General features: G+C 58.0%; 60 protein-coding genes (1 of these 60 only partly in view). 34 read left to right on the top strand and 26 right to left on the bottom strand.

The features are described 5' to 3' along the window. Nucleotides 1-195, bottom strand: the 5' portion of a protein-coding gene (locus tag GFB49_RS15880) for an inositol monophosphatase family protein (protein ID WP_153216916.1). 591 nt of this gene lie to the left of the window's left edge; the window shows 195 of its 786 coding nt (coding positions 1-195); the start codon lies at nt 193-195; its stop codon lies off the left edge, out of view. 113 nt (nt 196-308) lie between these two features. Next, complete coding sequence (locus GFB49_RS15875; protein ID WP_153216915.1) at nt 309-1,211, bottom strand: LysR family transcriptional regulator; 903 nt, start codon at nt 1,209-1,211, stop codon at nt 309-311. Nucleotides 1,212-1,503: 292 nt separating this feature from the next. Between GFB49_RS15875 and metF the strand changes: the two genes are divergently transcribed. From metF to GFB49_RS15860, 3 genes are all read left to right on the top strand, one after another. Beyond that, nucleotides 1,504-2,373 carry a methylenetetrahydrofolate reductase [NAD(P)H] gene (metF, locus tag GFB49_RS15870; RefSeq protein WP_153216914.1) on the top strand — a complete coding sequence of 290 codons (870 nt, stop codon included), beginning with the start codon at nt 1,504-1,506 and terminating at the stop codon, nt 2,371-2,373. Between the two features lie 149 nt (nt 2,374-2,522). Beyond that, nucleotides 2,523-3,038: a hypothetical protein gene (locus GFB49_RS15865; protein WP_153216913.1), complete on the top strand. Its 516-nt coding sequence runs from the start codon at nt 2,523-2,525 to the stop codon at nt 3,036-3,038. A gap of 126 nt (nt 3,039-3,164) precedes the next feature. Continuing rightward, nucleotides 3,165-3,686 carry a hypothetical protein gene (locus tag GFB49_RS15860; RefSeq protein WP_153216912.1) on the top strand — a complete coding sequence of 174 codons (522 nt, stop codon included), beginning with the start codon at nt 3,165-3,167 and terminating at the stop codon, nt 3,684-3,686. Between the two features lie 45 nt (nt 3,687-3,731). Here the strand turns inward: GFB49_RS15860 and GFB49_RS15855 are convergent, their stop codons facing one another. Both GFB49_RS15855 and GFB49_RS15850 read right to left on the bottom strand, forming a co-directional pair. Continuing rightward, nucleotides 3,732-4,811 (bottom strand): DUF2235 domain-containing protein, encoded by a 1,080-nt coding sequence (locus GFB49_RS15855; RefSeq protein WP_153216911.1) that lies wholly within the window; start codon nt 4,809-4,811, stop codon nt 3,732-3,734. Between the two features lie 160 nt (nt 4,812-4,971). Next, nucleotides 4,972-6,129, bottom strand: a complete 1,158-nt coding sequence (locus GFB49_RS15850) for a type III PLP-dependent enzyme (RefSeq protein WP_153216910.1) — start codon at nt 6,127-6,129, stop codon at nt 4,972-4,974. Between the two features lie 104 nt (nt 6,130-6,233). Here GFB49_RS15850 and GFB49_RS15845 point away from each other — a divergent pair, with 104 nt between their 5' ends. From GFB49_RS15845 to GFB49_RS15785, 13 genes are all read left to right on the top strand, one after another. Then, nucleotides 6,234-6,671: an Lrp/AsnC family transcriptional regulator gene (locus GFB49_RS15845; protein ID WP_153216909.1), complete on the top strand. Its 438-nt coding sequence runs from the start codon at nt 6,234-6,236 to the stop codon at nt 6,669-6,671. A 232-nt stretch (nt 6,672-6,903) separates the two neighbouring features. Continuing rightward, nucleotides 6,904-10,077, top strand: coding sequence for a valine--tRNA ligase (locus tag GFB49_RS15840; protein WP_153216908.1), 3,174 nt, complete (start codon nt 6,904-6,906; stop codon nt 10,075-10,077). A gap of 157 nt (nt 10,078-10,234) precedes the next feature. Then, a complete protein-coding gene (locus GFB49_RS15835; protein ID WP_153216907.1) occupies nt 10,235-10,528 on the top strand; it encodes a DUF1330 domain-containing protein in 294 nt (97 codons plus the stop codon). A gap of 34 nt (nt 10,529-10,562) precedes the next feature. Then, nucleotides 10,563-11,024, top strand: coding sequence for a tellurite resistance TerB family protein (locus GFB49_RS15830; protein ID WP_153216906.1), 462 nt, complete (start codon nt 10,563-10,565; stop codon nt 11,022-11,024). Further along, the gene (locus GFB49_RS15825; RefSeq protein WP_153216905.1) at nt 11,021-11,467 is read left to right on the top strand and encodes a tellurite resistance TerB family protein; all 447 of its coding nucleotides are present in this window, start codon (nt 11,021-11,023) and stop codon (nt 11,465-11,467) included. Before GFB49_RS15830 ends, GFB49_RS15825 begins: the two co-directional genes overlap by 4 nt. A gap of 180 nt (nt 11,468-11,647) precedes the next feature. Continuing rightward, nucleotides 11,648-12,424, top strand: a complete 777-nt coding sequence (locus GFB49_RS15820; RefSeq protein ID WP_153216904.1) for an ABC transporter ATP-binding protein — start codon at nt 11,648-11,650, stop codon at nt 12,422-12,424. 34 nt (nt 12,425-12,458) lie between these two features. Beyond that, nucleotides 12,459-13,166: a transporter substrate-binding domain-containing protein gene (locus tag GFB49_RS15815; RefSeq protein ID WP_153216903.1), complete on the top strand. Its 708-nt coding sequence runs from the start codon at nt 12,459-12,461 to the stop codon at nt 13,164-13,166. A 128-nt stretch (nt 13,167-13,294) separates the two neighbouring features. Then, nucleotides 13,295-14,179 carry an ABC transporter permease gene (locus GFB49_RS15810; RefSeq protein WP_153216902.1) on the top strand — a complete coding sequence of 295 codons (885 nt, stop codon included), beginning with the start codon at nt 13,295-13,297 and terminating at the stop codon, nt 14,177-14,179. 4 nt (nt 14,180-14,183) lie between these two features. Continuing rightward, on the top strand, nt 14,184-14,990 hold the full coding sequence (locus GFB49_RS15805) for an ABC transporter permease (protein ID WP_153216901.1): 807 nt from the start codon (nt 14,184-14,186) through the stop codon (nt 14,988-14,990). A 94-nt stretch (nt 14,991-15,084) separates the two neighbouring features. Beyond that, nucleotides 15,085-16,404, top strand: coding sequence for a glutamine synthetase family protein (locus tag GFB49_RS15800; protein ID WP_153216900.1), 1,320 nt, complete (start codon nt 15,085-15,087; stop codon nt 16,402-16,404). A 44-nt stretch (nt 16,405-16,448) separates the two neighbouring features. Next, nucleotides 16,449-17,129 (top strand): type 1 glutamine amidotransferase, encoded by a 681-nt coding sequence (locus tag GFB49_RS15795; RefSeq protein WP_153216899.1) that lies wholly within the window; start codon nt 16,449-16,451, stop codon nt 17,127-17,129. Continuing rightward, nucleotides 17,129-18,487, top strand: coding sequence for a glutamine synthetase family protein (locus GFB49_RS15790; protein ID WP_153216898.1), 1,359 nt, complete (start codon nt 17,129-17,131; stop codon nt 18,485-18,487). The genes GFB49_RS15795 and GFB49_RS15790 overlap by 1 nt, the downstream gene beginning before the upstream one ends. 177 nt (nt 18,488-18,664) lie before the next feature. After that, nucleotides 18,665-19,876, top strand: coding sequence for a DegT/DnrJ/EryC1/StrS family aminotransferase (locus GFB49_RS15785; protein WP_153216897.1), 1,212 nt, complete (start codon nt 18,665-18,667; stop codon nt 19,874-19,876). Nucleotides 19,877-20,079: 203 nt separating this feature from the next. Here GFB49_RS15785 and phaR read toward each other — a convergent pair whose 3' ends face one another. The 5 genes from phaR to GFB49_RS15755 all read right to left on the bottom strand — a co-directional run bounded on the left by phaR (nt 20,080) and on the right by GFB49_RS15755 (nt 25,239). Beyond that, nucleotides 20,080-20,631 carry a polyhydroxyalkanoate synthesis repressor PhaR gene (gene phaR, locus GFB49_RS15780; protein WP_153217015.1) on the bottom strand — a complete coding sequence of 184 codons (552 nt, stop codon included), beginning with the start codon at nt 20,629-20,631 and terminating at the stop codon, nt 20,080-20,082. A gap of 153 nt (nt 20,632-20,784) precedes the next feature. After that, a complete protein-coding gene (locus tag GFB49_RS15775) occupies nt 20,785-21,489 on the bottom strand; it encodes an NAD(P)H-dependent oxidoreductase (RefSeq protein WP_153216896.1) in 705 nt (234 codons plus the stop codon). A gap of 86 nt (nt 21,490-21,575) precedes the next feature. Then, the gene (locus GFB49_RS15770; protein ID WP_153216895.1) at nt 21,576-22,526 is read right to left on the bottom strand and encodes a LysR family transcriptional regulator; all 951 of its coding nucleotides are present in this window, start codon (nt 22,524-22,526) and stop codon (nt 21,576-21,578) included. A 199-nt stretch (nt 22,527-22,725) separates the two neighbouring features. Continuing rightward, nucleotides 22,726-23,169, bottom strand: coding sequence for a phasin family protein (locus GFB49_RS15765; RefSeq protein WP_153216894.1), 444 nt, complete (start codon nt 23,167-23,169; stop codon nt 22,726-22,728). A gap of 273 nt (nt 23,170-23,442) precedes the next feature. Beyond that, nucleotides 23,443-25,239, bottom strand: a complete 1,797-nt coding sequence (locus GFB49_RS15755; RefSeq protein WP_153216892.1) for a PHA/PHB synthase family protein — start codon at nt 25,237-25,239, stop codon at nt 23,443-23,445. A gap of 138 nt (nt 25,240-25,377) precedes the next feature. Here GFB49_RS15755 and phaZ point away from each other — a divergent pair, with 138 nt between their 5' ends. Together phaZ and GFB49_RS15745 are read left to right on the top strand one after the other, a co-directional pair. Next, nucleotides 25,378-26,628 (top strand): polyhydroxyalkanoate depolymerase, encoded by a 1,251-nt coding sequence (phaZ, locus tag GFB49_RS15750; RefSeq protein WP_153216891.1) that lies wholly within the window; start codon nt 25,378-25,380, stop codon nt 26,626-26,628. Nucleotides 26,629-26,671: 43 nt separating this feature from the next. Then, complete coding sequence (locus GFB49_RS15745; RefSeq protein WP_153216890.1) at nt 26,672-27,259, top strand: DUF6151 family protein; 588 nt, start codon at nt 26,672-26,674, stop codon at nt 27,257-27,259. 14 nt (nt 27,260-27,273) lie between these two features. Here GFB49_RS15745 and GFB49_RS15740 read toward each other — a convergent pair whose 3' ends face one another. From GFB49_RS15740 to GFB49_RS15725, 4 genes are all read right to left on the bottom strand, one after another. Then, nucleotides 27,274-28,008, bottom strand: coding sequence for an alpha/beta fold hydrolase (locus GFB49_RS15740; RefSeq protein ID WP_153216889.1), 735 nt, complete (start codon nt 28,006-28,008; stop codon nt 27,274-27,276). 115 nt (nt 28,009-28,123) lie between these two features. Then, on the bottom strand, nt 28,124-28,549 hold the full coding sequence (locus GFB49_RS15735) for a VOC family protein (RefSeq protein ID WP_153216888.1): 426 nt from the start codon (nt 28,547-28,549) through the stop codon (nt 28,124-28,126). A gap of 147 nt (nt 28,550-28,696) precedes the next feature. Continuing rightward, a complete protein-coding gene (locus GFB49_RS15730; protein WP_153216887.1) occupies nt 28,697-29,287 on the bottom strand; it encodes a histidine phosphatase family protein in 591 nt (196 codons plus the stop codon). Further along, nucleotides 29,284-30,027, bottom strand: a complete 744-nt coding sequence (locus GFB49_RS15725; protein ID WP_153216886.1) for an alpha/beta fold hydrolase — start codon at nt 30,025-30,027, stop codon at nt 29,284-29,286. Before GFB49_RS15725 ends, GFB49_RS15730 begins: the two co-directional genes overlap by 4 nt. A 476-nt stretch (nt 30,028-30,503) precedes the next feature. Here GFB49_RS15725 and thrS point away from each other — a divergent pair, with 476 nt between their 5' ends. The 5 genes from thrS (at nt 30,504) to GFB49_RS15700 (ending at nt 35,279) form a co-directional block, all read left to right on the top strand. Further along, nucleotides 30,504-32,435: a threonine--tRNA ligase gene (thrS, locus tag GFB49_RS15720; RefSeq protein WP_153216885.1), complete on the top strand. Its 1,932-nt coding sequence runs from the start codon at nt 30,504-30,506 to the stop codon at nt 32,433-32,435. A 220-nt stretch (nt 32,436-32,655) separates the two neighbouring features. After that, nucleotides 32,656-32,961: a BufA1 family periplasmic bufferin-type metallophore gene (locus tag GFB49_RS15715; protein WP_153216884.1), complete on the top strand. Its 306-nt coding sequence runs from the start codon at nt 32,656-32,658 to the stop codon at nt 32,959-32,961. Nucleotides 32,962-33,063: 102 nt separating this feature from the next. Beyond that, nucleotides 33,064-33,930: an MNIO family bufferin maturase gene (gene bufB, locus GFB49_RS15710; RefSeq protein WP_153216883.1), complete on the top strand. Its 867-nt coding sequence runs from the start codon at nt 33,064-33,066 to the stop codon at nt 33,928-33,930. Then, a complete protein-coding gene (locus tag GFB49_RS15705; RefSeq protein ID WP_153216882.1) occupies nt 33,927-34,706 on the top strand; it encodes an HvfC/BufC N-terminal domain-containing protein in 780 nt (259 codons plus the stop codon). The genes bufB and GFB49_RS15705 overlap by 4 nt, the downstream gene beginning before the upstream one ends. Nucleotides 34,707-34,709: 3 nt before the next feature. Continuing rightward, complete coding sequence (locus GFB49_RS15700; RefSeq protein ID WP_153216881.1) at nt 34,710-35,279, top strand: DoxX family membrane protein; 570 nt, start codon at nt 34,710-34,712, stop codon at nt 35,277-35,279. A gap of 67 nt (nt 35,280-35,346) precedes the next feature. Here GFB49_RS15700 and GFB49_RS15695 read toward each other — a convergent pair whose 3' ends face one another. After that, on the bottom strand, nt 35,347-35,664 hold the full coding sequence (locus tag GFB49_RS15695; protein WP_153216880.1) for an arsenate reductase family protein: 318 nt from the start codon (nt 35,662-35,664) through the stop codon (nt 35,347-35,349). Nucleotides 35,665-35,900: 236 nt separating this feature from the next. Here GFB49_RS15695 and GFB49_RS15690 point away from each other — a divergent pair, with 236 nt between their 5' ends. Then, on the top strand, nt 35,901-36,107 hold the full coding sequence (locus GFB49_RS15690; protein WP_153216879.1) for a cold-shock protein: 207 nt from the start codon (nt 35,901-35,903) through the stop codon (nt 36,105-36,107). A 365-nt stretch (nt 36,108-36,472) separates the two neighbouring features. Then, entirely contained in the window at nt 36,473-37,348 is an 876-nt protein-coding gene (locus GFB49_RS15685; RefSeq protein WP_246149756.1) for a delta-class carbonic anhydrase, read from the top strand. Nucleotides 37,349-37,429: 81 nt separating this feature from the next. Here GFB49_RS15685 and GFB49_RS15680 read toward each other — a convergent pair whose 3' ends face one another. After that, a complete protein-coding gene (locus tag GFB49_RS15680) occupies nt 37,430-37,906 on the bottom strand; it encodes a dihydrofolate reductase (protein ID WP_153216878.1) in 477 nt (158 codons plus the stop codon). 24 nt (nt 37,907-37,930) lie between these two features. Then, nucleotides 37,931-38,764, bottom strand: a complete 834-nt coding sequence (locus GFB49_RS15675) for a thymidylate synthase (protein ID WP_343032603.1) — start codon at nt 38,762-38,764, stop codon at nt 37,931-37,933. A 222-nt stretch (nt 38,765-38,986) separates the two neighbouring features. Between GFB49_RS15675 and GFB49_RS15670 the strand changes: the two genes are divergently transcribed. Next, nucleotides 38,987-39,415, top strand: a complete 429-nt coding sequence (locus GFB49_RS15670) for a VOC family protein (RefSeq protein WP_153216877.1) — start codon at nt 38,987-38,989, stop codon at nt 39,413-39,415. A 267-nt stretch (nt 39,416-39,682) separates the two neighbouring features. On the opposite strand, the gene GFB49_RS15665 is transcribed toward GFB49_RS15670, so the two are convergent. From GFB49_RS15665 to GFB49_RS15655, 3 genes are all read right to left on the bottom strand, one after another. Next, the gene (locus tag GFB49_RS15665; protein ID WP_194269373.1) at nt 39,683-40,180 is read right to left on the bottom strand and encodes a MarR family winged helix-turn-helix transcriptional regulator; all 498 of its coding nucleotides are present in this window, start codon (nt 40,178-40,180) and stop codon (nt 39,683-39,685) included. Between the two features lie 74 nt (nt 40,181-40,254). Continuing rightward, nucleotides 40,255-40,473 carry a succinate dehydrogenase assembly factor 2 gene (locus tag GFB49_RS15660; RefSeq protein WP_153217012.1) on the bottom strand — a complete coding sequence of 73 codons (219 nt, stop codon included), beginning with the start codon at nt 40,471-40,473 and terminating at the stop codon, nt 40,255-40,257. Nucleotides 40,474-40,553: 80 nt separating this feature from the next. After that, nucleotides 40,554-40,964, bottom strand: coding sequence for a helix-turn-helix domain-containing protein (locus tag GFB49_RS15655; RefSeq protein WP_153216875.1), 411 nt, complete (start codon nt 40,962-40,964; stop codon nt 40,554-40,556). A gap of 93 nt (nt 40,965-41,057) precedes the next feature. On the opposite strand from GFB49_RS15655, the gene GFB49_RS15650 reads away from it, so the two are divergent. The 3 genes from GFB49_RS15650 to GFB49_RS15640 are packed head-to-tail and all read left to right on the top strand — an operon-like array spanning nt 41,058 to nt 43,109. Then, nucleotides 41,058-42,275, top strand: a complete 1,218-nt coding sequence (locus GFB49_RS15650; RefSeq protein WP_153216874.1) for a pyridoxal phosphate-dependent aminotransferase — start codon at nt 41,058-41,060, stop codon at nt 42,273-42,275. Between the two features lie 3 nt (nt 42,276-42,278). Continuing rightward, nucleotides 42,279-42,653: a VOC family protein gene (locus GFB49_RS15645; protein WP_153216873.1), complete on the top strand. Its 375-nt coding sequence runs from the start codon at nt 42,279-42,281 to the stop codon at nt 42,651-42,653. 54 nt (nt 42,654-42,707) lie between these two features. Beyond that, the gene (locus GFB49_RS15640) at nt 42,708-43,109 is read left to right on the top strand and encodes a hypothetical protein (RefSeq protein ID WP_153216872.1); all 402 of its coding nucleotides are present in this window, start codon (nt 42,708-42,710) and stop codon (nt 43,107-43,109) included. A 124-nt stretch (nt 43,110-43,233) separates the two neighbouring features. Here GFB49_RS15640 and GFB49_RS21045 read toward each other — a convergent pair whose 3' ends face one another. Next, complete coding sequence (locus GFB49_RS21045) at nt 43,234-43,410, bottom strand: hypothetical protein (RefSeq protein ID WP_194269372.1); 177 nt, start codon at nt 43,408-43,410, stop codon at nt 43,234-43,236. A 209-nt stretch (nt 43,411-43,619) separates the two neighbouring features. Here GFB49_RS21045 and GFB49_RS15635 point away from each other — a divergent pair, with 209 nt between their 5' ends. The 5 genes from GFB49_RS15635 to GFB49_RS15615 all read left to right on the top strand — a co-directional run bounded on the left by GFB49_RS15635 (nt 43,620) and on the right by GFB49_RS15615 (nt 49,740). Further along, nucleotides 43,620-44,276, top strand: coding sequence for a DUF1007 family protein (locus GFB49_RS15635; RefSeq protein WP_153216871.1), 657 nt, complete (start codon nt 43,620-43,622; stop codon nt 44,274-44,276). A 31-nt stretch (nt 44,277-44,307) separates the two neighbouring features. Next, nucleotides 44,308-45,339 carry a nickel/cobalt transporter gene (locus GFB49_RS15630; RefSeq protein ID WP_153216870.1) on the top strand — a complete coding sequence of 344 codons (1,032 nt, stop codon included), beginning with the start codon at nt 44,308-44,310 and terminating at the stop codon, nt 45,337-45,339. Between the two features lie 60 nt (nt 45,340-45,399). Then, on the top strand, nt 45,400-46,776 hold the full coding sequence (locus GFB49_RS15625) for an MATE family efflux transporter (protein ID WP_153216869.1): 1,377 nt from the start codon (nt 45,400-45,402) through the stop codon (nt 46,774-46,776). 121 nt (nt 46,777-46,897) lie between these two features. Continuing rightward, the gene (gene parE / locus GFB49_RS15620; protein WP_153216868.1) at nt 46,898-48,856 is read left to right on the top strand and encodes a DNA topoisomerase IV subunit B; all 1,959 of its coding nucleotides are present in this window, start codon (nt 46,898-46,900) and stop codon (nt 48,854-48,856) included. A gap of 23 nt (nt 48,857-48,879) precedes the next feature. Continuing rightward, entirely contained in the window at nt 48,880-49,740 is an 861-nt protein-coding gene (locus GFB49_RS15615) for a hypothetical protein (RefSeq protein WP_153216867.1), read from the top strand. Nucleotides 49,741-50,074: 334 nt separating this feature from the next. Here the strand turns inward: GFB49_RS15615 and glpK are convergent, their stop codons facing one another. The 6 genes from glpK to GFB49_RS15585 form a co-directional block, all read right to left on the bottom strand. Further along, the gene (gene glpK, locus GFB49_RS15610; RefSeq protein WP_153216866.1) at nt 50,075-51,574 is read right to left on the bottom strand and encodes a glycerol kinase GlpK; all 1,500 of its coding nucleotides are present in this window, start codon (nt 51,572-51,574) and stop codon (nt 50,075-50,077) included. Between the two features lie 156 nt (nt 51,575-51,730). Further along, entirely contained in the window at nt 51,731-53,452 is a 1,722-nt protein-coding gene (locus GFB49_RS15605) for an ABC transporter substrate-binding protein (RefSeq protein ID WP_153216865.1), read from the bottom strand. A gap of 78 nt (nt 53,453-53,530) precedes the next feature. Then, the gene (locus tag GFB49_RS15600) at nt 53,531-53,803 is read right to left on the bottom strand and encodes a DUF2160 domain-containing protein (protein WP_153216864.1); all 273 of its coding nucleotides are present in this window, start codon (nt 53,801-53,803) and stop codon (nt 53,531-53,533) included. 21 nt (nt 53,804-53,824) lie between these two features. Continuing rightward, nucleotides 53,825-54,685, bottom strand: a complete 861-nt coding sequence (locus GFB49_RS15595) for a carbohydrate ABC transporter permease (protein ID WP_153216863.1) — start codon at nt 54,683-54,685, stop codon at nt 53,825-53,827. Nucleotides 54,686-54,688: 3 nt separating this feature from the next. After that, nucleotides 54,689-55,558 (bottom strand): carbohydrate ABC transporter permease, encoded by an 870-nt coding sequence (locus tag GFB49_RS15590; RefSeq protein ID WP_153216862.1) that lies wholly within the window; start codon nt 55,556-55,558, stop codon nt 54,689-54,691. Then, nucleotides 55,558-56,277 (bottom strand): ABC transporter ATP-binding protein (locus GFB49_RS15585; RefSeq protein WP_153216861.1); only part of this gene is annotated, 720 nt, incomplete at its 5' end. The genes GFB49_RS15585 and GFB49_RS15590, both read right to left, overlap by 1 nt.

The following is a 56,277-nucleotide window of genomic DNA, read 5'->3' as shown; positions in this document are numbered from 1 at the left end:
GCCATAGGTCGGGCGCGCGCCCATCAGCTCTTCTTTCAGGATCTGTTCCGCCATAATATCGGCGCGGCTGACAAAATCCCCTGCCCCTTTTGTGGACACCTGCAGGTTTTCCACCTCGCGGAAGTCTTTTACCAGCGAACGGCCAGCCTTGCGGGCGGCCTTGATCATCACATTGAGGTTTGCACTGCCAATCATATCTGCGGGATCCTGTCACAAGTCGGGGAGATGTCGGTCAAAGCGTGCCTATACGCGCCCTTGCCGCAATTGCCAAGGGGGCAGACGTTCAGAACCTGTGCATTGCGCGCAGATCAGACTTGCAATTTCCGCGCCTCTGTCTTGGCCAGGCGGATCAGCTCCTGCACAAAGGGCTTGTCCTCATCCTCAGTCCGGATCGCCGCATAAAGCCTGCGGGTGATGCCCGCTTCGGTCAAGGGCCGCGTGACATAATCCGAATTGTATTTCACCTCGCGCACCACCCAATCCGGCAGCACCGAAATCCCGCGGTTGGAGGCCACCAACAGCAGGATCACCGCCGTCAGCTCTACCTGTCGTACGGCACCGGGTTCAATACCGGCCGGTATCAACAGCTGGCTAAAGACATCCAGACGTGATTTCTCCACCGGATAGGTGATCAAGGTCTGCCCGCGAAAATCCTCCGCATCGACAAAGGGTTTTTCCGCCAGCGGGTGCTGGCTGGAGGCGACAAACACCGCCTTATAATCAAACAGCTCGATAAAGGTGACACCGGCAATCTCTTCGGGATCCGAGGAGACAACCAGATCCACCTCTTCCTTTTGCAAGGCAGGCAGCGCGTCAAAGGCCAGACCTGGGCGAATATCAACGTCCACATCGCCCCAGTTCTTGCGGAAGCCTTCCAGCACCGGAAACAGCCATTCAAAACAGGCGTGGCATTCAATGGCGATATGCATCCGCCCGGTCTTGCCACTGCGCAGCGCGGAAAACTCGGCTTGTGCGGCCTCGACCTGCGGCAGGATCTGATTGGCCAGACGCAGCAGCCGCAGCCCCGCCGCTGACAGTTTCAATGGTTTGGAGCGGCGCAGAAACAATTCCACACCAGCCTGATCCTCAAGTCCCTTGATCTGATGCGACAGCGCGCTTTGGGTGATGTTCAGATGATCCGCCGCGCGCGCCAGCCCGCCAGATTCGTGAATCGCTTTGATCGTGCGCAGATGGCGAAATTCAATATGCATGCTGTGGTGGTCCGGATGTTGAAAATTTTATGAGTTTGTTGAGCACTTCGGGTCATAGTTGGGGCCAGAGCCCGGCGCAGGGGCGACAGCCATCTCCGTCATATCAGAGCAAAAAACACAGGCAATAACAGCGCCTTGAACGGTTTTTAAACTGCCTGACAGCGACCCTCCATAGATCAAAGACGACACCATACTCATATCCAACTCATGTTATTCTTGAGGATAATGAATTTGTCTCACAAATCCTCACATGCAACAAGGGACGAAATCGCCCAAAAGGACTTGTCGAAAAATGAGCGCACCTGAAATCTCTTTTGAGTTCTTCCCGCCGAAATCGCTGGAAGCTTCCTTCCGTCTTTGGGACACGGTTCAGGTGCTGGCGCCCATGTCGCCGCGGTTTGTGTCCGTGACCTATGGTGCCGGTGGCACCACGCGGGAGCTGACACGGGATGCGGTGGCGACATTGCATAAATCCTCGGGCCTGAATGTGGCAGCGCATTTGACCTGCGTGAATGCCTCTCGCGCGGAAACCTTGGAAATCGCGGATCAGTTCGCCCAGGCTGGGGTCAAGGAAATCGTGGCCCTGCGCGGCGACCCGCCAAAGGGCGAAGGCCAGTTCAAACCTCATGCAGATGGTTTTGCCAACTCGGTTGAATTGATCGAGGCACTGGCAGCAACGGGCAAATTTACCGTGCGTGTCGGAGCCTATCCAGACCCCCACCCCGAAGCGCCCAATGCACAAGCGGATGTGGACTGGCTGAAGCGCAAGATCGACGCCGGCGCGGATGAGGCGCTGACGCAGTTCTTCTTTGAGGCTGAGACGTTTTTCCGGTTCCGGGACGCCTGCCAAAAGGCGGGGATCGACGGTGACAAGATCACCCCCGGCATTCTGCCGATCGAAAACTGGAAAGGCGCGCGCAACTTTGCCCAGCGCTGCGGCACTGTAATCCCGGCCTGGGTGGATGACGCCTTTGAGAAAGCCGTGCGCGATGATCGCGAGGATCTTCTGGCGACCTCGATCTGCACCGAGCTGTGTTCTGAACTGCTGGATGGCGGCGTCAAACGGCTGCATTTCTATACGCTGAACCGGCCTGAGCTGACCCGCGATGTCTGTCATGCGCTGGGTGTCCAGCCCAAGGTGTCGTTGGAAAACGTCGCTTAAGGCAACTGCAACCACGCTCCAAAAGGGTCCGCAATCGCGGGCCTTTTTTGTGTTGATATTATGAGAACACATCTGCCAAAGCCTGGATCTTAACCACGCGTTCAACGCTCCTTGATATTCAATAGTCAGAATTTAAAAGGATATGCAGAATGCAGATTTCACAGATCGACCAGGTGTTTTCCCACCGCACGTCTATGCCGAAACAGGTTCACACAACATCGGCGTCTTTTTCAGACCCAAGCCATCAAACGCCACCCCCCGAAGCAATTGATACAATCAAATCCCGTTATGATGTGACCAACATTACCCCGGACCAGGCGGATCAGGCCGCTGATGAACTCTTTGCTGCGGGTGTCAGCTTGCGCGACCTCATTCCGCTCCATCACGCAGGGACACGGTTTCAAGGTCATCTGAATCAGATTGCATCCCAGGTCTTTGCGCAACAAGGGGTTACACTGGAGCAAACGCCAACCAGCTCAAATGCCCCCGTAAATCTTCTACAGATCGCAGAAGACCAACTGGAGCTTGCACGGCAAAGCGGTCGCGACCTGACACAACACACGCAAAGCATTGATTTCTTACGCTCCTTCGCAAACAGCACGGCAGAGCATGGAACAGCCATTGCGACAGCCGTTCAGGCCGCTTTGAAAAACGCGCTGACTTAGCCGTAACCAAGAGAACAAAACGCCTGCTGCAGGGGCGAGAAGCTTTGAGCCACTGCGCGCCCATCGCGCCGTCAGCAGGTACTCCTCAATTTACAATGGAAAAATCTACAAAAAAGGACTTATAGAATGCAGATCACCTCAACACTTCAAACAAGCTTTTCGATATCCAGTGTCTCTGCTGTTCCCAAGACACAGCCCGTCCAATACCAACAATCAAGTGACGCCAAGATACATGAGGTCAAAGGTCGTTATGACATGACCAATATCAGCCCGCGTGAAGTCGACCAGGCTGCGCAAGAACTGGTGGATGCTGGGGCCAAGGATGTGGTAAAAATTGGTGCGCTATTGTTGAAAGGTGAAAACTGGCACGCTCACACAGAGCTGATGTTGGCTGATGTCAAACGCGAGACTGGGATTGAAATTGAATTGCCCTCGTTTGCGCCAAACCAAAAGCGCAATCTGGTCGCTGAAACGCAAGAGAACATCGAGTACCTAAAAGGTATCGGTAAGGACACCAGCCATGCAGAGGAGTTCCTGGCCTTCCTCAAGTCCTTTCATGGCGAAAGCGGCTCGATCCATTCAGCATCGGCCGGGGTGGCCGCAGTTTCCGAGGCAGCCCTTGCCCGTCAATACACAGCGTTGAACTAGAGAACGAATTGCCAAGTTGCGGGGCGGGGAAATAACCTACGTCCCTCAACGCGCAGACCTGCGTGCCAACGCGGGCCAATGGGTCCTCCGGCCATCGTCAACCTGTCCCCGGACCGAGCTGTGCAATCTTTCGCTGGGGCAGGATCCCACGTCGCGGCGGCGGCGCAGTACAAAGATCTTCCCCCAGCCCCGCCAGGTTCCGACCGAAGGCGCATTGGGATCCACCGGGAACCGCATACGCCAATCCAGCGGCAGCGGCAGGCCGCAATCTTCGGCCCGTTCCAACATCCAGACCAGCGGGATATTGGCCAGGGGACGCGCGTCTTCCTTGCCGCCCAGATGCCCGCCAATGTCGCCATGGCTGCCGCGAAACCAGACCTGTTCCATCCGCCCATTCCACCCCTCAGGGCAGTCCCACAGAACCGGCGCAAACACCTCGCGCGTTTCATCCAGCGCCAGCGCCTGAAACCCCGCCTTTACGTGGTGGCCCAGCGCGTGGTTGTGAAAGGAATGCTGGTTCTCCGCCCAGCGCCACAACAGCGGCAACCGCAGCCCCAGCGCTTTGACAGTGTCCCAAACGCCAACCATCTCGATCTCTACATCGGCGTGGCAATAGGCTTTGCGGAAGGCCTCGGAAAACGCGGTCGGCGCGTCCTTGCGATAATGGCGATAGGCGGTGCGAATATTGCGCTCGGTCGCCTCTTCGACACGCAACAGCCCGACCTGGTCAATCACCCCGGCCAATGACCGCACCGCATAGGCCCCGCGTGAATAGCCAAACAGGTAAATCTGGTCGCCCGGTCGATAGCGCGACGCCAGATACCCATAGGCGCGCCGGATCTGCCGATTGATCCCACGCCCCATCATAACATCAGGCGCGCTCGTCCAGGTCTTCATCTGAATACCGGCTTCATAAAAGACATTGATCCGCCCGCCGCTTTGCTGGCACAGGCGAAACAGCCGCCCCGCGTGCGTTTCAAACCCTTCGTCCAGCGTCGACATGGTGCCGTCCAGAATGATCACATGGGCTTGGGGGCCGCGTTGAGGAACTTCTGCAGAATGCTCAGACAACAAGGGGCGTCCAAGCCAAGATAAAACTTTGTTCTGCAGCCGTTTAAAAACCATCCTCTACCACTTTCACACAATGCCCTTGTGGACTCGGCCTGCGCCACTTCTTAATATAGCGCAGTTTTCGGGCGTGCCTCATAAGCTTTTGTCACAAGAACGACAAAACCGCGTCAGGCGGACACCAAGGATCGCCCAGAAACCTTACGATTGCGTAACGCTATGCGTTTGAAGTTTTATCGCGCAAAAGATCCAGCACCGTCACCACTTCAGACACACCATAGCCGTTAAAGGCCGTGGTCATCGCCAGGGAATAGGCCCCAAGCCCCGGAAACAGCACAAAGTCGCCGACCTCTGCGTCGCCTGCCAGCGGCAGCCCATCCGGCAACCGGTCCAGACTGTCACAGGTTGGGCCAAAGACGACACGAGGAACTGTCCGCCCCTTCCGCCACGCGCCATCTGCCGCGACCACATGCACGCGTTCAGGCAGGCCCATGTCGCGAATATCGACCAGACCGCCATAAATGCCATCGTTCAGAAAAACGGTTTCCCCTGCGCCGCGTATCCCTTTGATCCGTGCGGCCAGCGTAAAGGATTCTGCGACCATTGCCCGTCCCGGCTCACACAGGATGGCCGGTGGGGTCGCGCCAAAGGCATGGGTCACCGCCGCGTCGATCGCTGCAAACTGCGCCTCAAGATCCGGGGCGGTGCCACAGCGATGGGCGGGAAACCCACCGCCCACATTCATCCGGGCAATATGAGCACCGGCGCGGTCGACAATTTCCTTGGCGGCGTGGATATATTCCACCCAAGCGTCTGCATCCTCGCATTGGGTGCCTGGATGAAAACACAAAGACGGCGTCCACCCTTCGACCGCCACCCGGCGCAACAAATTCACCGCGTCATCCGGGCTGGCCCCAAATTTACTGCCAAAATCATAGGCCGCACCAGACACCGGCAAGGCAAACCGCACCGCAATTTCGCAGGATCTGGGAACCGCGGCCAGTTTGTCCAATTCACTTGCGCAATCCACAGACCAGCTGGCAGCACCGTAATCGATCCCCGCCGCGATCTCTTTGGCCGAGCGGACGGGATTGTTGTAATGCATTACAGCCGTATCACTGACCCCGCGCACCGCCGCCATTTCAGCCGGAGATGCGACGTCAAACGCATTGACCCCAGCCGCCACCAGATTGGACAGAACCGCGGGATGCGCATTAGCCTTGACCGCATAGGTCACAAGCCCGGAAAACCCGTCCAGAAACCGCTGTGCGGTGGCATGCAGCACGGAGGGGGCAAAGAACAAAACCGGGTGATCCGGCGCGCTGCGGGACAGATAGGTTTCAGGGTCACGCCAAAGCGCTGGGATATTCTGCATGGGGGCCTCTTCCTGTTTTATTCAGGATCCCCGCCCTTCCAGTCGCTTTCACGTGTCAGATCGTCTATAGTGACGAGAATATCCTACGAAATGACGGATAATACATGCAGTTTGACGAAACAGACCAAAAATTGATGGCTTTGCTGCGTGACAATGCGCGTCAACCGGTGGCCGAGCTTGCGCGTCAGCTGAACCTGGCACGCACCACGGTTCAGGCCCGGATCGAACGGTTGGAAACCACAGGCGCGATCGCGGGATACACCCTGCGGCAGTCACCATTGGTGCGCGCGCCTTTGCAGGCAACGGTCCTGATATCGGTTGAACCGCGCGCCGCGCCCGGTGTCCTGGCACGCCTGCGATCCTTGCCGGGGGTGCTTGTGGTGCATACCACATCGGGCCGGTTTGACCTTTTGGCCCAGGTCGAGGCCCAAACCACCCAGGAGCTGGACGAAACCATTGACCATATCGCAGGCGCAAGCGGCGTGCGCTCGTCCGAGAGCCTCATTCACCTGGCCACCAAGCTGGACCGATTGGGTGCATAATTTTCGCGACAAACGAGAGATTCCATGCGAGTTCAAATCTCTTTTTAACCATTGTGCGGCAAGCTGCCCCGTAATACCCCAAATTCCCCACCAAAGTCGCCCGGTCAGGTGCAGTAGCGCTAGGCGTAGCCTGACCGGACGCACGATCCCCCCACAATCCCACCTTTCCCTTTGCGCCTCACTTCGATATGGGACATGGCAACCCGATTAGACGTGACGCAGGACAGATTTCATGGCGATGGAAAAAGCATTCAACGCGGCCGAAGCAGAAGGTCGCTTGTTCGAAGCCTGGGAAAAGGCGGGCTGCTTCAAAGCAGGCGCAAATGCCAAACCCGAGGCATCAACCTATTGCATCATGATCCCACCGCCGAACGTGACAGGCGTGCTGCACATGGGCCACGCCTTCAACAACACGCTGCAGGATATTCTGATCCGCTGGAAGCGCATGCAGGGCTTTGACACGCTGTGGCAGCCGGGAACCGACCACGCAGGCATCGCAACCCAGATGGTTGTTGAACGCGAGTTGGCCAAGAACCAGGAACCCTCGCGCGCGGAACTGGGTCGCGAGAAGTTTCTGGAAAAAGTCTGGGCCTGGAAAGAGCAGTCCGGCGGCACCATCATCGACCAGCTGAAGCGTCTTGGCGCGTCTTGTGATTTCGACCGCACCGCCTTCACTATGGCAGGCGCGCAGGGTGACACGCGTACGGGTCACGAGAATTCGCCGAACTTCCACGACGCGGTGATCAAGGTCTTTGTTGAGATGTACAACAAAGGTCTGATCTATCGCGGCAAACGTCTGGTCAACTGGGACCCGCATTTTGAGACCGCGATTTCAGACCTTGAGGTTGAGAATATCGAAGTTGCGGGCCACATGTGGCACTTCAAATACCCGCTGGCGGGCGGCGCGACCTATACCTATGTCGAAAAGGACGAGGACGGGAATGTCACGCTGAGCGAAGAGCGCGACTATATCTCAATCGCCACCACACGTCCCGAAACCATGCTGGGCGACGGCGCGGTTGCGGTGCATCCGGATGATGAACGGTACGCGCCCATCGTGGGCAAGCTTGTAGAAATCCCCGTCGGTCCCAAAGAACACCGCCGCCTGATCCCGATCATCACCGATGAATACCCGGACATGAACTTTGGCTCCGGCGCGGTGAAGATCACCGGCGCCCATGATTTCAACGACTACCAGGTCGCCAAGCGCGGCGGCATTCCGATGTACCGCCTGATGGACACCAAAGGCGCGATGCGGGCCGATGGCGCGCCCTATGCAGAAGAAGCCGCCAAAGCGCAGGCCCACGCAAAGGGTGCCGAGTTTACCGAGGGTGAGATCGACGCGATCAACCTGGTTCCGGACCATCTGCGCGGCCTCGACCGTTTTGAGGCGCGCAAAGCCGTGGTGGAAGAGATCACCGCCGAAGGTCTCGCCGTGATGTCCGAGGTGACCAAAACCGTCAAAGGTGACGATGGTGAAGAGACCACACTCACCGAAACCGTGCCAATGGTCGAAAACAAGCCAATTATGCAGCCCTTTGGCGACCGCTCTAAGGTTGTGATCGAGCCGATGTTGACGGACCAGTGGTTCGTGGACGCGGAAAAGGTTGTTGGCCCGGCGCTGGATGCGGTTCGCGAAGGTCGCACCAAAATCTTGCCGGATTCAGGTGAGAAGGTCTATTATCACTGGCTGGAAAACATCGAACCCTGGTGTATCTCCCGCCAGCTCTGGTGGGGCCACCAGATCCCGGTTTGGTATGGGCCTAAGCGTAATGAGAACGGCCCGCTTGACTACAGCAGTCCTGTGCCATTTTGTGCCGCGAACTTTGAAGAAGCGTGCGGTAAGGTCCAAGAATACTACGCCAACTCCGAGCAAGGGCTTCCCTTTGCATTCGTAGAGCTAAAGCGTGACGAGTATCGCAAGGATTGGGAGAAACGCCGCTCGGAACGCGGTTATCCCGCTAACCCTTTTCCCGAAACACTGGCTTTGCATGATCTCGCGGGTGAACTTTCGGAAGATATTGTTGATCAAAACCTGCATCCGAACAACGAGACAGTCGTACTCTATCGCGACCCCGACGTGCTCGACACTTGGTTCTCTTCCGGCCTCTGGCCGATTGGCACGCTGGGCTGGCCTGAGTGGGGTGAGGACACCTCGAAGTACTTCCCGACCTCCACATTGGTCACCGGTCAGGACATCCTGTTCTTCTGGGTGGCGCGCATGATGATGATGCAGCTCGCCGTTGTCGACGACATCCCGTTCGACACCGTCTACCTGCATGGCCTTGTACGCGATGCCAAGGGCAAGAAGATGTCGAAATCCACCGGCAATGTGGTCGACCCGCTGGAAATCATTGACGAATACGGCGCCGACGCGCTGCGGTTCACCAATGCGGCGATGGCCTCGCTGGGTGGTGTTCTCAAACTCGACATGAAGCGGATCGAGGGCTACCGGAACTTTGTCACCAAACTGTGGCAGGCGTCCTCATACGGGGACAGCCAGATCGATGCCTTCAGCGCAGAACGCGGCGCACAGCCGCCTGCGGCGACCCTGCCCCTCAACCGCTGGATCATTGGTGAGATCGCAAAACTGCGCGAAGAGGTCGACGCCGCGTTCGAGGCCTTCCGGTTCAATGACGCGGCCAACGGTCTTTATGCATTCTTCTGGAACACCTTCTGCGCGCGCTATCTGGAGTTTACCAAGCCGATCTTCTTTGGCGATGATCAGGCCGCCAAGGATGAGACACAGGCGGTTTACGCATGGGCCATCGATCAGGCGCTGATCCTGATGCACCCGATCATGCCGTTTGTCACCGAAGAGATCTGGAACGTGACCGAGGGACGCGGGTTTGAAACTGGCGAAGCCTCCAAAATGCTCGCCCACGCGGAATGGCCCAGCTACACTGCGGCGGATCTGGTGGATGCCGAGGCTGAGGCAGAGATGAATTGGGTGATCGCGGTCATCGACAATGTACGCTCTGCCCGCGCGCAGGTGAACGTGCCCGCCGGTGCCCAGGTGCCGATGGTTGTCACGCAGATCGACGCGCAAGGCCAAGAATACTGGGACCGTAATGAGGCGCTGATCAAACGCTTTGCCCGGATCGAAAGCCTGACAGCGGTGGACGAGGCCCCCAAAGGCTGCATCGCCATCGCAGCCCCCGGTGCCACCTTTGGCCTGCCCCTGGCAGAGATCATTGACGTGGCCAAGGAAAAAGCGCGTCTTGAAAAGAACCTCGGCAAGCTGGCCAAGGAGTTGGGCGGTCTGCGCGGACGTCTGAACAACCCCAAATTCGCCGAATCCGCCCCGGCTGAGGTTGTGGCAGAGGCGCGCGAAAACCTCGCCGCCCGCGAAGAGGAAGAGGCGAAGATCTCTGAGGCATTGGCCCGGATTTCTGAGATCGCCTGATGGCGCAGGCAACCAGATGATTACCCCATGACGCCCGCCCCACCGGCGGGCGTTTTTGGTGAATTGCGCCCCGTTAAGGGGAGAAACTGGCGCATTCTTGTCATTGCCTTTGCGCGCAATCTGGGCCAGCCTGCACTCCACAACAGGAGAGCACATCATGCCAAAAGGCTATTGGGTTGCGCATGTCGACGTAAACGACATGGAGCGATATAAAGCGTACGTCAGCGCCAATGCCGCGCCCTTTGCCGAATTTGGCGCGCGGTTTCTGGTGCGCGGAGGACAAAAAGAAGTGCGCGAAGGCAGCCTGCGCAGTCGAACCGTTGTGATTGAATTCAAGGATTTTGAGACCGCCAAGGCCTGCTATGATTCGGTCTCTTATCAAGAAGCCAAAGCCCTGCGCGATCCCGTCTCTGCGGGAGATATGGAAATCATCGAGGGCTATGACAGCTAAGGCTATGTTTATGAGGGCGTTTTAACCCATGCCGATGTTGAAGAAACTGTTCCAGGCTTTTCGTCCAGAGGCCCAGCCCGCATTGCCGGACCCGGATGCTGAACTGGCGCTTGGCGCGCTTTTGGTGCGGGTGGCCCAGGGCGACCGCGCCTATCAGGTGGAAGAGATCAGCCTGATCGACCGGATCCTGGCCCGACTGTATCAGCACAACGCGATCGAGGCCGCCAAAGTGCGCGCCACCTGCGAGAAGCTGCACGCCGCCGCCCCGGACACCGATACCTTTGGACGTCTGATCCGCGAGACAACCGGGCTCGAAGACCGGCTGTCCGCTTTGGATGCCCTTTGGGAGGTGGTGCTGGCGGATGGCATCGAACGTGAAGGCGAAGTCGAAATTGTCGAAGACGCCTGTGCGGCCATGGGCCTCTCGGTCAAGGACAACACCCGCGCGCGCGCCAAAGCCCGCGCCAAACTTTTTCCGGAAGACATACTCAAATGATATTTCGCGACCTTCTGAACCTGCTTCTTGATCCCTCGCCGCAGCCACTGAATGACAGCGACGCGCGGATGGCGCTGACCGCACTTTTGGTGCGGATCGCGCGGGCGGATCACAATTATGCCGAGGTAGAGAAGGACAAGATCGACCGCATCACAATGGCCCGTTATGGGCTGGACATCGGTGGTGCGATCATTTTGCGCGAACAGGCCGAAGGGCTGGAAGCAGAGGCCCCCGATACGGTGCGGTTCACCCGCGCCATCAAGGACGCGGTGGCGCTGGAAGATCGAATCGCTGTGATCGAGGCCATGTGGCAGGTGGCTTTGGCGGATGGCGAACGCGACGCCCAAGAGGACGCGCTGCTGCGCATGGCCTCTAATCTATTGGGTATCAATGACGTTCAAAATGCCGCTGCGCGCAAACGGGTTGAAAAATCCCAAAGCTGAACACCCTTGGCGAACGCGACGTAACGTCAATGCCGGACCGCGGTGCCTCAAATTGCGGATTTGAGGGGTTTATCTCAGGAATTTGCTTCCACGCGCCCGCTTGTCCCCGGTTTCCCGGTTGCGTTCTTACGGATTTTTTGTCCAATTAGTCGGAATTGACACCACGGGGATCCACAGAAATTGACCGAAACACCTCCTGTTCTCGAAATTCGCGGCCTACATAAATCCTATGGCGATTTGGAGGTGATCAAAGGCGTCGATGTATGTGCCAACCGGGGCGATGTGATTTCATTGATTGGATCATCGGGCTCGGGGAAATCGACCTTGCTGCGGTGTTGCAACCTGCTGGAAGACAGCCAGCAGGGTGAGATCCTGTTCAAGGGTGAGCCGATCAAATGGGCCGGGTCCGGTGCCAGCCGCCGCCCGGCAGATTCTAAACAGGTCACCCGTATCCGTACCAACCTGTCGATGGTGTTTCAGCAGTTTAACCTGTGGTCCCATATGACCATTTTGGAAAACGTGATGGAAGCGCCGGTGACCGTCATGGGCCGCGACCGCGCCGAGGTTGAAGAAAAGGCGCGCCATTACCTCGACAAAGTGGGGATTGGCGACAAATGCGACGTCTATCCCGCGCAGCTCTCCGGTGGCCAGCAACAGCGCGCCGCCATTGCGCGCGCGCTTTGCATGGAGCCTGAGGCGCTCTTGTTTGATGAACCAACATCGGCCCTGGACCCTGAGCTGGAGCAAGAGGTGATCAAAGTGATCCAGGACCTCGCCCGCGAAGGACGCACCATGTTGATTGTCACCCATGACATGGACATGGCCGCCGATATCTCAACCCATATCGTATTCTTGCACCAAGGTCTGATCGAGGAAGAAGGCATCCCGGATCAGGTCTTTGCAAACACGCAATCCGAACGGCTGCGGGGGTTTTTGAAATCCACCCGGCACGGATAACCCAATAGCGAAAACAATATCTGGGAGTACACATATGAAATCTTTGATCCTGAGCACTGCCATCGCTGCCGTTGCCGGCACTATGGCTTTTGCTGACACCGTGCGTCTGGGCACCGAGGGTGCCTATGCCCCTTGGAACTTCCTCAACGATGCGGGCGAAGTTGACGGGTTCGAGCGCGAACTGGGCGACGAGCTGTGCAAACGCGCCGAGCTGACCTGTGAATGGGTCACCAACGAATGGGATTCGATCATCCCGAACCTGACCTCGGGTAACTATGACGCCATCATCGCAGGCATGTCGATCACCGACGAGCGCGAAGAGGTGATCGACTTTACCCAAGCGTACACCCCGCCGGATCCATCTGCCTATGTCGCGCTGTCCGCAGACGTCGATCTGGAAGGCGGCGTGATCGCAGCCCAGGCCACCACCATCCAGGCGGCCTTCATCGCCGAGCAGGGCTGGACCGTGGTTGAATTTGCAACCCCCGAAGAAACCGTCGCAGCCGTGCGCAATGGCGAAGCCGATGCGGTTCTGGCCGACAAGAGCTTCCTGGACACCGTTGTTGACGGCGAATTGGTGATGCTGGAGCGCACCGAAGCCATCGGCGGTGGTGTGGGCCTTGGTCTGCGCGAATCCGACGACGCGCTGCGCGCCAAATTTGACGCAGCCATTACCTCGATGAAGGAAGATGGCTCGCTCAACACAATGATCGCCAAATGGGAAGTCTCTTCTCAGTGGTAATCTGATCCGCCTTAGGATCTGTCAGGCCTGCCCCTGCGCGCGGGCCTGACATTGGTTGTTGTGACATCCATTGTCAGACGATCCCGCAGGCCATTTGATATGGCCCGCTCCAAGAAAACAGGAAATTCATGTTCGCATATTGTACGGACCCCTCGACGCTGGAAGGGCTGTCTTGGCTCAGCTGCTATCTGACCACGGGCAAGCATATGGCGTTTTACGCCTCTTTTGGCACCGTCTTGCTGCTGCTGGCCGTCACCGCGCCCACGGCGTTGATGTTTGGCCTTGGCGGCGCGATTGCGGCCCGTGCGCCTGTGCCCCCGATCAGCTGGCTGGGCAAAGGCTATATCGCCATCGTGCGCGGCGTGCCGGACATTGCGTTTTTTCTGTTTTTTGTCATCGCTCTGGATCAGGGCATTGAATGGCTGCGGCACAAGGTCAAATGCCCGGACTGGGAGGAGCCCATCCGCCAGGGCAGTGATTTTCTGGTCTGTGATCTGGCCAAAATGCCGCTGAACACCGCCCCGCAATGGATCCATGAGATCTATGGGTTCTGGTTGGCCGTTCTGACCTTTGCCATCGTTTTTGGCGCCTTTGCGGCCAATGTGATCTTTGGCGCGATGAAGGCCGTGCCCCATGCCCAGCTGGAAACCGCCGCCGCCTATGGCATGTCACCGCGCCAGGTGTTTCGCCGCGTGCTCCTGCCACAGATGTGGGTCTATGCGCTGCCGGGCCTGTCCAACCTGTGGATGGTGCTGATCAAGGCAACGCCCCTGCTGTTCCTGCTGGGGGTCGAAGACATCGTCTATTGGGCGCGAGAGCTGGGTGGCACCAAAAACGCGCGCTTTACCGACTACCCCCATGGGGACTGGCGCATGTGGTATTTCCTGGTGCTTCTGGTGTTCTATCTCGGCTTTACCAAAGTCTCTGAAATTGTGCTGGCACGGATCACCACCCGCCTGTCACGCGGTCAAGCCACCATGGCGGGCGAAGCCCTGCGCAAAGCGGAAGGGTAAACCCATGAGCTGTTTTGAGACCATCCAGGCCTATGCTTTCCGCTCCATCGGCTTTGGCGAACGCCTGCTGCCGCGTGGGGAATACACGCTGTGCGACCAGTTCACCCTGATCGGTTCGGGGATGCTGTGGAACATCTACTTTGGCGTTGTGGCCATCATCTTTGGCTTTGTCTTTGCCAATATTCTGGCCCTTGCCAAAAACGCGGCTAACCCCATGATCCGCCGCCCTGCGGAATGGTTCATCTTTCTGTTTCGGGGCTCGCCGCTGTTTATCCAGTTCTTCTTTGCCTATTTCGTGTTTTTGAACCTCAAATCCGTCTCACCCTTGTTTGACTCTTTTACAGCAGCAGGCGTGGGCGCGTTGATTGTGCTGTTCCTGAACACCTCCGCCTACTCGGCTGAGATCTTCTATGGCGCGCTGCGCTCGGTTCCCAAAAACGATCTGGAAGCGGCCGATGCTTATGGGATCACAGGGTTTAACCGCTTCCGCCGGATCGTCTGGCCCACCATGCTGCGTCTGGCCTGGCCCTCTTATACGAATGAGGCGATCTTTCTGTTCCACGCAACCACGCTGGTGTTCTTCTCGGGCTTTCCGGCCTGGCGGCAACAGGGCGACGCGCTGTACTACGCCAGCTATTTTGCGGACAAGACGTTCAACCCCTTTGTCCCTTATCCGATCCTGGCGTTTTACTTCATCCTGCTGACACTTGTGGTGATCTCGCTGTTTGGGGTCGTGAACCGCCGACTGAACAAACATCTGCCCCACGCGCAAAAAACACGCATGCGCTTGCGATTGAACCTGATCCGGTGATGCAGCGCCGCCATCGGGTATAATTTGATCAAATTACACTATCCTTCCCCGGCCTGCTCCGTTAGGCTGGGGCAAAAAGACAAGGGATAGATCGATGGACTTCAGCCATGTCTCCACAATCCGCCTCGCCTGTGCTGATCTGAACGGGATCTGGCGCGGCAAACGTCTGGCCAGCGCCCAAGCGGGCAAGCTGGAGTCAGGCGGCGTGCGCATGCCCTTTTCCGCATTGAACGTCGACATCTTTGGCCGCGACATCGAAGACAGCCCGCTGGTATTTGAAAGCGGTGATGCCGATGGCGTATTGTTGCCCACCAATCGCGGCGCAGTGCCAATGCCCTGGCTGGGTGCGCCCACAGCTTTGATCCCGATGATGATGTATCACGAGGATGGCAAACCCTTCCTGGGTGACCCCCGTCAAGCGCTGGTGGCCGTGCTCGACCGCTTTGCAGCGCGCGGCTGGCAGGTCATGGCTGGCACCGAAATGGAGTTCTGTCTGATCGACGACAGCGATGACGCGCCCTGCCCGCCGGCAAACCCGCTCACAGGTCGGCCTTTGGCCCATCAAGAGGTGCTGTCGCTGGCTGAGCTGGACGCGTTTGATGCGTTTTTCACCGAGCTTTACGACGGCTGTGCTGCCATGGGCATCCCCGCACAGGCCGCGATTTCGGAATCCGGCTTGGGCCAGTTTGAGGTAAACCTCAACCACCAGAACGCTTTACGCGCCGCAGATGATGCGGTTCTGTTCAAATCCCTGGTGCGGGGCATCGCCCGCAAACACGGCTGCGCCGCCAGTTTTATGGCCAAACCCTATGCGGATGAGGCAGGGAATGGCCTGCATGTGCATTTCTCGGTTGTGGATCAGGACGGGCAGAATGTCTTTGACGACGGCGGCGATCACGGCACGGATCTGTTGCGTCATGCGGTGGCCGGCTGTCTGGTGGCGATGCCCGCCAGCACGTTGATCTTTGCCCCGCATGCCAATTCCTATGCCCGTCTGGTGCCCGGCGCCCATGCGCCCACCGCGGCCCTGTGGGGTTATGAAAACCGCACCGCTGCCCTGCGCATTCCCGGTGGCTCGCCCAAGGCGCGCCGGATTGAACACCGCACCGCAGGTGGCGATATCAACCCCTATCTGATGCTTGCCACCGTGCTGGGCGCGGCCCTTGTCGGGATCGAGGATCAGATGCAGCCTCCGGCGCCCATCAGCGGCGACGCCTATCAGGTGGCCAATGCACCGCAGCTTGCGCCCGATTGGGAAACCGCCATCACCTGGTTCGCCCAGGACTCGCTGATGGCCCGGATCCTGCCGACAGAGACCATCGCCAATCTGGCCCTGACCAAAGGGCAGGAGCTGCGCAGCTTTGCTCAGCTGCCCACAGCCTCCCATTGGCAGACGCTGCTCGAAGCGGTATGACACGACGCAACACCCCCAAAACCTTTGATCAAATCTGGTGACCTATGAAAATCGGCATCTTGCAAACCGGCCACTCGCCGCAAGAGATGAAACAAAGCCACGGCAATTATGACGAGATGTTCTATCGCCTGCTGGCCGGGCATGGGTTCGACTTTGACAATTACCCGGTTCTCGATGGCGTCTTCCCCTCCGGTCCGGATGCGGCGGACGGCTGGCTGATCACCGGCTCCAAATTCGGAGCATATGAAGATCTGCCCTGGATCCCCCCGCTGGAGGATCTGATCCGCGCCATCCACGCCAAGGCGCTGCCCATGGTGGGCGTCTGTTTTGGCCATCAAATCATCGCTCAGGCTCTGGGCGGACGGGTTGAGAAGTTTGATGGCGGCTGGGCCGTCGGGCGCACCGAATATGAGCTGGACGGAAAGCCAATTGCGCTGAATGCCTGGCATCAGGATCAGGTGGTCGAACGCCCCGCTGGGGCCACGGTGGTTGGTCAAAACGATTTCTGCAAAAACGCGATGCTGGCCTATGGCGATACCATCTGGACCATCCAGCCCCACCCCGAGTTTGACGCAGGCTTTATCGACGGGCTGATCACATACCGCGGTCAGGGCGTTGTGCCCGACGCACAGCTGACCGCCGCCAGCGCCACCCTGGACCAACCCGTCAACAACGCAGCGATCGCCGATTACATCGCCGCCTTCTTTAAAAAAGTGAGGTCGTAATGGCCGATTGGATTGCCAAATGCCCCGACACCGCCATTGCTTATTTGGGCGATCAGCGCCTGGATGAGGTGGAGTGCATCATCTCGGACCTGCCCGGCATCGCCCGTGGCAAGGCGGTGCCTGCCTCAAAATTCGCGCGTCAGGATTACTTTCATCTGCCCGACAGCATCTTTTACCAGACCATAACCGGCGACTGGGCCGATGCCGCGGATGAGGATGGCTGGATCGAAAAAGACATGACCCTGCGCCCGGATTTCTCCACCGTTTCCGCCGCCCCCTGGACCGGGGACTGGACGTTGCAGGTGATCCATGACGCTTTTGATCGCGACGGCGCGCCGATCCCCTATTCGCCGCGCAACGTGTTGAAACGGGTGGTCGAGCTTTACCGCGCCAAAGGCTGGGAGCCCGTGGTTGCCCCGGAAATGGAATTCTATCTGGTGGCGCGCAACACCGATCCGGGACGTGAGATCCAACCGATGATGGGCCGTTCCGGCCGCCCGGCTGCGGCGCGCCAGGCCTACTCGATGACAGCGGTGGATGAATTTGGTCCGGTGATCGACGACATCTATGACTTTGCCGAAGCGCAAGGGTTCGAGATTGACGGGATCACCCAAGAAGGCGGCGCGGGCCAGCTTGAGATCAACCTGCGCCACGGCGATCCAGTCAAGCTGGCGGATGAGGTCTTCTACTTCAAACGGCTGATCCGCGAAGCCGCGCTGCGCCACAATTGTTTTGCGACCTTTATGGCCAAGCCCATCGCGGATGAACCCGGCAGCGCCATGCATATCCACCATTCGGTGATTGATATGGAAAGCGGCGAAAACATCTTCTCTGGCCCGCAAGGGGGCGAAACAGACGCGTTTTATCACTTTATCGCGGGGCTGCAGACCCATCTGCCCGCAGGGCTCGCCGTGATGGCACCTTATGTGAATTCCTATCGTCGCTATGTCAAAGAACACGCAGCCCCGATCAATCTGGAATGGGCCCGCGACAACCGCACCACCGGCATTCGCATTCCCCTGTCCGGCCCTGCCGCGCGGCGGGTGGAAAACCGCATCGCGGGCATGGATTGCAACCCCTATCTTGGGATCGCGCTGTCGCTGGCCTGTGGCTATCTCGGCCTCACCCAAGAAGAGCGCCCGCGCCGCCAGTTTAAAGGCAACGCCTATGACGGGGATGGTGACATCCCACAGGTGATGGGCCAGGCGCTGGACCTCTTTGATGCGGCCCATGACCTGCGTGAGGTGCTGGGCGAAGAGTTTGCCCGCGTCTACTCCATCGTAAAACGCGCCGAATATGAGGAATTCCTACAGGTGATTTCCCCCTGGGAGCGTGAGCATCTCCTGCTGAACGTCTGATTTGTAACGGTTTTGCAAATTACGCACCCGTCGCGGCCCTCTCCTGGTGCTGCGGCGGGTGTTTTCGCAACAGATCCGCAAAAAATCGCTCAAACACTCTGCGGTGTTCGGCTTTAACTTGGCTTGCGCCCGCCATTGTTTTACATTTCTGAAAGACTGAATTCAGGATTTTGAAATATGCAGCAGATTCCCAACGTTCATGAGGCCGAACCCATCCCAGAAGCCGCCCGCGCCGAGATTGACGCGCTGCTGCAATCGGGGGATCTGTTCCGCTATACGGCGCCAGAAAACGCGCCGGTGACCCTGCTTGAACAGGATTTCGCCAAGCTTCTTGGCACCAAATACGCGCTGGCGGTGTCCTCCTGCTCCGCAGCGCTGTTCCTGTCGCTCAAAGCGCTTGGCCTGCCGCGCGACGCACGGGTTCTGATCCCGGGCTTTACCTTTGCTGCGGTCCCGTCATCCGTCATTCACGCCGATTGCGTGCCAGTCCTGTGCGAAGTGGCCGACAATTACCGTATCAACATGGTGGACTTTGAGGCCAAGCTGGACCAGACCATCCAAGCGGTGATCATCAGCCACATGCGCGGCCATACGTCGGATATGGATGCGATCATGGCGCTCTGTGATGCGCGCGGCATTCCCGTGGTCGAAGACGCGGCGCATTCGCTGGGCACCACCTGGCACGGCCAGAATATCGGCACCATCGGGCGCGTGGGCTGTTTCTCTTTTCAAAGCTACAAGATGATCAACGCAGGCGAAGGCGGCATTCTGGTCACCGATGACGCCGATCTGGTGGCACGCGCGGTGATCATGTCCGGCGCGTATGAGCACAACTGGAAGAAACACAAAGGCCCCGAAGGCCAGAACGACCCGGAACTGGCGGATGCCTTTGCCACATGGCAAAACCAGCTGCCGCTCTATAACCTGCGCATGTCAAACCTGTCGGCCGTGGTGATCCGCCCACAGATCCCGGAACTCGCGCGCCGGGTGACCGATGGGCTGGCCAACCACGACTATATGGCAGAGCAGTTGAACGCCCATCCGCAGTTTCACGTGCCCGCGCCCCTGGCACCGGAACGCCGGGCACCGGATTCCATCCAGTTCAATCTGGTGGGCTTGTCGGACGCACAAATCGCGGCGTTTTCCGAAGCCTCAGCCGCACGCGGCGTGAAGGTCCAGATCTTTGGCCGCTCCACCGACAATGCCCGCGCCTTCTGGAACTGGCAGTTTATGGGCGATGTGCCTGAGCTGCCCCAAACCCGCGCCATGCTGATGAACGCCTGTGACGTGCGTTTGCCGGTTCGTCTGACACGGCCCGAATTGGACGCTATTCTTGCGGTTCTGACCGGGGCCATGGACGAAACGCTGGCGAACAAGGCCGCAGCCTAAGCTAGAACACGCGCCCGCGCCGCGCATCCGCGCGGCGCTTGGCCCAACTGTGTTGGTGATCTCTGATCATCCATAAACAGGCGGGAGCTCCCGCCCCTTTGACATGGCAGCAAGCTGCCACACAAAGCGTTGGGCGTGGCGGCGAGCTGAAGCTCGCCGCGGTTGCCTATTGTGTTAACTGTGTGGACAAACCGCCAGGCGGTTTAGGAGAGCTTTGACAATTTCGCCTGCAGCTCTGCCAGCTGTTGTTTGATCTTGTCCAGATCGTCTTCTTCCGCAGCCCCGCCTTCTGGCGCACCGCCTCCGGTCCAGCCGCCGGAAAAGCCACCCGTCATCGCTTTCAGGAACGCTTCCTGCTGGGCTTTCATCGCTTCAAACCCTGGGATCTGCGCCATGGGATTGATGGCGCTCATGTTCTCCATCATCTTTTCCTGGCTCTCGCGCAGCATATCAAAAGACGACTGCAGGAAATGCGGCATCACCCCGCCGCCTGGCACCATGTAACTGCGCACCAGATCATTCAACACATCCACTGGCAGCACATTTTCGCCACGGCTTTCGTGTTCCGCTATAATCTGCAACAGATACTGACGTGTCAGATCATCCCCTGTCTTCAGGTCCACAATCTGCACTTCGCGTCCTTCGCGAATAAACCCTGCGATGTCCTCCAACGTCACGTAGTCGCTGGTCTCGGTGTTATAAAGCCTGCGACTTGCGTACCGTTTGATCAGCAACGGTTTTTCCTGTTCTGCCATATCGTTCTCCCCGCGCATGGTCTAAAAACCCTAAGCGAGCATGTGCAAAAAAGAAAGCCTCTCGTGCAGATGCAGAAATTGGATTTCGCTGCGCAGCATTTTCAGATGCTGCGCAGCGAAGCCATTCACATTATGCTTTCCAAGATACAGACCTCAGACCCAGCGAACCGTCTGTTCCAAGGAACGCCGTGTTTGCGGATACCGCGGCGCACTGGCGCGATAGCCAAAAGCCGCCATCACCACCGGCTGAAACTCGGTCGGGTCCACATCAAATTCCGCCTCCAGGATTTGGCTGAGCGGCGCCATCTCGAACCCTTCGATCGGGCAGCTGTCGATCCCCAGCAAAGCCGCCGTGGTCATCATATTGCCCAAGGGGATATAGGCCTGATGGCGGGCCCAATCGGTGATCTTACGATCGTCTGTCAGGTCGAAATGCTCCGCCTGGAACTCTGCATAGGCTGCAAGCAACCCAGCTGCATTTTCTTCAGGGAATTGTTTGACCTCCCGGAGAAAGGTCGAGAGGTACTCGCTGCCCGCAGCCAGGGTCGAACCGGTGCGCGTCAGGAAAATCACAAAATGGCTGGCCGTCTTCAGCTGCCCATCAGTCCCGCTGATCTTGCCATTTGCGCCCCAGGCCACCGGCTCCAGCAACGCGCGTTTATCGGGATCCTGCACCACCAGTATCTGCCAGGGTTCCAGCCCAAAAGAGCTGGGCGACAATCGCCCGGTTTCCAGAATGGTCTTGAACTCCCCTTCAGGGATTTTACGCGCCGGGTCAAAGACTTTGGTCGCGTGACGGAACGCATAGGCGTCCAGAATCTGGCTCTGCAGGGCGGTTTTTTGAGAATGATCCAACATCGGCTCTACTCCTGTGTCTCGATGACCCAGAGCTAGTCATTCCTGTTATCCAAGGGTATACGCCGATTTTTGGAATGATAATCCCGTCAGACGGGATTATCACCACTGACGTCTGCCTGCATTAACCTGCAGCTTTCCGCCAGCGTCCGGTTCTTGGCCCGGATGCGATCCCGGATAAAATCCAGAAACACCTTGACCCGCGCGGGCATCACCTTGCCGGGCGGGCGCAACGCCCACAGCTCCAACGCAGGCAAGTCGCTGTACGCCGGAAGGACCCGCACCAAACGTCCGGCCCGTAAATGGTCCGCCGCCTGCCACAATGAGATCTTGCAGATCCCCAGATCCGCAAGCGCCAGTTCCATCAGCGCATTGCCCAGATTGGAGCGGACTGCCCCCCCAATACGCACTTCATGCACCTGGCCATCCGGCCCTTTGAGCTGCCAACTGCGCCGCTCACCCAAGGGCAGACAGCTGTGATGTGCCAACTCCTGCGGGGTCTGCGGCACCCCTGCCCGTGCCAGATAGGAGGGGGTCGCAACCAGCCAGGTGGGGTTTACATCAACTTTCTGCGCCTTGAGCGATGAGGGTTCCAGCTCGGCAATCCGAAAGGCCAGATCATAGCCTTCGCTCACAATATCAACCACCGCGTCGCTAAAGTGGATGTCCACTTTCACCTCGGGATAAAGGGCGAGAAACTCGGGCACATAGGGCAGGATTTGGCTGGTTCCAAAGGTTGCGGGCGCTGTCACTTTGATCCGGCCGGACACGGCCGCGCCCCCTTGGGTCAACAAGGTTCGGGCTTCTTCCAGATCGCCAAGAACCCGGCGAGCATAGCCCAGAAACAATTCCCCATCTGGCGTCAGCGTCACCGCCCGCGTGGTGCGATGAAACAGGGTGACGCCCAACTCGGCCTCCAGCGCTTTGATCCGTTCGCTGGCATTGGTGGCCGACAGGCCAAACTCAGCCCCAGCCCGCCCGATGGCTCCCAATGCAGCCACCCGGTCAAACAGCTGCAAGTTCTTCTGATCTAACCCCATGTGGTCGCTGTTGCCCTGCGCTGTGTAACCTTGCCCCTATTGGATCTGGTTTGCTGCGCCAAGACAAGAGCGACACATCACGTCAGCAAAAAAGACAAGCTGACCTGCCAAAACGGAAAAAGGACAGGCGGCAGCCTGTCCTTTCTTCACGCACGGAACGGTTGGGAGGAGAGCGTGTTCCGAAACGCGGCCGTTCGAATTAAGCGGTGGTCGCTTTTTTCGCTGCGGTGGTCACCTCTTCGGTGGCCTTTTTAACAGCAGCGGTTGCTTCTTCGCTCATGTCTTTGCCAGCCGCCATCAGCAGCTCAACAGTGTCCATCTGAACTTTTTTCGCGATTTCAGCAAAAGCAGCCATGTTTTCTGCAGCGGTTTCAGCAGAAGCAGAAGCCAGATCGGTTGCTGCTTTTGCGTAGTCTGCAGGCTCGGTTTTGGCTTTTGCCATTTCACCGATTTTGGTCAGCGCGTCTTTGGTCCATGTGGTGGACAGCTCGGTGGACTTTTCAGCCGCGTCCAGAGCAACACCAGTCAGTTTCTCGTTCAGAGCAGCGGTGTTCTTGAACGCATCTTCCAGAGCAGCGGTGTCTACCGGAAACGCGCCCATCATTTCTTTCATGAACGCGGTGAAATCTTGGGTCTTAGCCATTGGTCTTAATCCTCTAGATGTATCGCGGGGCGCTTGCAAACCGCTCTGTGTGTTACAGGGACAATATGCATGCTGCAGCGCAGCAATTCAAGAAAAATAATGCTGCAATGCAGAAAAACTCCGTAAAACCCTATAAATTGGATGTTTTTTCATCTGGGCGCTGCGGCGAATTTACGAGCATGCGTTCCATTTTCGCAGAATGGAGCCTGAAGAACGGGAGTCAAATCCCCCCGTTCTCCGCAGTGATCATAGCCAAAATTGACGACACAGATATTACAGGCTGGCTTTTACTTTGACATTTTGACCCGGCGCGGCCTCAAGCGCGGGATAGGTGACCGACCCCGGCAGACGCGCGGGCACCTGTTTGCCGGATCGCCCCTTCAGCCATTCGGCCCAGACCGGCCACCAGGATCCTTCCCGGAACTCGGCCCCTTCCATCCAGGCCTCCGCATCCCCTTTGAGGCTCTTGTTCACATAGTGGCCGTATTTGTTGCGGCTGGGCGGGTTGATGATCCCCGCGATATGGCCGGATTGGGACACCACAAAGGTTTTCGACCGCGACCCCATCTGCTGCACCCCGCGGTAACAATCCTTCCACCGCGCGATATGGTCGTTTTCACAGGTGATCGCCATGATCGGCAAGGTGACGTCTTTGACATGAACCTTCTCGCCCAGAATCTCAAACCCGTCTTTGACAAACCGGTTCTCCTGACACAGGCCGCGCAGGTAATCCACGGCCATCCGCCCCGGCAGGTTGGTCCCGTCTCCGTTCCAATACAGCAAATCAAAGGCAGGCGGGGCCTCCCCCATCATATAGCTGCGGATCGCGGGCCCATAGATCAGATCGTTGGAGCGCAGGAAAGAGAAGGTTCGCGACATGATCCAGGATTTCAAAATACCATCTTCGGACACCTGCTCTTCGATGCCATCGACAAAATCATTTTGCAGGAACGGCGTGAATTCGCCCTGATCGTCAAAATCCGTCAGCGTGGTAAAGAAGGTCGCAGATTTCACCGACGTGTCGCCGCGTTTCTTCAGCAGGGCCAGCGTCAGGTTCAATGTGGTGCCCGCGATGCAGTACCCCACCGCATTGATCTGTTTCACATCACAGATCTCTTTGACCACGTCGATGACCTTCAAATAGCCATCCTGCACATAGTCATCCAGGCCCACATCAGCAAAGCTCTCGTCCGGATTGACCCAAGACACCACAAACAGCGTATAGCCCTGATCGGTGACCCATTTGACCAGGCTGTTCTTTTCCTTGAGGTCCAGAATATAGAATTTGTTGATCCAGGGCGGGAACAGAACGATCGGGGTCTCATGCACTGTCTCGGTTGTGGGGCTGTATTGGATCAGCTCCAGCATCCGATTGCGGAACACAACCTTGCCCGGCGTGGTGGCGATATTGCCGCCCACTTCAAACGCACTCTCATCCGCCAGGCGTACAACCAGCTCGCCATTGTTGGCCTCCAGATCCGCCACAAGATTCTCCAACCCGTCGATCAACGACTGCCCTTCGGTGGAGAGCGCCTTCTCTAACGCGTCCGGGTTGGTTGCCAGAAAATTGGTGGGTGCCATCATCTGAACAATCTGGTCGGCAAAGTAATTCAACCTTTGCTTATCCAGCGGCTCCAGATCCTCAATCTCGGTAACAGCCTGACGCACAGCTTCTGCGTTGATCAGATACTGCTCTTTGACATAGTGGAAATAAGGGTTGCTTTCCCACAAAGGGTTCCGAAAACGGCGGTCCGCACCCTCCAGATCAAGCTCCTCACGCCGCAGAACTTTCTTTTGGGCCTCGGCAAAATTCAGAACTGTTTTACCCCAAAATTCAACTTGCCGTTCCATCAGCTTGGCCGGGTTCATCACCATTTCCGACCAATACGCGCTTGCAGCGCGCGCAAACAGGCTTTGATTCGGACCATCTAAGCTTGGATTATGGTGGGGCTTGACAGACATCACCTGGACGAGACGCTTGGACAATCCCTCGACCCGCTGCATATTTTCCTTAAGTCGTTCAAGGGCTTCTGGCGAAGTCGCGGTTGAGACGTTGTCACTTGTTGTCATCTTAAGGTTTCCCCCCTAGTCTTTCTGCTGTGCAGAATTCTTGCTTTGGTATTCTACGACGAAGTCACCCCACCATGAGAAGGTGAAAGTGACACGACGGAAAAATACCTAGGGTTGTGACCCCTTAAGGAGACACAAATGCGATATATGATGGCGTACGACATGATGGAAACCGTACGCAACACCAACCAATGGCTCGGCGCCTCCGCCCTGTCACTGGCATCTTACCCCGCTTTTGCAGGCTTACCAAACCCAGCGCTCAGCTGGATGGCGGCATGGGGCGAAGTCACCGAGCGCAGCTTCCAGCGCATGATCGCCAAACCCGACTGGGGCATCCACACCGTGACCTGCGCCGATGGCAAGGATCACGTGGTCGAGATCAACACTGTTGTGGAACGCGCCTTTGGCGATCTGATCCACTTTCATGTTTCCGGTCGCGAAGAACAGCCGCGCCGCGTTTTGCTGGTGGCGCCGATGTCGGGCCACTATGCAACCCTGCTGCGTTCAACCGTCAAAAGTCTGATTGAAAACTGCGAGGTCTATATCACCGACTGGCACAACGCGCGCGATATCGCAGTGTCCGAAGGGAAGTTTGACGTCGAAGATTACACCGCCTATCTGGTTGATTTCATGCGCGCTCTGGGACCCGACATTCATGTTGTGGCGGTCTGCCAGCCGGTGCCATTGACCCTGGCGGCCACTGCCTATCTGGCAGAGCAAGACCCCAAGGCACAGCCCAACTCTCTGACGCTGATCGGCGGCCCAGTGGACCCAGACGCCTCTCCGACGGATGTCACCGATTTTGGTCACCGCGTCACCATGGGCCAGTTGGAGCAGACCATGATCCAGCGCGTTGGCTTCAAATACAAAGGGGTGGGCCGCAAGGTTTATCCGGGCCTCCTGCAGCTCTCCTCCTTTATGTCCATGAACATGGACCGTCACTCCAAAGCCTTCGCGGACCAAATTGGCCGCGTTGCCCAGGGTGAGGCTTCTGACCACGATCCGCACAACCGGTTCTACGATGAATATCTGGCGGTGATGGATATGACCGCGGAATTCTACCTGTCGACGGTTGAGCGTATCTTCAAAAATCGTGAAATCGCGCGCAACGAGTTTGTGGTGAATGGCCACAAGGTCGACATTGGCAAAATCACCGATGTGGCGGTCAAAACCGTCGAAGGGGCCAAGGATGATATCTCTGCGCCGGGTCAATGTGTGGCAGCCTTGGATCTGTGCACCGGCCTTGATGAAAGCAAAAAGGCAAGCCACCTTGAACCCGACGCCGGGCACTATGGTATCTTTGCCGGGCGCAGCTGGCGCAACAATATCCGCCCGCTGGTGATCGACTTCATGAACGCCAACTCACGCACCAAAGTCGCTGCGGAATAACCGCAGCGGCCCACCACACAGACCCTCCACACAGGAGTGTGCAATGGCAACAGAGACAACAGAGACCCCTCTGGCGTTTTCCTGCAGCTGCGGGTCTCTGCGCGGCCATCTGACGTCTGAAGGCGCACAGGCGGGCACCCATGTGGCCTGCCACTGCGCCGATTGCCGCGCCAATGAGGTCTATCACAACCTGCCCGATCCGGCGCCGGAACCGGTGCGTTTGTTGCAGATCTCACCCGAGGCGATCACCATCACCCAAGGCGCGGAACATCTGCGCGTCCTGCGCCTGACCCGGCGGGGGATCTTCCGCTGGTATGCGGGCTGCTGTGGCACCCCGATTGCAAACACCCTGGCCAGCGCCAAACTACCTTTTGCGGGCATGCGCACCGCCCTGTTTGAAAACCCCGATCATTTTGGCAAGATCCGGGTTGAGGCCTTTGTCCCCCAACCGGGCAAGCCGCCACGCACCAAAGGCGCACTGCCGATGGTTCTGTCCCTTTTCAAACGGATGGGTGCGGCCCGGCTTTCGGGGCGCTGGCGGGATACGCCGTTCTTTGACGCAGAGACCGGCGAACCGATGGCAGCCGTCGAAGTGCTCAGCAAAGACGCCCGCGCGGCCCTGCCCAAATAACGGCCTTCAGGTGATTAAACCGGCAGTGACAACCAATGGGCCAAGGCCTGGTTCACCGCTTCTGCGTTTTCCAGCGTCGGCAAATGGGCCGCATGCGGGATATCAACCACCTGCCCCCGTGGCAGCAACGACCCGATAAACTCTTGCCGCTTTTGCGGCACCACGCGATCATAGGTGCCGCGCAACACCAGCCCCGGACCCGCACAGCGTCGCAATGCACTTTGCATATCCCCACGCCGCTGCATCATGCGCGACTGCGCCACAAAAACCTCGGGGCCCAGATCCAGCCCCATATCCACCAGGCTCTGCACCAGCTCCATCCGATTGCTGGCCGGTGCCAGAAGGTCGGGCTCGATCACGCTGCGTACGGCTTCCACCAGACGACCCGTGCGCGCGCCAATAATATGGGGTTCGCGCTCCGAAGACTGGCCCGGCGGATCCGCCTGGGCCGACGCCGACATCAGACACAAACGCGCCACCCGTGTGGGATCGCGACGCAGGACCTCCATCGCCACAACGGCCCCAAGGCCAAGCCCCACCAGCGCAAAGCGCAGCGGCAACTGAGGCATCATCTGCGCGACAACACCTTCAACCGTGTCGCCTCCGATGGGCGGCGCAATCATCACTGGTAAAAATCCCGAAAACGCCTGCAACTGCGGCGCAAAGATCCGCGCATCAGACATCATGCCAGGGATCAGCACCAAAGGTTCCAATTCCTGGGATTGAGACGGGGATGGGGCTTGGGTCATTCTCTCACCATCGGTCACACGAAATGCGCCCCTTGCGGCAACGCATGGTGGTAATCTGCGGCGTTCTTATTGAAATCACAAGATTAAAATCTGACGCCTGCCCCGCATCGTGGCATTAATGCCCGTCCCAGCAAAAGGCCCCATCCCGGCGCAGCGGTGCAAAGGGGTTGAATGTCACTTCCCAAATGTGCCCATCCAGGTCCCGGAAATAACCACCATAGCCGCCCCAGAACACCTCTTGTGGTTCTTTCAGAACCTCAGCCCCCGCCTTTGCTGCGGCTGCCATGACCGCATCCACCTCGGCCCGGTTGCGCCCATTGTACGACAGTGTCATCGCCCCATGGCCAAGCACATCTTGGTCCACGCCCATGTCCTTGGCCAGCTCCGCAATCGGATAAAGCCCCAGAGATTGCGACAAGAGGTCAAAGACCACAATACCATCCGGGCTGTCGACTTCGTCCCAGCCCATCGCACGGTAAAACCCGCGGGCTTTTTCAACATCAGCAACCGCCAAGGTAATCAGACTGACACGTTGTTCCATTCCATCCCCTCGGATCCGATCCTCGCCGTTGCATTCACGAGGTTTTGTTTCACTATATCCGGCGCAACAAACACAGCCAATGAAAGAAGCGTTAACAAATCGCGCCCGCTTCTCTCGCTGCTTGTGCGCCAAAAGAAAAGACGGGCTTTACGGTGCCTTATCCACATCCTCGATCGGCCGCCAACCGTGGTTCAGGCTCCAATCTGGCAGGTTGATCGCAATCACATTGCCCCCCCCACCACCGGGCTGATCCCATTTGCGTTCAATCGCCACGCCCATCACGTGACACAGGGTCAGCGCGCCAACCCCACCATGGGCCACAACCGCAATATCCCCGTCCGGTGCCGTCTCAACAATCCCCTGCAGGGCTGCGATCACACGGGCCTGCGCATCAACAGCGCGCTCCCAGCCCCTGATGCTTTCATTGGGATTGGCAAAAAACGCATCTGCCGTGCGTTCGAACTCTGCCTTGGGCAAATAGCCGGTGGCAGAGCGGTCATTTTCGTGCAGCGCCTCCACAACCTGATAGGACAGCCCAAGGGCATCGCCCAGAATTTCCGCCCCATCCCGGGCTTTCTTTTCGGCGCTAGAGAACACATGCGCCACACCGCGCACATAATCCGAGGCCGAAAACACATCGTGCCGGGCGCGCCCAACCGCGCTCAACCCCCAATCGGGAACGGCCACATTGGGATCAATCTCCACCTCGCCATGGGTGATAAACAACAAACGTCTCATATACTCAAAACCTCAGTTACGGCCTGTTCAATCATCACAAGACATTTCGGATCCGAAAACCGGTGGTCGGCGTCTTTGACCAGACTCAGCCGCATATCCGCACATGTCGCATGGTCCAGCAACCGCAACGCGGTCTCGGTGCTGACAGCCGTATCCGCCGTGCCTTGCAGGCAACGCAGCGGAAATGGCAGATCCAATGGATCGCGCAGCACCAGATGCCGCCGCCCGTCCTCGATCATGCGGCGCGTCACCACAAATGGGTCCATGTAATCGGACGGCAGATGCACCAGGCCGTGTTCCTGCAACTCTGCCTTTTGCGCCGCGTCGAATGACGCCCACCACCCATCTTCGGTAAAATCCGGAGCCGCGGCAATCGTCACCATCCCCTTGATCCGCTCAGGCCGCGCCTTGGCCAACAGCAGCGCCTGCCATCCCCCCATGGAGGAGCCAACCGGCACGATCTCCCCTTCGGTCAGCTGATCCACAACCGCCAGCGTGTCCTGATGCCAATCCCCGATACAGGTGTCCTCGTAAGCGTGGGAACTGATGCCATGGCCAGAGTAGTCAAACCGCAAAAACGCCTGCCCCCGCGCCCGCGCCCAGACCTCCAGATGGAGGGCTTTGGTACCCTCCATGTCTGACTTCAAGCCCCCCAGAAACACCACAACCGGCCCGTCACCGCGGGTTTTATGATAGGCAATGCGCCGCCCCTGCGCCGTCTCAAGAAATCTGGCCGACATAAGCGCTTCTCCTGTCTGAAATTCCTGTTCCCAGCCATGCCACGTTTTACCGGATTCGCAAACGCGCGAAACACGCGACCTACCGATACAGGCACCGCCCGCATCTCTGCTTAAACTCCATGAGGTTTTCATCTTTTTACAAATACTTCGGAGCGCGAGGCGGCGCCTCGCCAGGCTGGCGCATCTGCGCCAGCTTATACCTGTGCGCGCCAGCGCTCATTTTGATATCCCCAAACTCTCCCGCCCGTGTCACTCCCGCCCGTGTCGAGGCAATCAAAGATTGCCCCTCCCCCGTTGGGCCAAGCGCCGCGCCAAAGGCGCGGCGCGGTTGCGCACAATCACCTGCCTTGCAAGACACCAGAGCTGCACACGCCAAGGGGTTGACGCCACACGCGCATTTCGTCATCAAGTGCGCGAACCATAACCCGCAACCGGGCGTTCAGTGGGCGCCAAACCGACGAGGAGAGCCAAAGCAAATGGCACAGATTTCCCTCACATTTCCCGATGGCAACGCACGCGACTTTGACGCAGGCATTACCGCTGCCGAAGTTGCAGCCTCCATCTCGACCTCTTTGGGCAAAAAAGCCATCTCGGCAACGGTCAACGGCCAGCACTGGGACCTCCAGTGGCCCATCGATGCCGATGCCTCCATTGCCATCCACACCCTCAAGGATGAACCCCAAGCCAATGAGCTGATCCGCCACGATCTGGCCCATGTCATGGCCCGCGCCGTGCAAGAGATCTGGCCGGACACCAAGGTCACAATCGGCCCGGTCATCGAACATGGCTGGTATTACGACTTTGACCGCGCAGAGCCCTTTACCCCCGAAGACCTCGGCACCATCGAAAAGAAGATGAAGGAAATCATCAACAAACGTGATGAGGTCCGCACCGAAGTCTGGGACCGCGCGCGCGCGATCCAGCATTACACCGATAACAACGAGCCTTATAAAGTCGAGCTGATCGAAAGTATTCCGGGCGACGAGCCCCTGCGCATGTATTGGCACGGCGACTGGCAGGATCTGTGCCGCGGGCCGCACCTGCAGCACACCGGCCAACTGCCGGGCGATGCGTTCAAACTGATGTCGGTGGCCGGTGCCTACTGGCGTGGTGACAGCGATCGTCAGATGCTGCAGCGGATCTATGGCGTTGCCTTCACCGGCAAGGAAAAGCTCAAAGCGCATCTGACCATGCTGGAAGAGGCCGCCAAACGCGACCACCGCAAGCTGGGCCGCGAAATGGATCTGTTCCATTTTGAAGAGCACGCACCGGGTTCCGTCTTCTGGCACCCGGCCGGGTGGCGTGTGTTCCAGAACCTCATCGCCTATATGCGTCGCCGCCAGGAAGCTGCGGGCTATGATGAGGTCAACACCCCCGACATCATGGACCGCGCTCTGTGGGAAACCTCGGGCCACTGGTTCAACTACATGGAAAACATGTTCCTGGCCAAAACCCATGACGAACGCGACTATGCGCTCAAGCCGATGAACTGCCCGGGTCATATGATGATCTACAATCATACCCTGCGCAGCTATCGCGAACTGCCGATCAAGATCGCCGAGTTCGGCAAGGTTCACCGCTATGAACCCTCGGGCGCGTTGCACGGGCTTCTGCGCGTGCGCAGCTTTACCCAAGACGATGCGCATATCTATTGCACCCCGGAACAGCTGACCGATGAATGTCTGAAGGTGAACGACCTGATCCTGTCGATCTACAAAGACTTTGGCTTTGAAGACGTCCATGTCAAACTCTCGACCCGGCCTGAAAATCGCATCGGCAGCGACGAGAGCTGGGATCTGTCGGAAGGCGCGTTGAAAACCGCGCTGGACCGGGCGGGCATGGAATACACCATCTTTGAAGGCGAAGGCGCGTTCTACGGCCCCAAGCTGGAGTATGTGCTGCGGGACGCCATTGGTCGTGACTGGCAGTGCGGCACCCTGCAGGTGGACTACAACCTGCCGGAACGCTTTGGCTCGACTTATGTGACCCAATCCGGTGAAAAGCAGGCCCCGGTCATGCTGCACCGCGCGCTCTTTGGCTCGCTCGAACGGTTCACCGGCATCCTGATCGAGAACTGGGAAGGCAAGCTGCCGTTCTGGCTCGCCCCGCGTCAGGTGGTTGTGGCCTCCATCACATCAGACGCCGATGACTATGTGGCCGAAGTGGTCGAGACCCTGCGCAAAGAAGGCATCCAGGCCGAAGCCGACATCCGCAACGAGAAGATCAACTATAAGGTCCGCGAACACTCGCTCAGCAAGGTTCCGGTCATTCTCGCCGTGGGTCACCGCGAAGTGGAAGAGCGTACCGTCTCGGTGCGCCGCCTCGGTCAGAAACAAACTTCGGTCGAAAGCCTCGCAGATGTAACAAATACGCTAAAGGTCGAAGCAACCCCGCCCGATCTTCTGTAACATTTGCTCACGAAATTCAGTAAAGCGGCCCGGAGACGGGCCGTTTTTCGTTTCACCGTTAGCGCCCAAGCGGGATTTGGCCCAAAAAACCCGAGATTTCGTAACAGAAGCTGACGCGGGCGTTACTAACAGCCTCGTGACTTCACCGCAGCTACACTTGGGGTTAGTGTTTTCATGTCATCACGACGACACCGCATGTGTAACCGAAAGGAATAATGAGATGTCGAACACCGCAAAAACCTTTGCCGTTGCTGGCGCAGTTGCAGCCGCTATGACCACCGCTCTGACCGGTGCAGCCTCCGCACAATCCAAAGAGAAGTGCTACGGCGTTTCCCTGGCTGGCCAAAACGACTGTGCAGCCGGCCCTGGCACAACCTGCGCAGGTACCTCGACCGTTGATTACCAAGGCAACGCATGGACTCTGGTTGACGCAGGCACCTGCGCATCCATCGACCTGCCTGCTCTGGCAGACGGCACCGAGCGTAAAGGTTCGCTGGAAGCTCTGGACCGCGACCTGCCGGCATAAGCCGCACCACGCGCACTTGGACAAAATGTTTTACAGGGGCGGGTCATGCCGCTCGCCCCTTTTCACTCGGTAACCAGGAAACGCGCAGAACGGAGATTTGCAATGTTGGACACCCCCACATTCACCCATCTGCCCCTGAAACCCGGTGTTGGCTATAAACCCCAACATTTCAACGACATTGTCTCGCACGCCGGCGCTGTTGGCTGGCTCGAGATCCATGCAGAGAATTACATGGGCGACGGTGGCCGCCCGCTGGCACAGCTGCGCCATCTTGCCGAACATTTCCCGATTTCCGTCCACGGTGTCGGCATGTCCATCGGCGGCGAGGGCGATCTGGACCGGGACCATCTGACCCGGCTGAAACATCTGATCGACTGGCTCAACCCCGCCTCCTTTTCAGAGCATCTGGCCTGGTCGACCCATGACACCGAATTCTACAATGACCTCTTGCCGCTGCCTTATACCAACGCCACACTGGCGCGGGTCTGCAGCCATATCAATCAGGTCCAGGATCTGATTGGGCGCAAGATGCTGCTGGAAAACCCGTCCAGCTATCTCGCCTTTTCCGAAAGCACCTGGTCCGAGCCGGGTTTTCTGAAAGAGGTCTCCAAACGCACCGGCTGCGGGTTGCTGTTGGATGTGAACAACGTCTTTGTCTCAGCCACCAATCTGGATTTCAGCCCGCAGGGCTATATCGACCAGTATCCGCTGGATCTGGTGGGGGAAATCCACCTGGGCGGCCATGATGAGGACGAGGACGACCACGGCCATCCCCTGTTGATTGACAGCCACGGGCGCGAGGTTGTGGACCCGGTCTGGGCGCTGCTGGACTATGCGCTGGACCGCGCGGGACCGCTGCCCTTGCTGATCGAATGGGACAATGACGTGCCCGACTGGCCCACGCTTGAGGCGGAAGCCGCGCGCGCCGCATCCGCGCTGGCGCGTGTGTCCACCGAGGTGGCAAAATGACCACCGATCCACTCCCGATTGCGGCGGTTGATCAGACCGCCTTTACCCGCGCGATGATGGATGCCGCTGTGGACACCCCCAAGGGCTTGCGCGACAGCCAGAACCGCCCTGCCGGGCGCAGGTTCAATGTCTATCGCAACAATGTCGCCGTCTCGCTGACGGAGGCTTTGATGCAGGCTTTTCCGGTGGTGACCAAACTGTTGGGAGAGGAAAATATGAAAGGGCTTGCAGGGATCTTCCTGCGCGCCCACCCGCCACAATCGCCGCTGATGATGTTCTACGGCGACGAATTTCCCGAATTTCTCGCCGGAATGGCGCAGCTGTCGCATATTGGCTATCTACCGGATGTGGCGCGGCTCGAACAGATGATGCGCCTGTCCTATCACGCGGCTGACACCGCGGCGATTGACCCAGCTGCCCTGGGTGCCCTTACGCCCGAGGCGCTGATGGAGGCCCGCGTGTCCGTGGCCCCAACCGTTCACCTGCTGCGCTCGCCCTGGCCTGTGGTGGACATCTGGCGTTTCAACATGATCGACGGCGCGCCCAAACCGCAGGCGTCCGCCCAGGATGTTTTGATCACACGCCCCGAATTTGACCCGCAGCCCGCGGCTTTGCCGCCCGGTGGTGCGACATGGATTTCTGCCCTGATGGGGGGGGAAACAATTGGCCAGGCTTTTGAGGTCGCCAGCCAAGAAAACAATAACTTCGACCTCTCCGCCACTCTGGCCCTGCTTCTTCAAGGGGGCGCACTCACGGAAATTCACAGGAAAGACTGACCCATGACTTCCCTCATTATGCTGCATGACAAACTCACCGGCCTGGCCGACACAATCGGAAACCAGCTCACCCCGCTGCTGGCCCGTGTGGTGTTTGCCTCGACCCTGCTGTTTTACTACTGGAACTCGGGCCTGACCAAATTGGGCGACGGTATTTTTGGCATCGTGTCGCCGTCGATTGGCGCTTACAGCCAGATCTTCCCCAAGAAACTGGAAGCCGCAGGCTATGATGTTTCGCAATTCGGGATTTTTGAATGGGCCGTTGTTATGGCGGGCACATACGCTGAGTTTATCCTGCCGCTGCTGATTGTTCTGGGCCTGCTGACCCGTCTGGCGGCTGTTGGCATGATCGGCTTTGTCGTGGTTCAGTCGCTGACCGATGTGTACGGCCACAATGCCACCGACACCAAAACACTGGGCGCTATGTTTGACCGCCTGCCCGATGGTGTGATCCTCGACCAGCGCCTGTTCTGGTGCTTTGTTCTGGTGATCTTGGTGTTCAAGGGCGCAGGCGTTCTGTCGCTGGACACGCTCCTGCGCAAAAAGCTGACAGCCCGCGTCGCGATGGCCTGATCTATTTCAAACGACCACTCACGTTTGTAAAAACGCCCTGCCCGACAGCAGGGCGTTTTTCATTGTATCACTCCAGACCCAAGGCCGCCTGCGCCGCCTTGTCAAAGCCCAGGACCATCTGATCCCCGTCCACAATCAACGGCCGTTTCATCAGAGTCGGATGCGTTTTGATCAGCGTCAGCGGATCCTGACCACGTTCGCCCTCATCCAACTGCCGCCACGTTGTTGACCGTGTATTCAGCAGCTTGCTTTCAAAATGCGCAAAGGCCTTTTGCAGCACCTCGGCCGGAACCCCCTCAGCGCGCACATCCACCAATTCGGCTGCGGGCAATGCTTTCAAAGCCTTACGGCAACTATCACAATTTTTCAGGCCGTAAACGATCATAAAATTCTCCTGTCAATTCAGCCACGTGGCTACAATTTATGGTAGTGATCCAGTGTTTTGCTTGATTTTTGCAATTCGCGTGCAACAGTTAACACAGGCCGTCAAGCGGTTTTACAGTTGCGCATCCTTCTTTGGCGCATAACGCCAACGAACGCACAGCTGTCAGATGGCGGGGCGTGTCGAATTCACGGGGGAGGCCTCGTGGGAATGTGAAAGGTAGAAGGAGACACGGGGATATGCCAACCGGCACCGTGAAGTGGTTTAACACCACCAAGGGATATGGTTTCATCGAACCGGACGAAGGCGGCAAGGATGTGTTTGTGCACATCTCTCAAGTTGAGCGCTCGGGGCTGACGGGGCTGACCGACAATATGAAGGTAGGCTATGAGCTGACCGAAGGGCGTGACGGCCGGAAGATGGCCGGGGAACTTAAGCCGCTCTAATACAATCATCTGCTGCGCCCTACGTCAGCGGGGCGCAGCTGATACATACACCACATCACACCCCTGCATTTTACCCCCCTGCTGGAGGTAGAACAGCTTCGTGTTTTCCCAAAACCACTCCTCCCAAAACATCCCGCAAAAAACGTCACGCCCAGATTTAGAGACGAGGCCGCCCGGATCGCGCATATTTATAATGTATTTGTGATGTCCATTAAAATTAAATTTAAATGCGCATTACAAAACGGCCACTAAAATAAAACGTGCGAACAACAGTGATTTCAAAGGCATAACAGCCCAAGCCAATTTCATTACCGCGGGTTGCGTTCTTTGGAGCTCCTGAACTTTTACTTGAGTGGAGACATAAAATGCCCCATCCAATGACCTCTCTGGCCGTCACGGCCTTTGCAGCCTCTGTGCTGGACAGCACAGCTGTTCTGGCTGCGAATACCAACAGTCACGACCATGTCGATGATCACGTCATCCAAGAACAACGTGAAAACCTTGCCAAAACGACCAAGGATGCTGGTTTTGGTCCGCAATCGCCACGCGATCTGTCCCAACATGCAGGCGAAAACACCCGCGCCTTTTCAACCGCGCCCGCCTATACTGCAATGAACCTCTGTGACATCCATTTCCACGAAAACGCGGAACACAAAGGCGGTGAGTTCACCACCTATGCGGGCAACGGCAATGGCAAGGGCTTTGGCACCGGGTTTAAATATGATGGCACCCTGACAGATGCCGAGCTGACGCCGGTCGGTCACCCCGTTGGCGATAGCGAATATGGCGATCTGCAAAGCGGCGATACAATCGAAATCCACTTTGTCCATTCCACTGCACAGGCGCAGCCGGGGCCAACCCTCGGCACCTGTCTAAGCGACGCCATCGCCAACCCGCAGCTGCGCGTTGAAACCGTTGTCGCCGTCCTAGTCAACGATCCAAAGGCTGCCGATTTCACCCAAATGGCCGCGGTCAGCAAGGTAGACGGCCTTTATCAGGCCGAGAACATCCCAAACAACCTGGGCACGCCTGTTCTGTATGAAGGCTCCACAACCGGCCCGTCCTACAACGAAAAAGGCTCCCCCTTTCAGGTCACATGGAGCGTGCGTCCTCAGGTGATCAAGGTGGACATCAACTCGGTGGATGCCTGGTTCAAGGATAACGTGTTCCACGAAGATCACGCCCATGGCGTGCGCAATCTGGTGGAAAACGTTCACCTGTTGTCACCGATCGACCAGTAACAGGCGAGCAAACGGTGGACCTGCAAAACAAAAACCGCCCCTCTTTTTGGGGCGGTTCACTTGGATCCTGTGGGTTCATTCTCAGCGCCGCAGATATTCCACCATTTCACAGGCGGGATCCTCTGTGCGCAGCGGATGCCGAGTGGCTGGGCTCCAGACATTCACATCGACCTCGGGAAAATGCGTATCTGCCCCTGCGACCACGGTTTCAACCTCGGTGATCAGCAGGCGGTCGGCGATCTCCAGCATTGCGCCGTAAATCCCGGCCCCACCAATCCCATAAATCCGCATATACCCCTGCGCGCGCGCCTCCTCCACGGCCTGCGCGATGGAGGGCACCACCAGATCCGCGCAATTCGGGTCTGAGGATACAACGATGTTCAACCGGTTCTTCAGCGGCTTCACTGGCAGGCTGTCCCAGGTGTTGCGCCCCATGATAATCGCGCCGCCCAGCGTCTCGCGCTGAAAGGCCTTCAGATCCTCAGGCGCGCGCCAGGGAATAGTATTGTCCTTGCCAATCGCCCCATTGCGATCGCGCGCCACAATCAACGTAATCATATCGCTCTCTTATTCCGCCGCCTGTTAAACTGCCACTTGGCCCTTGATATTGGGATCCGCGTCATAACCGATGACCTCAAAATCCTCAAACTTGAAATCAAAGATCGAGGGCACATCGCGCAGGATCCGCAGCTCGGGCAAGGGTTTGGGCGTCCGGCCCAGCTGCAGCTCCACCTGTTCCAGATGGTTAGAATAGATATGCGCATCGCCCATCGTATGGATAAAGTCGCCAGCCTCGTAGCCGGTGACATGGGCCAGCATCTTCAGCAACAGCGCATAAGAGGCGATGTTGAACGGCACGCCCAGGAACATATCGGCCGAACGTTGATACAGCTGCAGATGCATCTTGCCGCCTGCCACACGGACCTGCCACAGGGTGTGGCACGGCGGCAGCGCCATATTCGGCACATCCGCCGGGTTCCAAGCTGACACAATCATGCGACGGCTGTCGGGGCTGGTCTTGATCAGCTCCACCAGATCCGCGATCTGATCCACGGTGCCCGCCCGATACAGGGGCTCATCCCCCAGGGTGCCCTCAGCCAGCTCCAACCGCGGAAAGCGCCGCCACTGGTGGCCATAGACCGGGCCCAGATCGCCGTTTTCATCCGCCCATTCATTCCAGATCCGCACGCCATTGTCCTGCAAATAGCGGATATTGGTGTCGCCCGAGAGGAACCACAGCAGCTCGTGGATGATGGATTTCAGATGCAGTTTCTTGGTCGTTGTCAGTGGAAAGCCTTCGGCCAGCGGATATCGGCACTGCAAGCCAAAGTAAGAAATCGTCCCGGTCCCGGTGCGGTCTGTCGACTCCACACCCTGATCCCGAACCATCCGCAATGCATCAAGATATTGCTGCACGTCTGCCCCCTGCCACAACGTCGTGTTTCTCTCCTTGTGCCACGCGGTTCTGGAAATTGCCAGACCACAGATTGCAAGGCCACAGGCGGCCACGTCGCCAAACTGTTTGGCGCGCAGGTGCTTGTGCGCCCATAGGCAGACAGTTTCGCTGGCTTTACACGCGCGCCCGGCCTAAAGCTTTTAGCGCCAACATTGCTGATCCAGACTTTGGAGGAACGACACATGGCTTTGACTTATCTGCACACAATGGTTCGCGTAAAAGACCTGGAGAAATCCATGGCGTTTTATGAGTTGCTGGGTCTCAAAGAGACCCGCCGCATCGACAGCGAACAAGGCCGGTTTTCGCTGATCTTTATGGCCCCTCCCGGCCAGGAAGAGGCACCGGTAGAGCTGACTTACAACTGGGACGGCGACGATGAACTGCCCAGCGACAGCCGCCATTTTGGCCATTTGGCCTATGGCGTCGACGATATCTATGCGGTGTGCCAGCACCTGATGGACAATGGCGTGACCATCAACCGTCCACCGCGCGACGGGCATATGGCCTTTGTCCGCTCTCCCGACAATATCTCGGTGGAACTGCTGCAAAACGGCGATCGCCTGGAACCGGCGGAACCCTGGGCCAGCATGGAAAACACTGGCCACTGGTAAAAGCGCGCAACAGGTAAACAGGCTGCCCTTTGGTCGCCTGTATCCCAAGGGTCCTTTGCGCGTGCTGGGGACCCTTTTTGTTTTGGTAATTTAAACCTGTCAACGCTCAAACAAATGGCGGCCCAAACGCAAAAACGACCGCCCCTTTGGGCGGCCGCTTTGTGAATTTGTGTTCACCGTTGCATTCTACAACGTGCATCCTGGCGGTCGTCCGGGCCTTTCTGGCCGCTCCGACAAGACGCGGAATTCTCCTGGTCTGATCTACGTTCAGTAGATGTAGCGGATCTGGTCTGCCCAGTACCGCTCCACGCGCTTAAGCGACGTGGTAATATCGGCAATCCCTTCGACGCTGATCACGTCTCGGTTTTCCAGCCCCTCAGCGTGGCGCTGGAACAATTCGGTCACAATATCCCGAATTTCACGCCCTTTGGTTGTCAGGCGTACACGGACAGAGCGGCGGTCGATTTCACAACGTTGATGGTGCATATAACCCATCTCGACCAGCTTCTTGAGGTTATAGCTGACATTGCTGCCTTGATAATAACCACGGGATTTAAGTTCCCCCGCAGTCACCTCATTGTCCCCGATGTTGAACAGCAGAAGAGCCTGAACCGCGTTGATTTCAAGAACGCCTACACGTTCAAATTCATCCTTGATCACGTCCAATAGCAGACGATGCAGACGCTCGACTAGCGCGAGCGCTTCAAGGTAGCCAGTCATGAACCCTTTGGTATCCTGCTGGCCAATTGGCATTTCCATACTCATGCGCATCTCCGACTCGAATTTGCTAGAGACAGAATGCGCTCAATTTCCGAAAATTGCGTTAAGGCATTTCATTTTTATTTTTGATAAGTTTGCGAGATTTCTTTAACCAAATCAGAAAGTTCCGCTGGCGGTGCCACCTGGCCTGTCACCCATTGATAAAGGTCCTGATCGTTTTCATTCAGGAACGCCTCATAAAGGTCCAGCTGGGTGGCATCCATATCTGCCAGATGCGCATCCGCATAACCCTGCAACAGAATGTCCATCTCTTTGATGCCGCGCCGGATCGAACGCATGTACAGGCGTTTCTTGCGGACATCGATGGGTTCGTTCTTGGGGCTGGTCTCCTTCAGACCAGCCGCGCGCAGGGGGTCGTTCACGCGTTCATCTCCTCGATTATGGTTTTGAGCCGCTTTTCCAAACGGCCCGCGCGATCCGATTGTTCGCGCAAGTCACTGCGCAAATGCCGCAATTCGCGCAGAAGGTCACGCAGATTCTGTGGGGCGTTTTCTTCATCCGGCGCGGATGTGCCCTCACCTTCGCCGGTCATCAGCCACATGATCGAGACATTCAGCACGCCCGCCATCATCGACATGCGGTTGGCGCGCGGCTCTGACAGATCCTGCTCCCAGCTGGCTAGGGTTGTTTTCTTGACACCCAGACGGCGCGCCAGTTGCGCTTGGGTCATCTGTGCCGCATCCCGCGCCGCTGCAATCCGGTCGCCCAGTGTCGCCATATCAGGTCCGTACCAGTCCGTTTCAGTCTCTGCCACTGTCGTGTCGTTCATAATCCTGCTCCTGTACCGATACGCGATCCTGCTTGATCGCCCCTAGGTGGCACCCTATGACAGTCCCGTTAAACAATCAAATCGAGGCACAACATGTCTGACCTGCCCGCAGATTTCCTCTCATCCACCCTGGCCCGCGTGAAACCGTCCCCCACAATTGCGGTGACGAATAAGGCGCGCGAGCTGAAAGCCGCCGGCCGCGACATTATTGGCCTGGGTGCCGGGGAGCCCGATTTTGATACGCCCCAGAACATCAAGGACGCAGCGGTTCAGGCGATTGCCGAGGGCAAGACCAAATACACCGCCGTTGATGGCATCCCCGAGTTGAAAGAGGCGATCTGCGCCAAATTCAAACGCGACAACGGGCTGGAGTATACGCCTGCGCAGGTCACCGTGAACTCGGGCGGCAAGCACACGCTTTATAACGCGCTGATGGCCACGCTGAACCCAGGGGACGAGGTGATCATCCCCGCCCCCTATTGGGTGTCTTACCCCGATATGGTGCTGCTGGCGGGCGGCACGCCGGTTGCGGTTGAAGCAACGCTGGAAAACAGTTTCAAACTGACCCCCGAGCAGTTGGAAGCGGCCATCACCCCAAAAACCAAATGGTTCATCTTCAACTCCCCTTCGAACCCCACCGGTGCGGGCTATACCGCGGATGAGTTGAAGGGGCTGACCGATGTTCTGATGCGCAATCCCCATGTCTGGGTAATGTCTGACGACATGTACGAACACCTGGCCTATGACGATTTCAAATTCGCAACACCGGCCGAAATCGAGCCCGCGCTGTATGAGCGCACGCTGACCTGCAATGGCGTCTCCAAAGCCTATGCGATGACCGGCTGGCGCATCGGCTATGCCGCCGGTCCGGAAAAGCTGATCGCCGCCATGCGTAAGGTGCAATCGCAATCCACCTCCAACCCCTGCTCGGTCTCGCAATATGCGGCCGTTGAAGCGATCAACGGCACCCAGGATTATCTGGCCCCCAATAACGATAAATTCGTCCGCCGCCGCAATCTGGTGGTCGAGATGCTGAGCGCAATCGACGGCATCACCTGCCCCACCCCCGAAGGCGCATTCTACGTCTACCCGTCAATCGCGGGCCTGATTGGCAAAACAACACCCAAGGGTGTGGTGATCGAAAATGATGAGATCTTTGCCAGCGAACTGCTTGAAGACACAGGCGTCGCGGTGGTCTTTGGCGCGGCCTTTGGCCTGTCGCCGAACTTCCGCGTGTCCTACGCCACCTCAGATGAGGCGCTGAAAGAAGCCTGCACCCGGATCCAAACCTTCTGTGCGTCGCTGACCTGATCCATGGGCGCGCAGATTTCAGCCAATCTGCCCAGCCGGGACTTTGATAAGACCGAAGCGTTTTATCATCGTCTCGGCTTTGCCACCTCTTACCGGGATCAAAACTGGATGATCCTGACTTATGAGGAGACCCAGGTGGAGTTCTTCCCCCACCCGGATCTGATCCCCACCGAAAGCTGGTTCTCTGCCTGCCTGCGGGTCGATGACATCGCGCCGCTGCACAAAGCATGGTCCACTTTGGGGCTGTCGACGGATCCGGCTGCCATCCCGCGTCTGTGTGACATCATCCCGGTACACGGCACCGTGCCTCGGATGTTTCCTTTGGTCGATCCAGATGGCACACTGTGGCGCGTGATTGATTTACAGGGTCTGGACTAACGCAGCCCGCCAAACCAGAAGACCCGGACAAAACACCGCGGCGAAGGGACAGAGATGAGTGTAGAGCTGCCAAAATATTACTTTCGCATCCGCGAAAACGGCGCGGTTGTGTTTCGGGTGGACACTGAAAACCGCCATCGTCGTGTCGATATGGATCAGATCGCCGTTGTGAATATACGCAATGGTGACATCAAACCCCAAGGGGACCGGGCGCTGTCGCCCGCAGATCTGACGGCAATCGACGCCTGGATGCAAGAGCGCCGCACTACACTGTCCACGCGTGAGCTGGATGACATTCACCGCACCATCGATCACCTGAACCTCACCACCCAATGGGCCCAGTCCAAAGCAGATCCGGACCAGCTGGACGCCATCACTGACCGTCTGTTGATGGCCATGCATGATCTGCGCTCAGTTCTGGTGCGCAAAAAGGCGGATCGCCTGACCAAAGAATAAATCAGCCGTTGCGTCCACAACAGCCGCGCCAATCACCCAACCTACGCCGGATGCGCACGCCAGACTCTAGCTGTCCCGCCCCCCCGCAAGCCGGGCGGGGACGCACGATCACGGGATCAGGGGGTTATTCCCCGTCACGGGCGGCTTTTTCTTCCTTGGTCAATTTATTGTTCCAGACATTGTTGCTGAGCCCCAGTTCGGGCTTGGCGGGTTTGGTCTTCCCTTGCGTGACCTTGCCCCCCTTGGCCAGAAACTCCTGGATCAACGCCTCGTCCGTGGTTTCCTTGCGCACCTGTTTCATCGCCTGTCTCCGATCCTATGCCCCAAGCCGCGCGCAGACTGTGGCCCGGCGCACGAACTATGCGGGCAAGCTAGGTCCAAAGCCACACTGTTTCGTGACAATTGCAGAAAAACATTCCCCGCCCCGCCATCAGCCGATCCCCGCTGGATCACTGGGATTTAACCCTTCCCGCCCTTGTCGCGCGTCGCTTGCGCCGCTACGACTTTTATATGTGGTTGTTCCGTTCCCTTCCTGCGCTGGTTGTCGCGTCTGGCCTTTTCGCATCCGCCGCGTTTGCCCATCCGCATATTTTTGTGGACACGGCGCTGACCCTCAGGATCAGCGCCAAAGGGGAGCTCTTGGGGATCGAGGTCACTTGGGTCTTTGACGACTTGTATTCGCTCGTGGTGCTCGAAGAACGCGCCCTGGATCCTGACTTTGACGGCGAACTGACGACCGAAGAACTGGCATCGATGCAAGAGTTCACGCAGGAATGGATCGGCGATACCGCAGGCGATCTCTTTGTGACCCAGGACACGACCACCCTCCCCTTGGGCGCCCCAACGGAGACGGTGACCGAGGTCAGCCAGGGCCGGATCACAACCCGGCATCTGCGTCCGCTGACCGCCCCGGTCGCAGCCGATGGTCTGGTGATCCAGGCCTATGACCCCACCTATTACACCGCCTATCTGGTTGGATCCCGTGTGACCCTGCCAGAGATGGACGCTTGCTCTGTTACAGTGACGGAACCCAATTTCGACCTCGCCTACACATTGGTCGAGGAAACCCTTTATGCCATGTCCAGCGCCGAGGCTGAGGAAAACTTCCCCAAGATCGGCCAATCCTTTGCCGATACCATCAGGATTTCTTGTGCCCTCGGATCCTAACCCCGCTGCCCCGTCGCAGAGCATTCCGTCTATGCGGCGGAACAGATGGCACCGCGCCACTGGCTGGTTGACCGTGGCCGCCATTGTGATCGGTGTGGCGGCGGTTTGGCTTTGGGGGCTGGGCGGTGCGGATCACATCGCCCGCTGGGCTGCGGCCCAGCAACAGGATGTGCAAAACGCCTTGGCCCAGGCCCTGCGCGCGCTCAAATCCAATCAACCCGGCGCGCTTATGACGCTGTTGTCATTGTGCTTTGCCTATGGGTTCTTTCACGCCGCAGGCCCCGGCCATGGCAAACTGGTAATTGGCGGCTATGGGTTGGGGCGCGCGGTGCCGATGCTGCGCCTGATTGGCCTTGCGCTTGGATCTTCGCTCGCTCAGGCCGGCACCGCGATCCTTCTGGTTGTCGGCGGTCTCACGCTTTTGAACTGGGGCCGGGTCGAACTCACTGGCATGACCGAAGAGGTGCTCGCCCCGATCTCCTATGCTCTGATTGCGCTGGTCGGCCTCTGGCTCGCCCTGCGCGGCCTGCGCAAACTCTGGCCGCAGATCCCACAGGCGCGAACACCCAAAGCCCAGCGCGACGCCAGTCCCTGCCCACACCCCGGTCTTGGCCGCAGCTTTCGGCAAAGCGTGGAAACGGGCGCAGCGCATGCGGCCCAGCCTCATGTATACATTCTCCCTCACAATGACGAGGGCATCTGCCCCGACTGCGGCCATCGCCATGGCCCCACATTAGACGAGGTCGCCAACACCAAATCCCTCCGTGACGCCTTGGCGATCGTCGCCGCCGTGGCCATGCGCCCCTGTACCGGAGCGGTGTTCCTGCTGTTGCTGACCTGGCGTCTGGACCTGATGACCGCAGGCCTTTTGGGCACGCTGGCCATGGGGCTTGGCACCGCCTCAATCACCATTGCTGTCGCCATTGCCTCGGTCACCATGCGCCAGGGCGCACTGGCCCAGCTCTCTGCCCCCCGCGCCCGCCAGATCGCCGCTCTGATGGAGCTTTGTGGTGGGCTGGTCATCGCGCTGGTTGCCAGCCAGATTGCGCTGAAACTGATCTGACTTTGGGCCCCTCTGGCGAATTCACTTGAAGCCCAAAATTTCCGCATCTAAGCACAATCTATGACACATGCGGCACCTCCCTCCACTCCGATGACCTCTGTCGGACATATACGCGCCATTGCGATCCTTGGCCTGCCCCTGATCGGCGGCCATGTGGCGCAGTTTGCCATTGGCCTGACGGATGCCGCGATGCTGGGATGGTATTCCACCGCAGCACTGGCGGCGGTGACGCTGGCCTCCTCTTATTTCCACGCGATCTTTCTCTTTGGGGCGGGCTTTGCCTTTGCCGTGCTGCCCTTGGTGGCTGAGGCCGCAGGCCGTGGCGACAGCCGCATGGCGCGGCGGTCCAACCGCATGGGCATGTGGTTATCGATGCTCTATGGCGCGCTGGCGATGCCTGCATTTCTGTGGGCCGAGCCTATCCTGCGCACGCTGGGGCAAGATCCCCAGGTGGCCAAGGACGCAGCCGCATATCTGAGCGTCATGGGCTGGGGCATCTTTCCGGCCCTTGCCGTGATGGTGCTGAAATCCACCCTCGCCGCACAGGAGCGCACCCAGGTGGTTCTGTGGATGACGTTGGCCGCAGCCGGGGTCAACGCAGCCGTCAATTACGTGCTGATCTTTGGCAATTTTGGCGCCCCGGAACTGGGTCTGACCGGAGCCGCCATTGCCTCGCTCATGACCGTGACCACCTCAGGAGTAATCCTGTGGGTCTATTGCCAGCGCGCCCTGCCGGAACAGGAGCTGTTTCGCAATTTCCACCAGCCCGATTGGGAGATGTTTGCCCGCCTGTTCCGTCTGGGACTGCCCATCGGCTTCACCACCCTGGCCGAGGTCTCCTTGTTCACCGCCTCCGCCTTTATGATGGGCTGGATCAGCCCGGTGACACTGGCGGCCCATGGCATTGCGCTGAACCTTGCGGGGCTGACATTTATGATCCACCTCGGCCTGTCCAATGTGGCCACCATCCGGGTCGGCAACGCACTGGGGCGCAAGGACCTGCCCCATATGCTGCGCGGCGCGCGGATGCTGATTGCCATCTCCTTCACCGTTGCCATGGCTTCGGTTGCGGCCTTCCTTCTGTGGCCCACGGCACTGATCTCCCTGTTTCTAGACCCCAAAAACCCTGACTACCCGCTGATCCTGACGGCCAGTATCACATTGTTGATGGTCGCCGCCGTCTTCCAGCTGATGGATGGTCTCCAGGCCCAGGCCCTCGGCCTCTTGCGCGGGCTTCAGGACACCAACGTGCCCATGGTCATCGCTGTCTTTGGCTATTGGGCGGTTGGCCTGCCCACCGGCTATATCCTGGGCTTTGTCTTTGACCTGGGCGGCGTCGGCGTCTGGATCGGACTGGTCACAGGCCTCTCACTGGTGGGCGCGCTCCTCTTGTGGCGGTTCTGGGGCTTTGCCGTGCACCGCACCGACCTATTCTGAGGCACTCAGACGCCGACCTTTTCCACAGCCCCTAGCGTCCCCCTTTCGCTAGCCCACAACTGCTGCCATAATGGCAGTCAAACAACACCAAATCACATCCAGTTGAGAGCAGCCCCAACACATGGCAGACGATCTTCTTTCCACGCCCCAGGCCGAGACCTATGACGCATCCTCCATCGAAGTCCTCGAAGGGCTGGAGCCCGTGCGCCAACGCCCCGGCATGTATATCGGCGGAACAGACGAGCGCGCGCTGCACCATATGGTGGCGGAAATCCTCGACAACTCCATGGACGAAGCCGTCGCAGGCCACGCCAACCGGATCGAGGTAGAACTGCACGCAGATTATTCGGTCACCATCCGCGACAACGGCCGCGGCATTCCGATCGACCCCCATCCCAAGTTCCCCGACAAATCCGCGCTTGAGGTGATCCTCTGTACCCTGCACGCCGGCGGCAAATTCTCGGGCAAGGCCTACCAGACCTCGGGCGGCCTGCACGGTGTGGGATCGTCCGTTGTGAACGCACTGTCGGATTCCATGGTGGTCCAGGTCGCCAAAAACAAAGAGCTGTTTGAACAGAAATTCTCCCGCGGCCTGCCGCTGGGCGGGGTGGAAAAGATCGGCGCAGCCCCCAACCGGCGCGGCACCACCGTGACCTTCCACGCGGATGAGATGATCTTTGGCTCCCACCGCTTCAAACCCAAACGCCTGTTCACGCTGGTCCGCTCCAAGGCCTATCTGTTCTCGGGCGTGGAAATCCGCTGGAAATCGGCCATCGACGACGGTGAAACCCCAACCGAGGCCACATTCCACTTCCCCGGCGGCCTACGCGATTACCTGACCGAAGTTCTGGGAAAAACAACCACCTATGCCGACGCACCCTTCGCGGGCAAAGTTGAGTTTTCCGAGAAATTCGGCGAGCCCGGCTATGTGGAATGGGCGATCAACTGGACGCCGTCCCGGGATGGGTTCACCCAGTCCTATTGTAACACCGTCCCCACCCCCGAAGGCGGCACCCATGTCACCGGATTCTGGGCCGCGCTCCTCAAAGGGATCAAGGCATATGGCGAGCTGGTCAACAACAAAAAGGCCGCCCAGATCACCCGCGACGACCTGATGGCGGGCGGCTGTGCGCTGGTCTCCTGCTTCATCGCCGACCCGGCATTTGTGGGCCAGACCAAGGATCGCCTGTCGACGGAAGCCGCCGCAAAAATGGTGGAAAACTCGGTCCGTGACCATTTCGACAACTGGCTTGCGGCGGATACCAAATCGGCCGGCGCCATCCTCGACTTCCTGGTTCTGCGCGCCGAAGAACGTCTGCGCCGCAAACAGGAAAAAGAGACCCAGCGTAAGAGCGCGACCAAGAAACTGCGCCTGCCGGGCAAGCTCACCGACTGCACCGCGAAGAACCGCGCAGGCACCGAATTGTTTATTGTGGAGGGCGACTCCGCCGGCGGCTCCGGCAAGGGCGCGCGCAACCGCGAAAACCAGGCGCTGTTGCCCTTGAAGGGTAAGATCCTGAACGTGCTTGGCGCGGCTTCCTCAAAACTGGGATCAAACGCCGAAATCCGCGACCTGTGTGAGGCGCTGGGTGTGGGGGTTGGCACCAAATTCAACCTCGATGACCTGCGTTATGACAAGATCATCATCATGACCGATGCGGATGTCGACGGCGCCCATATCGCCTCGCTGCTGATGACCTTCTTCTTCACCCAGATGCGCCCACTGATCGACGCAGGCCACCTCTACCTGGCCTGCCCGCCGCTCTTCCGCCTGACCCAAGGGGCCAAACGTGTGTACTGTCTGGACGAGGCAGAGCGCGACAAATGGCTGGAAAAAGGGCTGGGCGGCAAAGGCAAGATCGACGTCAGCCGATTTAAGGGTCTGGGTGAAATGGACGCCAAAGACCTGAAAGAGACGACAATGGACCCCAAAACCCGGAAATTGATCCGGGTCACAATTGACGAGGACGAACCGGGAGAGACCGGCGATCTGGTCGAACGTCTGATGGGCAAAAAACCCGAACTGCGCTACCAATATATTCAGGAAAACGCGAAGTTCGTGGAGGAGCTGGATGTTTAAACCCGAACTAGTTTGAGGTCGGATTGAAAATTATTGAATTTATTATCAGACATCACCCGATTTGGGTGACCTTTGGATATTTAGGACTGCTGGCAGGTGTGTTTTGGAAATACACATCTGCTGGCGCATCTCTCTCACTCAATGAGCTTGGAGACTTTCTGGCCGGCGCGTTCGCGCCACTTGCTTTTTATTGGCTAGTGCTTGGCTTTTTTCAACAGGGTAAAGAGCTGAAAAACAACGTAAATGCTCTCAATCTGCAAGCTGAAGAACTAAAAAATTCAGTAGCCGCTCAAACTGAAATAGCGGAATCGGCAAGACTCCAAATTAATCTTGAGGAATCTCTCGAGAATGAAAGGCGATCTAGAAAGCTTACTGCGGACCGAGCGGAATTGGGCTTAGCTCTTCACGAACTCTACCAGATCTTTTTATCCGCCACACGGCAAGCTGTTTACCCCAAGGGAGACTATACACTTCAATGGGAAGTAATTTATTCTCGGTGTCGTGTTTTAGCATCTTGTATTGAGAATGCCGATCCTGAAAGCGCTGAGAGTCTAGCGAAAATAGTACGGAAAGCTCAGTACATTACCGCAAGGCACAGGAAGCTTCTGGAGAGCCCTGAAATATTGGCGAGTAGTTCTGAAGATCAGGTTACAATTAACAGTGTTTTGCTATCTCGATCAGATGCAGTGGTAGATCTAATGGCGCTAACGCTGGAAATCTCAAACGGTTTCCAATATGCTAGAATGCAACAAGAGAAATTTATAACTGAACTAATCACGACAGAACGCTTAGTGTCAGTGCTTGAAATTCGAATAAACTTTGGAATTTCTAAGTCACCCATTTGGGAGGACATTTTGGAGGCTGCTAAAAAATTGTCGCCTTAGACAAAGTTCGGCTGTTCGGAGTTTTATTTAAAACAAGGTCTATCCTTCAAAACCCCAAAGTACAAGGTCGGGCGCGCACCGCTCAACTCCCGTTCTCTAAACTCTCCGCTGCGTAAGAAGCCCCATTGGGACGCCTCCGGCGGGAGTATTTTTAAAAAGATGAAAAACAAGCGCGCGGCATCTGCCTTTGGGTTTGGGCACCGGGATTTCGCAGGCCTTTATGCAACATTGTTTGCAAAGAAAACGGGGCACCAAAGAGCGCCCCGGCTTTCATCTTTTCCCAAATACTCCCGCCGGAGGCTTCCGCCGTTTCACCTGGCGCAAACCTTTGTGGTTAAAACGCCAGCGTGCTGTCGACCGCGCGTTTCCAGGCGGTGTATTTGGCGTCGCGCACCTCGGCCGCCATCGACGGGCGGAATTCGCGGTCCAGCGCCCAGCATTTGGCAAATTCCTCCATATCCGGCATCGCGCCGATCTTCATGCCCGCCAGCCAGGCCACACCCAGCGCCGTGGTCTCAAGCACCTTGGGACGGTCCACCGGTGCGTCGGTGATATCGGCGAGGAACTGCATCGCCCAGTCCGAGGCCGACATGCCGCCGTCGACGCGCAGGACCGACTGACCGTCGCTTGCCCCCTCTGCCGCGCTCCAATCCGCGCGCATCGCGTCAATCAGGTCACGGGTCTGGTAGCCCACGCTTTCCAGCGCCGCCTTGGCCAGCTCATTTGGGCCAGAGTTGCGCGTGAGGCCATAGATCGCGCCGCGACAATCCGGGTTCCAATAGGGCGCGCCGAGACCCGTGAAGGCAGGCACCAAGACCACCGATTGCGCGGGATCTGCGCCATCCGCCAGCCCTTGGGTTTCCGAGGCTTCGCGGATGATCTTCAGCCCGTCACGCAGCCATTGCACCACCGCACCGGCCACAAAAATCGACCCTTCCAGCGCATAGGTGGGTTTGCCATCCAGTTGATAGGCAATGGTCGTCAACAGGCGGTTGTTGGATTTAACCGGCACATCGCCGGTATTGAGCAGCGCAAAACACCCCGTCCCATAGGTGGATTTCAACATCCCCGGTTTGAAACACGCCTGCCCCACGGTCGCCGCCTGCTGGTCGCCTGCCACGCCGTTGATCGGGATCTCCCGCCCAAAGAGATCGCCGCGGCACAGTCCAAAATCATCAGCGCTGTTCTTGACCTCGGGCAGCATATGCATGGGGATGTCCAGGAGATCACAGATCGTCTGGCTCCACCGCCCTTTGCGGATGTTATAAAGCATGGTGCGCGCCGCATTGGTGGCGTCGGTTGCATGCACCTTGCCGCCCGTCATTTTCCAGATCAGGAAGGTATCAACGGTGCCAAACAACAGCTCTCCGCGATTGGCGCGCGCCCGTGCGCCGTCCACATTGTCCAGCACCCATTTCAGTTTGGTGGCCGAGAAATAGGGATCCACCAGCAAACCGGTGCGGTCGGCAAACATATCCGCATGGCCCGCCTCCTGCAGGCTGCGGCAGAAGTCAGCCGTGCGCCGGTCCTGCCAGACAATGGCGTTGTAGATCGGCTGCCCTGTTGCCTTGTCCCAGACCACGGTGGTTTCGCGCTGGTTGGTGATCCCGATCGAAGCGATCTGCGCCACATCAATGCCCGCGCGTTCAATCACCGCCCGGCAGGTGCCTGCCGTGGTCGCCCAGAGGTCATCCGGATTATGTTCCACCCAGCCGGAATTTGGGAAGATCTGCGGAAACTCTTCCTGGGCTGAGGCCACAGGCGCAAGCTGAGCGTCAAACAGAATGGCGCGGGACGATGTGGTGCCCTGGTCGATGGCAAGAACATAGGTCATGGGTGGGTCTCGTTTAAAATCAAACGCAAAGGGTTGGGTCCAGAGAGTGTGGCCAAATACAAACGCTCTGGCCAGATAAAACCAAAGCCGTGACCAGAGGTCACAAAGAAGGCGGGGGCGTATGTGAACGCCCCCGCCCTGTCTCATCCTAGGGGCTTACTGCCAGGATTTGATCAGCTCGTCATAGGACACCGTCTTGGGCTCTTCGTCCTCATTGGCAAGCTTGGCATAGGGTGCGCCCGGCTGGTTGAACCAGTACTCGGCATCCTGCTCGTCATTGAGTTTCGGACCCAGGTCGCCCTGAACGCCTGCACGTTCCAGACGCTGCAGAACGCGCTCCTGGTCGGAACACAGCGCATCCAGCGCTTCTTGCGGGGTCTTGGCACCGGACATGGCGTCGCCGATGTTCTGCCACCACAGCTGTGCCAGCTTGGGGTAGTCAGGCACGTTGGTGCCGGTTGGCGACCACTGAACGCGCGCAGGCGAACGGTAGAACTCCACCAGACCACCCAGCTTGTCCGCACGATCGGTAAAGTGCTGGCTGTCGATGGTGCTTTCGCGGATGAAGGTCAGACCAACGTCAGACTTCTTCAGGTCCACGGTTTTCGACACCACGAACTGAGCATAGAGCCAGGCAGCCTTGGCGCGATCCACCGGAGTGGATTCCATCAGTGTCCAGGAACCGGCGTCTTGGTAGCCGATTTTCTGGCCGTCTTTCCAATATGCACCATGTGGGCTGGGCGCCATCCGCCATTTCGGCGTGCCGTCCTCGTTCATCACCGGCAGATCGGGCTCAACCGTGGCTGCGGTAAAGGCGGTGTACCAGAACATCTGCTGTGCCACGTTCCCTTGTGCCGGGATCGGACCCGCTTCCGAGAAGGTCATGCCAGCGGCCGCAGGCGGGGAGTATTTCTCCAGCCATTCGATCGCCTTGGTCACAGCGTAAACAGCAGCCGGTGCGTTGGTCGCACCACCGCGTGCCACACAGGAACCGGTCGGCTGGGAGTTCTCGTTTACACGAATGCCCCATTCATCCACCGGCAGGCCGTTTGGCTCACCTGCGTCGCCCATGCCAGCCATGGACATCCACGCGTCGGTGTAACGCCAGCCCAACGACGGGTCTTTCTTGCCGTAGTCCATGTTGCCAAAGACATCACCCTGGACGTCCAGGTGGCTCAGATCACGACCGGTGAAGAACTCAGCAATGTCCTCATAGGCGGACCAGTTCACCGGCACACCCAGATCATAGCCATAGGCGGCTTTGAAATCGGCTTTGTTCTTCTCGTCGTTGAACCAGTCATACCGGAACCAGTAGAGGTTCGCGAATTGCTGGGTCGGCAGCTGGTACAGTTTGCCATCGGGACCGGTGGTAAAGCTGGTGCCGATGAAATCATCCACATCCAGGCTCGGCAGAGTCACATCTGCGCCCTCACCCGCCATCCAGTCGGTCAGGTTGCGCACCTGCTTGTACCGCCAGTGGGTGCCGATCAGGTCACTGTCGTTGATATAGGCGTCATAGATGTTCTCGCCGGACTGCATCTGGGTTTGCAGCTTCTCAACCACGTCACCTTCGCCGATCAGGTCATGGGTGACCTTGATACCAGTGATCGCCTCAAAGGCAGGCGCCAGCACTTCGCTTTCGTACTGGTGGGTGGTGATGGTTTCAGACACAACTTTGATGTCCATGCCCTGAAACGGTTTGGCCGCGTCCACAAAGAACTGCATCTCTGCTTCCTGATCGGCACGCGACAGCACCGACAGATCGCCAATTTCCGTATCCAGGAATTTCTTGGCAGCCTCCATATCGGCCATTGCCGCGCTGCCAATCATGCCAAGTGCCAGCGCAAGCGCGGTACTTGATTTGAGCGTAAACTTCATAGTTTCCTCCCGTAAAGTTTAGTCAATTATACTACTGCCCCCCACAGGCGCGGTGCCCATGGGAGGTCAGATCTCGTGTTACACCCAGCGGAAAACCGCAACGGCGTAGATCAGGCAAACCCCCAGCGCCCAAGGCTGGTTCGCGCCCACAAGTCCCAGCCAGCCCAAGTTGATAAAGGCTGAACCAAGAAGCGTGATAAAAAGACGATCTCCCCGTGTCGTCTCTGTGCCCAAGATGCCGCGGCGCGGTGTCTCGGGAAATTTGATCGCCAGCACCGTAAAGGTGAGCAACATGCTAGCGATGAAGATAAAGAACAAAGCCGTCGGCCAGGTCCAAGCCATCCAATCCATGATGTGTCTCCTTTCGGTCTATTACACGCGGCCCAGGGCGAAACCCTTGGCGATGTAGTTGCGGACGAAGTAGATAACGAGCGCACCGGGCACCAGCGTCAGCACGCCGGCCGCCGCCAGAACACCCCAGTCGATCCCTGCGGCCCCTTGGGTCCGGGTCATGATTGCGGCAATCGGCTTTGCGTCCACCGTGGTCAGGGTCCGGCTGAGCAGCAGTTCCACCCAGGAGAACATAAAGCAGAAGAAGGCCGCGACCCCGATGCCCGATGAAATCAGCGGCATGAAGATCTTCACAAAGAACCGGCCAAAGCTGTAGCCGTCGATATATGCGGTCTCGTCGATTTCCTTGGGCACGCCACGCATGAACCCTTCCAGGATCCAAACCGCCAGCGGCACGTTGAACAGACAATGCGCCAGCGCCACCGCGATATGGGTGTCAAACAGACCCACGGACGAATAGAGCTGGAAGAACGGCAGCGCAAAAACAGCAGGCGGTGCCATCCGGTTGGTCAGCAGCCAGAAGAACAGGTGTTTGTCACCCAGAAAGCTGTAACGGCTGAACGCATAGGCCGCCGGCAGCGCCACAGCAAGGCTGATCACCGTGTTCATCACCACATAGGTCAACGAGTTCACATAGCCCATGTACCAGGCGGGGTCAGACAGGATGGTGATATAGTTCTGAAACGTCAAATCCTGCGGCCACAGCGAAAACGTGCTCAGGATCTCGGTGTTGGTCTTCAGGCTCATATTGATCAGCCAGTAGATCGGCAGCATCAGGAAGATCAGATAGCAGGCCATTACAATGACCGACCCTTTGATCGCCACCCGCGCCTTCTTCTTGGGCTGCACGGTAAAGCTGGTTGTGGCAGTTGCATCCGTCATCAATCAGCCCTCCCTTTTGTCCATAGTGGTCATAATGGTGTAGAAGACATAGGCCAGCGTCAGGATCACAAGGTTATACATGATCGAAAACGCAGCAGCCGGTCCCAGATCGAATTGGCCAAGCGCCATTTTGACAAGGTCAATCGACAAAAGCGTTGTTGCATTGCCCGGACCACCGCCGGTCACAACAAACGGCTCGGTGTAGATCATGAAACTGTCCATGAACCGCAGCAGGATCGCGATCATCAGAACACCCATCATCTTGGGCAGCTCGATAAAGCGGAAGATTTTCCAGCGCGATGCCTGATCGATTTTGGCCGCCTGATAATAGGCGTCGGGGATCGATTTCAGACCGGCAAAAGCCAACAGCGCCACCAGCGAGGTCCAGTGCCAGACATCCATTACAATGATGGTGGCCCAGGCCGCAAAGGTGTCTTGGGTATAGTTGTAATTGATCCCCAGCGCATCCAGCGTATAGCCCAACAGACCAATGTCCACACGGCCAAAGATCTGCCAGATGGTGCCCACCACATTCCACGGAACCAGCAGAGGCAGCGACATCAGAACCAGGCAGAAGCTCGACCAGAAGCCCGATTTCGGCATGTTCAGCGCCACAAAAATCCCCAGCGGAATTTCAATCGCCAGAATAATGCCCGAGAACATCAGCTGACGCCCCAAAGCGTCCCACATCCGTTCCGAATGCAGCATTTCTTCGAACCATTCGAGACCGGCCCAGAAGAACTGGTTGTTGCCGAATGTGTCCTGAACCGAATAGTTCACAACCGTCATCAACGGGATTACCGCCGAAAACGCGACCAGGATCAGAACCGGAAGGATCAGGAACCAGGCCTTTTGATTGACTGTCTTTTCCATCAGGCTGCCTCCCCCTCTTGCAACCAGTCGTTCACGTAAACATTGACGCGTTCCGGCGCAAAAGTGACGCGGTTCATATCCGGCGAAATCTCGGTGCCTTCGGGCGCGACAATGTTCATTTCTTTGCCAAAGAGGTCGGCGCGCACGATTTTGTGGCGGCCCACGTCCTCAACCCGACGCACATTAACCGGCAGGCCATCGCCCTTGGTCAGCGTCACAAATTCCGGGCGCACGCCGATCTCGACCTTGCCGGACAGATCCTTGAACGCGCGGTCCAGCCGTACCTCGGCCCCATGCACCGACGCCACCTGCCCCACAACCGAGGCCGGGATCACATTCATCCCCGGAGAGCCGATGAAATAGCCCACAAACGTATGTTCCGGCTTGTTAAACAGCTCTTCCGGCGTGCCGATCTGCACCACGCGGCCGTCGTACATCACGACCACTTTGTCCGCAAAAGTCAGCGCTTCGGTCTGGTCATGCGTCACATAGATCATCGTGTGACCAAATTGGTGATGCAGCGATTTCAGCTGGGTGCGCAGCTCCCATTTCATATGGGGGTCGATCACGGTCAGCGGCTCGTCAAACAACAGCGCGTTTACATCCTCGCGCACCATGCCCCGACCGAGCGAGATCTTCTGCTTGGCATCCGCCGTCAGACCGCGCGCACGGCGGTCCAGCTCGGCTTCCATACCAATCATCTGACCGATCTGCTGCAC

This window comes from Tritonibacter litoralis (assembly GCF_009496005.1).
Classification (GTDB): Bacteria; Pseudomonadota; Alphaproteobacteria; order Rhodobacterales; family Rhodobacteraceae; genus Epibacterium; species Epibacterium litoralis.
This window is presented reverse-complemented; position numbering and strand designations above follow the sequence as displayed.

Coding starts and splice junctions, on each gene's coding strand:
- GFB49_RS15740 (WP_153216889.1), bottom strand. CDS start 28,008: ATGACCCAAGCCCCATCCCCGTCTCAATCCCAGGAATTGGAACCTTTG.
- GFB49_RS15690 (WP_153216879.1), top strand. CDS start 35,901: ATGCCAACCGGCACCGTGAAGTGGTTTAACACCACCAAGGGATATGGT.
- GFB49_RS15600 (WP_153216864.1), bottom strand. CDS start 53,803: ATGGATTGGATGGCTTGGACCTGGCCGACGGCTTTGTTCTTTATCTTC.
- phaR (WP_153217015.1), bottom strand. CDS start 20,631: ATGGCAGAACAGGAAAAACCGTTGCTGATCAAACGGTACGCAAGTCGC.
- glpK (WP_153216866.1), bottom strand. CDS start 51,574: ATGACCTATGTTCTTGCCATCGACCAGGGCACCACATCGTCCCGCGCC.
- GFB49_RS15730 (WP_153216887.1), bottom strand. CDS start 29,287: ATGAGACGTTTGTTGTTTATCACCCATGGCGAGGTGGAGATTGATCCC.
- bufB (WP_153216883.1), top strand. CDS start 33,064: ATGTTGGACACCCCCACATTCACCCATCTGCCCCTGAAACCCGGTGTT.
- GFB49_RS15670 (WP_153216877.1), top strand. CDS start 38,987: ATGGCTTTGACTTATCTGCACACAATGGTTCGCGTAAAAGACCTGGAG.
- phaZ (WP_153216891.1), top strand. CDS start 25,378: ATGCGATATATGATGGCGTACGACATGATGGAAACCGTACGCAACACC.
- GFB49_RS15865 (WP_153216913.1), top strand. CDS start 2,523: ATGCAGATTTCACAGATCGACCAGGTGTTTTCCCACCGCACGTCTATG.
- GFB49_RS15745 (WP_153216890.1), top strand. CDS start 26,672: ATGGCAACAGAGACAACAGAGACCCCTCTGGCGTTTTCCTGCAGCTGC.
- GFB49_RS15765 (WP_153216894.1), bottom strand. CDS start 23,169: ATGGCTAAGACCCAAGATTTCACCGCGTTCATGAAAGAAATGATGGGC.
- GFB49_RS15590 (WP_153216862.1), bottom strand. CDS start 55,558: ATGGAAAAGACAGTCAATCAAAAGGCCTGGTTCCTGATCCTTCCGGTT.
- GFB49_RS15850 (WP_153216910.1), bottom strand. CDS start 6,129: ATGCAGAATATCCCAGCGCTTTGGCGTGACCCTGAAACCTATCTGTCC.
- parE (WP_153216868.1), top strand. CDS start 46,898: ATGGCAGACGATCTTCTTTCCACGCCCCAGGCCGAGACCTATGACGCA.
- GFB49_RS15860 (WP_153216912.1), top strand. CDS start 3,165: ATGCAGATCACCTCAACACTTCAAACAAGCTTTTCGATATCCAGTGTC.
- GFB49_RS15630 (WP_153216870.1), top strand. CDS start 44,308: ATGCGGCGGAACAGATGGCACCGCGCCACTGGCTGGTTGACCGTGGCC.
- GFB49_RS15805 (WP_153216901.1), top strand. CDS start 14,184: ATGAGCTGTTTTGAGACCATCCAGGCCTATGCTTTCCGCTCCATCGGC.
- GFB49_RS15855 (WP_153216911.1), bottom strand. CDS start 4,811: ATGGTTTTTAAACGGCTGCAGAACAAAGTTTTATCTTGGCTTGGACGC.
- GFB49_RS15650 (WP_153216874.1), top strand. CDS start 41,058: ATGTCTGACCTGCCCGCAGATTTCCTCTCATCCACCCTGGCCCGCGTG.
- GFB49_RS15815 (WP_153216903.1), top strand. CDS start 12,459: ATGAAATCTTTGATCCTGAGCACTGCCATCGCTGCCGTTGCCGGCACT.
- GFB49_RS15665 (WP_194269373.1), bottom strand. CDS start 40,180: ATGAGTATGGAAATGCCAATTGGCCAGCAGGATACCAAAGGGTTCATG.
- GFB49_RS15795 (WP_153216899.1), top strand. CDS start 16,449: ATGAAAATCGGCATCTTGCAAACCGGCCACTCGCCGCAAGAGATGAAA.
- GFB49_RS15715 (WP_153216884.1), top strand. CDS start 32,656: ATGTCGAACACCGCAAAAACCTTTGCCGTTGCTGGCGCAGTTGCAGCC.
- GFB49_RS15845 (WP_153216909.1), top strand. CDS start 6,234: ATGCAGTTTGACGAAACAGACCAAAAATTGATGGCTTTGCTGCGTGAC.
- GFB49_RS15635 (WP_153216871.1), top strand. CDS start 43,620: ATGTGGTTGTTCCGTTCCCTTCCTGCGCTGGTTGTCGCGTCTGGCCTT.
- GFB49_RS15785 (WP_153216897.1), top strand. CDS start 18,665: ATGCAGCAGATTCCCAACGTTCATGAGGCCGAACCCATCCCAGAAGCC.
- GFB49_RS15680 (WP_153216878.1), bottom strand. CDS start 37,906: ATGATTACGTTGATTGTGGCGCGCGATCGCAATGGGGCGATTGGCAAG.
- GFB49_RS15625 (WP_153216869.1), top strand. CDS start 45,400: ATGACACATGCGGCACCTCCCTCCACTCCGATGACCTCTGTCGGACAT.
- GFB49_RS15605 (WP_153216865.1), bottom strand. CDS start 53,452: ATGAAGTTTACGCTCAAATCAAGTACCGCGCTTGCGCTGGCACTTGGC.
- GFB49_RS15705 (WP_153216882.1), top strand. CDS start 33,927: ATGACCACCGATCCACTCCCGATTGCGGCGGTTGATCAGACCGCCTTT.
- GFB49_RS15825 (WP_153216905.1), top strand. CDS start 11,021: ATGATATTTCGCGACCTTCTGAACCTGCTTCTTGATCCCTCGCCGCAG.
- GFB49_RS15695 (WP_153216880.1), bottom strand. CDS start 35,664: ATGATCGTTTACGGCCTGAAAAATTGTGATAGTTGCCGTAAGGCTTTG.
- GFB49_RS15800 (WP_153216900.1), top strand. CDS start 15,085: ATGGACTTCAGCCATGTCTCCACAATCCGCCTCGCCTGTGCTGATCTG.
- GFB49_RS15830 (WP_153216906.1), top strand. CDS start 10,563: ATGTTGAAGAAACTGTTCCAGGCTTTTCGTCCAGAGGCCCAGCCCGCA.
- GFB49_RS15725 (WP_153216886.1), bottom strand. CDS start 30,027: ATGTCGGCCAGATTTCTTGAGACGGCGCAGGGGCGGCGCATTGCCTAT.
- GFB49_RS21045 (WP_194269372.1), bottom strand. CDS start 43,410: ATGAAACAGGTGCGCAAGGAAACCACGGACGAGGCGTTGATCCAGGAG.
- GFB49_RS15595 (WP_153216863.1), bottom strand. CDS start 54,685: ATGACGGATGCAACTGCCACAACCAGCTTTACCGTGCAGCCCAAGAAG.
- GFB49_RS15660 (WP_153217012.1), bottom strand. CDS start 40,473: ATGCGTTCGATCCGGCGCGGCATCAAAGAGATGGACATTCTGTTGCAG.
- GFB49_RS15775 (WP_153216896.1), bottom strand. CDS start 21,489: ATGTTGGATCATTCTCAAAAAACCGCCCTGCAGAGCCAGATTCTGGAC.
- GFB49_RS15770 (WP_153216895.1), bottom strand. CDS start 22,526: ATGGGGTTAGATCAGAAGAACTTGCAGCTGTTTGACCGGGTGGCTGCA.
- GFB49_RS15810 (WP_153216902.1), top strand. CDS start 13,295: ATGTTCGCATATTGTACGGACCCCTCGACGCTGGAAGGGCTGTCTTGG.
- GFB49_RS15640 (WP_153216872.1), top strand. CDS start 42,708: ATGAGTGTAGAGCTGCCAAAATATTACTTTCGCATCCGCGAAAACGGC.
- GFB49_RS15645 (WP_153216873.1), top strand. CDS start 42,279: ATGGGCGCGCAGATTTCAGCCAATCTGCCCAGCCGGGACTTTGATAAG.
- GFB49_RS15655 (WP_153216875.1), bottom strand. CDS start 40,964: ATGAACGACACGACAGTGGCAGAGACTGAAACGGACTGGTACGGACCT.
- GFB49_RS15735 (WP_153216888.1), bottom strand. CDS start 28,549: ATGGAACAACGTGTCAGTCTGATTACCTTGGCGGTTGCTGATGTTGAA.
- GFB49_RS15875 (WP_153216915.1), bottom strand. CDS start 1,211: ATGCATATTGAATTTCGCCATCTGCGCACGATCAAAGCGATTCACGAA.
- thrS (WP_153216885.1), top strand. CDS start 30,504: ATGGCACAGATTTCCCTCACATTTCCCGATGGCAACGCACGCGACTTT.
- GFB49_RS15700 (WP_153216881.1), top strand. CDS start 34,710: ATGACTTCCCTCATTATGCTGCATGACAAACTCACCGGCCTGGCCGAC.
- GFB49_RS15835 (WP_153216907.1), top strand. CDS start 10,235: ATGCCAAAAGGCTATTGGGTTGCGCATGTCGACGTAAACGACATGGAG.
- GFB49_RS15685 (WP_246149756.1), top strand. CDS start 36,473: ATGCCCCATCCAATGACCTCTCTGGCCGTCACGGCCTTTGCAGCCTCT.
- GFB49_RS15755 (WP_153216892.1), bottom strand. CDS start 25,239: ATGACAACAAGTGACAACGTCTCAACCGCGACTTCGCCAGAAGCCCTT.
- metF (WP_153216914.1), top strand. CDS start 1,504: ATGAGCGCACCTGAAATCTCTTTTGAGTTCTTCCCGCCGAAATCGCTG.
- GFB49_RS15790 (WP_153216898.1), top strand. CDS start 17,129: ATGGCCGATTGGATTGCCAAATGCCCCGACACCGCCATTGCTTATTTG.
- GFB49_RS15840 (WP_153216908.1), top strand. CDS start 6,904: ATGGCGATGGAAAAAGCATTCAACGCGGCCGAAGCAGAAGGTCGCTTG.